Below are 53,873 nucleotides of genomic sequence, written 5' to 3' on the forward strand. Positions count from 1 at the left end.
GACCTGCCGGATCTGTTCCAGCAGCCGCTTGGCGACATGCCATTTCTTGCAGACCACGATCAGCAGCTCGCGTTCACGGCCCAGGGTGCTTTCGGTTTCCCAGAACCGGGGCGCAAAGCGGCGGCCGTCCCGCCCGCGCTGAGCCAGGAACTTGTAGAGGCTTCTGCCCTCGTTGGAGATCTGGAAGTCCACCCCCTGCGCCGCATAGAGTCGCCCGAGCCGCGACTTCAGCTCCTTGGCCTCGGGGCTGATTTTGCGGGCAAACAGAAAGTCCTGGCTGAGCAGCAGGTCATAGTGATCATTGTAGAAATTCACCGGCATCCCGTAGTCGGTGAACATCAGGAAGGTAAGGGTGCGGGTTTCGATCTCCGCTTCCGGGATCAAGTGGCGCACCAGGGTTTGAAAGAAGGTCTCGTCCGGAATCCATGTGGTGCGGAAAAAGCGCATCACGTCGCGGCGCTTGCGGATGAAACCCAGGATCCATTCGACAGTGCGGCGGCGCAGGCACCACCACTGGCTGCCGATCTGCACCTGGATGTCGGCGGGAATCTCCCGCTGCAGCCCCAGGCGTTTTTGCAGGCCGTGGCTCCAGTAAAACAGTTGCTTGTGCTTGCGCTCGTTGAAGAAGTGCCGGTAGATCAGCCGCTCCTCCTTCATGCCGGTCTTGATCCAGTCGCTTTCGAAAAAGTCGAAGCTCTCGATGAAATCCTTGTCGTGCGCATCCAGGAACTGGTGGGCGTATTCCGCCGTTTTCACCGCCATGCAATCGCCCGACAGCATGTAGAAATGGGTGGCGCGCGGAAACTCCTCCACGGCGCTGCGCAGCGCATGCAGCGTCGCCTCGACCAGCGACCACTCGCCCCAGCCGCATTTGATGCGCCTCTTGGCAAAGGTGACGTTGGGGTTGTCGGCCAGTTCTGACCGGATCAGCTGGTAATCCTCCGGCGCTGCCCGCCCGTCAAAGTGGATCGCCATGCAGTCGCCGGCCGCCGTCAGCCGCTCAGCCTGCTGGATGATCGCCTCGGGGTCTTTATGGCAGAGCAGAATATATGCGATTTTTGCCATTGGGGGGACGGACTGCCTTGTTCTGCCTGATTGTTTACCTTGATAAGCGCGCTGTACGCACGAATAAACCAGATAGTTCCCGTTTCGGTAAACATATGCGATTACTGCTGGGAACAGGCAAAGACGGACAAGAGGGCAGCAAATGGGGTTTCCCGGCACCTGGATGACGGAAAGTGAGAGTGTGGTCTACCGGGTGGTGCCGAAATGCGCCTGCTCGACCATCGGTCAGATTCTGTATTATTCGGACCATGGCCGGTTCTTTGACGGTGACATTCACGACGCCAAGGACGGTCTGCACAAATGGGCGCTGGAGCACAGCCAGGGGCCGATCACGCGAAATGTGCAGGGGCAGAGGTCCTATGCTTTCACCTGTGTGCGCAACCCCTATACCCGGATCCTGTCATCGTTCTTCGACAAGATCTGCGGCATCCAGCGCAACGGCAAGCGCTACCGCGGCAACCTGGTGCCCAAGCTGGCCTATGAATACGGGATCGAGGTCGGTGGCGACGACGGCAAGCAGGAGTTCGACCAGATCGCCAGCTTCCGCCGGTTTCTGCTGTTTGCGCGCGACACCATCCGCTGGCGCCGCCCGATGGACCCGGACATCCACTGGTCGGCGATGTCGGGGCATGTGTCGACTTTCATCCTGAACGGCGGGCGCTACAACCAGATCTTCTGGACCGAGGCGTTCAATGACGGGATGCAGGGGGTGCTGGACGCGATCGAGACGCCGCATCCCGTGGACCTGAACGCAATCCCGCGTTTCAACGAAAGCGAGGGCCACGGCCCCAAGCGCGCGCATCCGGTCGAGGATTACTTCGATGACCTGTCGATGCATCTTGTCTACGAGATCTACAAACGCGATTTCGAGCTGTTCAAATACGATTTCGAAAACCCGGCCAACAAGATGCCGGTGGGCGAGATCGACCTGGACGAGGTGCACGCCAAGCTGGGGGAGTGACCGTGGCGCGGGCGTTTGAGGGTTAATATCCGGTTTCCAACCATACCAAATGGATGGAGCTCAGGGACTTGGTCCTGACGCTGGACCCCGGTGACAGGCCTGATTTCCGGTCTCGTTGTATAGTCAGCGGATACGTAAGCGGTTGGGATTGCGAATGGCACTATCATTTTCCCGAACGCAGTTTTTCTGAGTTGGAATGGGTGGAATTGCGTGGCAGCTGCCTGGCTGATGCCGAATTTCAAAAACGGCTTGCGCAGATTGGATTGGCTGGGAAAGCCGAAGGAAATGCAGTGCTCATTTTTGGCTTTGTGACATGCGGCGAGACAGCAGAGAAACTGTCCTTCGCCTAGATTTCTTGAGTGCCGAAGCGAGGGGCTCCCGCGCCATGCCGCCGCATCATAGATGCAGCAGCACAAGACTTGGGCCGGGCGCCGCTGGCGCGGCGCGGTTGCGTTCAAAGCGCGGTGGTCCCGCTTCTTTCTGGTTCAAAATACCCCCCGCCGGAGGCGCGCCGTGCGCCCGCACGGCGCAACGCCCAACGCCGCTCGGTGCACTGGCGTGAGCCAGAGGGCCGCAGCGGGGGCGGGAGAGATTGGCGGATGCAGAAAATTTTCTGAGAAGCGGTTCAGGGACAGGACTGCCCTGAACGCGCTTTCCCCATGGTAAAGCACCTGAAACCGCCTCAAGGGCAAGCGGCTGCGCCGCCGCGCGTTCGCGCGGCCCTTGACCCGGCTTCAGGCGCGGGAGCCAAAACAAAACCCGCCGCGTAGAGGCGGCGGGTTCTGTGTGCTCCAAGTCTGAGCGGTATCAGTCCTCGTCGGGCAGCGCACGCACCGCGCCTTTGGCGGCGGAGGTTGCCAGCAGCGCGTATGCCTTCAGCGCCTTGGAGACCTTGCGCTTGCGCGGTTCGGCGGGTTTCCAGCCCTTGGTGTCCTGTTCCTCGCGGCGCGCGGCCAGGTCCTCGTCGGAGACAGCCAGATGGATCGAGCGGTTGGGGATGTCGATCTCGATCCTGTCGCCCTGGCGCACCAGGCCGATGGTGCCGCCCTCGGCTGCCTCGGGCGAGACATGGCCAATCGACAGGCCGGAGGTGCCGCCGGAGAAGCGGCCGTCAGTCAGAAGCGCGCAGGCTTTGCCCAGGCCCTTCGACTTGAGGTAGGAGGTCGGGTAAAGCATTTCCTGCATCCCCGGGCCGCCGCGCGGGCCCTCGTAGCGGATCACCACCACGTCGCCTTCCTTGACCTTGCCGGTCAGGATGTCGTTCACCGCCGCGTCCTGGCTTTCGCAGACATAGGCCGAACCGGTGAACTTGAGGATGTGTTCATCCACGCCCGCGGTCTTCACGATGCAGCCGTCCAGAGCGATGTTGCCGAAGAGCACCGCAAGGCCGCCGTCCTGGCTGAAGGCGTGCTCCTTGGCGCGGATCACGCCGTTTTCACGGTCGGTGTCCAGTTCCTTGTAGCGGTTGGCCTGGGAAAAGGCCTGGGTGGTGCGGACGCCGCCAGGGGCGGCCTTGAACAGCTCCTCGGCCTCCGGGTTGTTGGCGACCTTGATGTCCCATTTGGCAATCGCCTCGCCCATGGATGAGGAATGCACGGTGTGGCAATCGTTGTGCAGAAGGCCTGCGCGGCTCAGCTCGCCCAGGATCGAGAAGATGCCGCCGGCGCGGTGCACGTCCTCCATGTGGACGTTGTGGATGTTCGGCGCGACCTTGCACAGGCAGGGCACTTTGCGGCTCAACTGGTCCATGTGTGACATGTTGAAATCCACCTTGCCTTCGTTGGCGATGGCCAGGAGGTGCAGCACAGTGTTGGTGGAGCCGCCCATGGCGATATCCAGGCTCATTGCGTTCTCAAACGCCTCAAACGTGGCAATTTCGCGCGGCAGCAGGCCTTTTTCCTCGTCCTGGTAGTGACGCTTAGTGATCTCGACGATCTTGCGCCCGGCGTCCAGGAACAGACCCTTGCGGTCGGCGTGGGTGGCCAGCGTGGAGCCATTGCCCGGCAGCGCCAGGCCCAGCGCCTCGGCCAGGCAGTTCATCGAGTTGGCGGTGAACATGCCCGAGCACGACCCGCAGGTCGGGCAGGCGTTTTCCTCGATGTGCTTCACCTGGTCGTCGGTGAACTTGTCATCCGCCGCCGCCACCATGGCATCCACCAGGTCGATCTTTTTCATGTCCAGATCGGCGATGTCGATCTTGCCCGCTTCCATCGGGCCGCCGGAGACGAAGATCGCCGGGATGTTGAGGCGCATGGCGGCCATCAGCATGCCGGGCGTGATCTTGTCGCAGTTGGAGATGCAAACCATGGCATCCGCGCAGTGTGCGTTGACCATGTATTCGACGCTGTCGGCAATCACTTCGCGCGAGGGCAGCGAGTAGAGCATGCCGTCATGGCCCATAGCGATGCCATCATCCACCGCGATGGTGTTGAACTCCTTGGCGACGCCGCCGGCCGCCTCGACCTCGCGGGCGACCATCTGGCCCAGGTCCTTGAGGTGGACGTGGCCGGGCACGAACTGGGTGAAGGAGTTGACAATGGCGATGATCGGCTTGCCGAAATCATCGTCCTTCATGCCGGTCGCGCGCCACAGTCCGCGCGCGCCCGCCATGTTGCGGCCATGGGTGGAGGTTCTGGATCGGTACTTTGGCATCAGGCTGGTTCCCTTAGTCTTTGCCCTCAGGGACACGATTTGCGCAATAAAGGCAACCGGCCGGGGGGCTGTTCGGTAATTTTGGCGCAGATTGCGCCGGATTTCAGTGGCGAAATGTCTCTGGGGCTGTTTCTCAGGCGCGGGTAGGGGCCGGTTCAGGGCTTTTCAGCCAGTGATTCACCAGAAGGCCCAGCACCAGCGCCCAGAACGGCGCGCCGATTCCAAAGAAACTGATGCCGGAGACCGTGGTCATGAAGGTGATGAGCGCGGCCTCGCGCCCTTGCGGCTGAGCCAGCGCGGCAGACAGGCTGTTGCCGATGGTGGCCAGCAGCGCCAGGCCTGCGACGGTGGCAACCAGCGCCTTGGGGGCGATCAGAAAGAGGCTGATCACAGTGGCGCCGCCCAGTCCCACCAGGATGTAGACAACGCCCGTCATTACGCCTGCCAGATAGCGGGTTTCGGGGTTCTCGTCCGCTTCCGGGCCGGCGCAGATGGCGGCGGTGATGGCGGCGAGGTTGAAGGCAAAGCCGCCGAAGGGGGCGAGGATCAGCGAGGCCAGGCCGGTGATGGTCAGGCTGGCGGAAACAGGTGTGTCGTAGCCGCAAGCCTTCAGCGCCACCACGCCAGGCATGTTCTGCGAGGACATGGTGACGATGTAGAGCGGCAGGCCGATACCGATCAGCACCGGAAGTGAGAAGGCGGGTATGACAAATTCGGGGCGGGCGAGCGTAAGGTCCAGCGCCTCCAGGCTGCCGAAGGCACCGGTGCTCGCGCACCATGCCACGCCTGCGGCCAGCACCGCGGGGATACAGTAGCGGGGGAACAGCTTGCGCCCGGCCAGGAAGGTGAGGCCCATCACGGCCACCAATGCAGTGTCGGTCTGCAGCGAGGTGAAGGCGGACAACCCGAACTGGAACAGGATGCCCGCCAGCATAGCGCTGGCCAGGCTGTCCGGGATCAGCCGGGAGAGGGCGGCGAACCAGCCGGTGATGCCGGTGAGAGTCAGCAGGAGCGCGCAAAGGAGGAAAGCGCCGACCGCCTCTGCCAGCGGCACGCCGTTGAGGCTGACCGCCAGCAGCGCCGCGCCGGGTGTCGACCAGGCCGTCAGGATCGGCATCCGGTACATCAGCGACAGAATCAGGCAGGTAATCCCCATGCCAAGCCCCAGCACCAGCATCCAGCTATTGGCCTGAGCCTGAGTGGCGCCGACGGCCTCAATCGCCTGAAAAATGATAGCGACCGAGCCTGTGTAGCCGACCAGCACAGCAACCGCGCCGGAGACGATGTGCGACAGCTTCAGATCTTTGAGCATGCGGCTTTTCCTTGGCGGCCGGGCAGGGTAGGGTGGCGTGCGTTATAGCGCACAATACAGTCCGTGCGTTATAACGCACAAGACTTTTTTGACGGGCAGAGACAATGAGCGATGACGGCATCACCCTGAACCTGCGTGAAATCCGTGCGGCAGCGGGGCTAAGCCTCAGCAAGGCGGCGGAGGCCACAGGTGTCAGCAAGGCGATGCTGGGACAGATCGAGCGCGGCGAATCAAGCCCGACAATTGCCACCCTTTGGAAGATCGCCAAGGGGTTCCACCTGCCGCTGACCGCCCTTTTGGGAGAGGCCGCACGGCCAGTGAGCGCCGCCACCGGGGTTTATGAAACGGTGCAGTTTCCCGGCAGCATCGGGGTGAAAATCGTCTTTCCGTTTGATCCGGTGCTGGGGGCGGAGACCTTTCAGGTGACGCTGCAGCCGGGGCAGAGCCACCAGTCGCAGCCCCATGACACCGGTGTGACCGAGGAGGTTTATGTGCTGCACGGCTCCATGGAGGTGCTGCGGGATGGCGAATGGGTGGCGCTGGAGCCGGGGCAGGGGCTGCGCTTTGCCGCCGACCAGCCGCATGGCTACCGCAGCCTTGAGACCGGCGCGGCGTTTCTCAACATGCATCACTACCGGCAGGCGGTTCTGACGCAGCGGGATTGATCTGCTTCACTTGTGTATTTTTTCGGGGCTGCCTACCACTTGCGCAAGTGATTGAGTTTTCAGGATTTGGAGCCGGGAATGGACACGCTGCGCGGAAGCCTTCTGATGGTGCTGGCCATGGCCGCCTTTGCGCTGGAGGACATGTTCATCAAATCCGCGGCTCTTGCGCTGCCGGTGGGGCAGATCCTGATCCTGTTCGGGCTGGGCGGCATGGCGGTCTTTGCCGCGATGGCGCGTGCGCAGGGTCACGCCCCCTGGCACCCGGGCTTTGGCACGCGCCCAATGCTGTGGCGCTCCATGGCGGAAGTTGTCGGGCGGCTGTGCTTCACCCTGGCAATTGCGCTGACGCCTTTGTCCTCGGCCTCGGCCATTTTGCAGGCGACACCGCTGGTGGTGGCTGCAGGGGCGGTTGTGTTCTTTGGCGAGACCGTCGGCTGGCGGCGCTGGCTGGCGATCGGGCTGGGGTTTGCCGGGGTGCTCATGATCCTGCGGCCGGGGCTGAGCGGTTTCGAACCGGCCTCGCTGTTTGCGGTGGCAGGCACGCTGGGGTTCGCGGGCCGCGATCTGGCCACCCGCGCGGCGCCCAAGGATATGAGCAACAACCAACTGGGGTTCCTGGGCTTTGCCATGCTGGTGGTTGCCGGGATCATTGCGCTGGGCTGGACTGGCGGTGCGGTCTGGCCGGCCCCGCGCAACTGGCTGGACATTGGTGCGGCGACGGTGATCGGGGTGATCGCCTATAATGCCTTGTCCGGTGCGATGCGGGCGGGGGAAATTTCGGTCATTGCACCGTTCCGCTACACAAGGCTGGTCTTTGCCATGGTGCTGGGGGTGCTGGTGTTCGGCGAGCGCCCCGACACGCTGACCCTCATTGGCAGCGCGGTGATCGTCGTCAGTGGTGTTTTCACGCTGCTGCGCAGCCGCAAAGCGTAACCGTATCTTGCGCCCGCCGCGGTGCGGCCTTACATCTGCCGCCCATGGCCAAGAAGAAGCAGACATCAGACCCGAACTACAAGGTGATCGCCGAGAACCGGCGGGCACGCTTCGATTATGCAATCGAGGACGATATCGAATGCGGCATCGTGCTGGAGGGGTCCGAGGTCAAGGCGCTGCGCGGCAACGGCACCAATATCGCGGACAGCTATGCTGCGGTGGAAGAGGGCGAGTTGTGGCTGGTGAACTCCTACATTCCGCCATACGCGCAGGCCAAGGTGTTCAAGCATGAGGAACGCCGACGCCGCAAGCTGCTGGTGTCGCGCAAGGAACTGTCGGATCTGTGGAACCTGACCCAGCGCAAGGGCATGACTCTGGTGCCGTTGGTGATCTATTTCAACCACAAGGGCCGCGCCAAGATCAAGCTGGGCATCGCCAAGGGCAAAAAACTGCACGACAAGCGCGAAACCCAGGCCAAACGGGATTGGGGCCGCCAGAAACAGCGCCTGCTGAAGGACGCGCGGTAGGCATCAGTTCTATCAGTCTTGCTGATTTGCGCCGGTAACGTATCTGGCAATCTGCTTCCGCCCCAGCAGGCGCCTGTGCGGCCCGCCTTCCGGGCCGGCGTAGAGGATCTTGAGGTTTTCGGTTCTGAGCAGCGGCAGGAGAGTTTCCTGAGGCAAGCCGATGGCCCGCAGGATAGACAGGTTTTTCAGGCCTTCGAGCGGTTGCAGATCCCGGACGGCTGTGCCGGATATTCCAAGTTCCTTCAGACCTGGCATCTGCCGGACAGGCGCCAGACTGATCACCGCAGTGCCAATTGCTGAAAGCTCACGGAGGCTTGGCCCTGCAAGCGGCTTAAGACTGCTGACAGCGGTGCCGTCCAATACCACAGTTTGAAGCGCGGAAAGGTTTGATAGGGGCGCGAGGTCTTGGACACGCGTGTGTGCCAGGTCCAGTTCCGCCAGCCTGCCTGCGCTTGCCAAGGGCGACAGGTCGGCAACGCCGCTGCCTGTCAGGACCACGGTATGAAGGGCGGGTTTATTCTGCAGCCCTTCCAGGCTTTGCAGGCGGCTTCCGTCTGCGCGCAGCATTTCCAGACTGCTGGAGGCCGCCAGCGGTGCCAGGCTTTGGACCGGGCAACCAGAGATCCAGACCACGCGCAGGTTCGCCGCGGCCAGCGGTGCCAAATCGGAGATGCCGGTGTTGAAGGCCAGCAGATTTTCCAGAGTGGCCATTCCCGCCAGCGGTTCCAGGTCCGTGACGCCTGAATCGGCAATATTGAGGCTTTGCAGACGGTTGTAACCGCGCAAAAAGGAGAGATCTGTCAGCTCCCTGATGCCCCAGACGGAAAGATGCTCAAGCCGGGTCAATTGCGCCAGCGGAGTGAAATCGCGGGTCCGGACAGAATCAAGGCTCAGCCGCCGCAGTTCCGGCAGCCGCGTCAAAGGCTCCAGGCCGGAAACGCCCAGCCCCACTAGCGCCAGTTTCTCCAGATTGGGAAGCTGAGCCAGCGGTGACAGGTCTACGGGGTCTTCAAATCCTGGTTCTGCTATCAGCGACAGGCTGGTCAATTGCTGAAACTGTACCAGTTCCTGCAAGTCCGACTGCCTTGCGCCAAGCCTGATGCTCGCCTCTAAGTTATTGTCTTTTATGCATGTACTTCCAAAGGCCGCACAGCTGGCCTGCGCAGGAAACGGCAGGGACAGCCAGGCGGCCAGAAGGATGAATGCAAAAAAGCTGCGCAAACCGGGCATGTGATTACCTTTTCCGACACCTGCCGCAATAATGCAGGCAAGATGTTTCTGCTCCGTAAAACACACGCATAAGGCCCGTAAAGGCTTGTGAGGGGGACAGGACAGCTTGCACCGCCCTGCCACGGGATGTACCCATGGCGCTAAATGCAGAAAGGGAGACGCTTTGATGCAGGACGATCCGAAGACGCTGGTTTCCACGGACTGGCTTGCCGCCCATCTGAAGGACCCGGATCTGCGGGTTTTGGACGCGTCCTGGTATCTGCCGCAGCAGGGGCGGGACGCCAAGGCGGAGTATGACGCCGCCCATATCCCCGGCGCGCGGTTCTTTGATATTGACGAGATTTCCGACAACCGCTCCGACCTGCCGCATATGGTGCCGCCGGTGGAAAAATTCATGTCCAAGCTGCGCGCCATGGGCGTTGGCGACGGCCATCAGGTGGTGGTGTATGACGGTGCCGGCCTGTTCTCGGCGGCCCGTGTTTGGTGGCTGTTCCGCTTGATGGGGCAGACCAATGTTGCGGTGCTGGATGGCGGCTTTCCGAAATGGCAGGCCGAGGGCCATCCGGTGGAGGACCTGCCGCCGGTGATCCGCGACCGCCATATGACTGTGCGGGTGCAGAACCATATGGTGCGCGATGTGACTCAGGTCTCTGCCGCCGCCAAGCTGGGCGATCATGAAATCATCGACGCCCGCTCCGCCGAGCGCTATCGCGGCGATGCGCCGGAGCCGCGCGAGGGCTTGCGTGCCGGACACATTCCCGGCTCGCGCAATGTGCCCTTTGGCCAGGTGCTGAAGGCCGATGGCACCATGAAAGACGCCGATGGCATCCGCGCTGCCTTTGAGGCCGCTGGCGTCGACCTGAACAAACCTGCGATTACTTCCTGCGGATCGGGCGTTACCGCTGCCATCCTCAGCCTCGCCCTGGAGCGCATCGGCAAGACCGATCATTCGCTTTATGACGGGTCCTGGGTGGAATGGGGTGCCTTCCCGACCCTTCCCGTTGCTACCGGAGAGAACTGAGCAATGTTCGAAACCCTGAAACCCCAGCCCGCCGACAAGATCCTGGCGCTGATGCAGATGTACCGCGACGACCCGCGCGCGGACAAGATCGACCTTGGCGTCGGCGTCTACAAGAACGCCGAGGGCGTCACCCCGGTGATGCGCGCGATCAAGGCGGCGGAGCACAAGCTGTGGGAAGAGCAGACCAGCAAGTCCTATGTCGGTCTGGCCGGCGATCCGGCTTACTCGGATGCGATGATCAAGCTGATCCTGGGCGATGCGGTTGCGCGTGAGAACATCGCGGCAGCGGCCACGCCCGGCGGCACCGGCGCGGTGCGCCAGGCGTTTGAGCTGATCAAGATGGCCAACCCCAAGGCGCGCGTCTTTGTGTCGGATCCGACCTGGCCGAACCACGTGTCGATCCTGAACTATGTCGGCATCGAAACCGTCGTTTACCGCTATTTCGACCGCGACACCCGCGGTGTGAACTTCGACGGCATGATGGAGGACCTGAAAGGCGCGCAGAAGGGCGACGTGGTGCTGCTGCACGGCTGCTGTCACAACCCGACCGGCGCCAACTTCAACGAGGTGCAGTGGAAAGAGGTCATTGCGCTGCTGAACGAGCGCGGCCTGATCCCGATGATCGACATTGCTTATCAGGGCTTTGGCGACGGCCTGGAAGAAGACGCGCTGGGCGTGCGCCTTGTGGCCTCCAGCTGCCCCGAGACGCTGATTGCCGCCAGCTGCTCCAAGAACTTCGGCATCTACCGCGAGCGCACCGGCCTGCTGATGGCTGTCTCCAACGACGCGGGCGCACAAGCGCTGAACCAGGGCACCCTGGCGTTTTTGAACCGGCAGAACTACTCCTTCCCGCCGGATCACGGCGCGCGTCTGGTGACCATGATCCTCAACGACGATGCTCTGCGCGCCGACTGGGCGGCCGAGCTGGAAGAGGTGCGTCTTGGCATGCTGGGCCTGCGCCAGAGCCTCGCGGATGAACTGCAGCGCCTGACCGGCTCCGACCGGTTCAGCTTCATCGCCCAGCACCGCGGCATGTTCTCGCTCTTGGGAACCACGCCGGAGCTGGTCGAGAAAATGCGGGTCGACAACGGCATCTACATGGTTGGCGACAGCCGCCTGAATATCGCGGGCCTTAACGCGCAGACCGTGCCGGTGCTGGCCAAGGCGATTGTTGACGCCGGCGTCTGAGCCTGAGCCACTTTGAAATTTTAGAAACGCGCCCTTGTGCGGGGCGCGTTTTTTTTGAGGGTTGGCGCCTAAGACTTTTCAGAAAAACTTTGCGCGCAGGGGCAGTGATTGACGGCTTTGCGAAGGCGGGACGACGCTTGACGTCAGGTCATTTGCAATTGGGCGACGGAAGCACCAAGGCTTCGCGTTTGTGCTTGCGGAAGTCATACGCAACACAGCCTAGGAGACCGAAATGACCCTCGCAAAATCCGCCCTCGCCGTGATCCTGTCCGCGGCCGTTGCCCTGCCGCTGGCCGCCCCGGCTTTTGCTGCAAACGGCGAAGTTATCGACCGGGTGGAAAACCGTGCCGACCGCCGCGAGAACCGCCGGGATGAAGCCGTCGACACGGGTGTCTGGGACGTGGTGGAGGATCATCTTGACCGCGCCGAAGACCGCCGCGACTACCGCGACCAGAAGGCGCCCAAAGTGATTGTTGTCCCGCAGGGCTGACCCCGTTCCGCCCCGCGCCAGCGGCGCCCGGCCCAAAAGCGAAGGGTCATTTCTTGATGATCCTGCAACTGGCGGGAGCCCTCCGCGGAAACACAAACGCGGCGCCTGAAACAGGCGCCGCGTAATTTTGTCAGCAGGGCTGGACTTAGCTCGGCGAGAACTCCGGGTACGCCTCCATGCCTAGCTCCGCCATGTCGAGCCCGTTGACCTCATCCTCTTCCTCCACCCGGATGCCAGTGGTGGCACGCAGGATGATCCAAACCACGGCAGAGGCTGCAACGGTGAACACACCCACCACGGCGATGCCGGTCAGCTGAGTCAGCAGGCTGGCTTCGGGGTTCGACAGCACCACGGCCACAGTGCCCCAGATGCCGCAGAGCAGGTGCACCGGGATGGCGCCAACCACGTCGTCGATCTGCAGCTTGTCCAGGAACGGCACGGCGAAGACTACGATCACACCGCCGATGGCACCGATCAGGGTGGCCAGGCCCAAGCCCGGGGTCAGCGGCTCGGCAGTGATAGCCACCAGGCCGGCCAGCGCGCCGTTCAGGATCATGGTCAGGTCCGGTTTCTTGAACAGGAGCTGCGTCAGGATCAGAGCTGCCACCGCGCCGCCAGCCGCGGCAGCATTGGTGTTGGAGAAGATGCGGCTGATGTCAGCCACGTCGCCGATCGAGCCCATCGCCAGCTGCGAGCCGCCGTTGAAGCCGAACCAGCCCATCCACAGGATGAAGGTGCCGAGGGTTGCCAGCGCCAGGTTGGAGCCGGGCATCGGAATGGTCTTGCCGTCCTTATACTTGCCGATGCGGGGCCCGAGGATCAGCGCGCCGGTCAGTGCGGCCCAGCCGCCCACGGAGTGCACCACGGTGGAGCCGGCGAAGTCCAGGAAGCCCATCTCCTCGAGGAAGCCGCCGCCCCATTTCCAGCTGGCCTGGAATGGGTAGATCACGGCAGTCAGGATGATGGTGAAGATCAGGAAGGGCCACAGCTTAATGCGTTCCGCCAGGGTGCCCGACACGATCGAGGCGGTGGCGGCGCAGAACATCAGCTGAAAGAAGAAGTCCGAGCCGGTGGCGGCATAGGAATAATCATCCGCGCCTTCCGCGGTGATCCCAACCGCCTCCAGCACGCCGGGGCCAAAGACGCCGGACAGGACGCCGTCGACGGCCCAGTTGCCCAGCGGATACATCAGGTTGTAGCCGATCAGCCAGTAGAACACGGCAGCCAATGAGAACAGCGCCATGTTCTTGGTCAGCTGCATAGTAACGTTTTTGGAGCGTACCAGGCCCGCCTCGAGCATGGCAAAACCCGCTGCCATCCAGAACACCAGGCAGCCGCCGATCAGGAATAGCAGCGAGTTCAGGATGAACACGGTGTCGGTTGCGGGGTTCACGCCCGGGGCCGGGCCGTCCTGGGCCAGCGCCAGGCCCGGCAGCGCGCTCAGCGCCAGAGCCGCAAGGGGGAGTTTCAGGGTCTTCATAAGTCTTTCCTCCATGCCGGGCGCGCTTACAGCGCCTCGAGATTGGTTTCGCCGGTGCGCACCCGCAGGGCCTGTTCCACATCCAAAACAAAAATCTTGCCGTCGCCGATCTTGCCGGTGCGGGCGGTCTCGGAAAGTGCGCTGACGGCCTGTTCGGCCTGATCGGCAGGCACAACCAATTCCAGCTTCAACTTGGGCACGAAATTCACTTCGTACTCGGCGCCGCGGTAAATCTCGGTGTGGCCCGCCTGGGCGCCGAAGCCCTTGATTTCGGTGACCATCAGCCCGCTCACGCCAAGACCGGTCAGCGCCTCGCGGACCTCGTCCAGCTTGAAGGGCTTGATGGCGGCAACGATCATTTTCATCTCTGCATCCCTTTGTTTCGCGCTGCCCCGGCCCCATGCCGATGCATTGTGCACCTGCAGCAAAGCCGCCGCCCCGAGTCGTGCAAAGCCAAGGGCAGCAAGTTTCCGCGCGTCTTTCTGCGAGCGCACAATAATTTTGCGCCTTTTGACCGCTTCGCTTAAAAACCGGCCATCTGGAAAAGGGGAAAGGTCCGGATTCTGCCCCCTCTACAATCCGGCGCCGGCAGGGTATTGTCGCCGGACAACGGGCAAACCGGGCAGGAACAGACGATGGCACAAGGATCCGGGCGCAAGCCTCTGGTGGCAGAGAAACGCTATTCCGCGGGCGGCAAGGGCAAACCACCCGCTAAGAAGCCTGCGCGCAGGAAGCCGGCGCCCAAGGCCAAAAAGCCTGGACTGCTGGCACGGCTGTTTGGCCGCAAGAAGTCCCGCGCCAGGCCGGTACGCAAGAAACGCGGCCTCATCGGCTGGCTGCTGGCGCCGTTTGCCTTTGCGTTCCGGCTGGCTTGGGGGTTCACCTGGCGGGTTGGCATGGTGGTCTGCGGGCTGGTCGGCCTGGCGGTGGCGTTCCAGTATGCAAAACTGCCGGAGGTTTCTGCCTACCTGGACGGGCGCGCCCGTGGCTCCGTCACCATTCTGGACCGCGAGGGTGAGGTCTTTGCCTGGCGCGGCGATCAGTTCGGCGGCGTGGTGACCGCGGACACGGTGTCGCCGCATCTGAAAAACGCCATCGTTGCGACAGAAGACAAGCGGTTTTACCGCCACTTTGGCCTGTCGCCGCGCGGCATAGCCAGCGCCGTGCGCATCAACCTGAGCGAAGGGCGCGGGCCGCTGTCGGGCCATGGCGGCTCCACCATCACCCAGCAGGCGGCGAAACTCCTGTGCTTGGGCAAGGTCTATGATCCCACCGAATGGAAGAGTGAAAGCGCCTATGAGGCCGACTGCCGCAAGGGATCGCTCTGGCGCAAAGGGACCGAGGCGATCTTTGCCCTGGCGATGGAGGCCAAGTACACCAAGGACGAGATCCTTTCGATCTACATGAACCGCGCCTATATGGGCGGCGGCGCCTATGGCGCAGAGGCCGCGGCGCAGCGCTATTTTGGTAAATCCGCAAACCAGCTGAACCCGGCGGAGGGCGCGATGCTGGCGGGGTTGCTGACCGCGCCGTCGACGCTGGCCCCCACAAACAACCTGCAGCGCTCGCAGGACCGGGCAGCTACCGTGCTGCGGCTGATGCAGGAGCAGGGCTACCTGACCACGGCGGAGATGCAAAAGTACCAGAACAGCCCGGCAGAGCTGAGCGAGGCTGCGGCAGCGCGGGCCGGCGGCTATTTCGCCGATTGGGTGATGGACAGCATCCCGGACTTCCTGGGCGACCAGACCACAGAGGATGTGGTGATCCGCTCCACCATGGACCAGCGCTTGCAGCGCGCGGCTGAGGAAGCACTGAAATACATCTTCGAAAACAAGGTGCGTCAGGGCTCCAAGGCGCAGGCCGCCATTGTGGTGATGAGCGCAGATGGCGCCGTGCGCGCCATGGTCGGCGGCCGCAAGACCAAGGTCTCGGGCGTTTTCAACCGGGCGACCCAGGCCAAGCGGCAGACCGGTTCTGCGTTCAAACCCTTTGTCTATGCCACCGCGCTGGAGCTGGGTTATTCGCCCTATGACCGGGTGCTGGATGCAAAATACTGCCTGAACATTCCAGGATCCGGCCAGTGGTGCCCGGATAACTACACCCGCAAGTTCTATGGTGAAGTGACATTGGCGCGGGCGCTGCGCGACTCGCTGAACGTGCCGGCGGTGAAAGTGTCCGAGGCCGTGGGCCGCGACAAGGTGAGCCTTGTGGCCAAGGACTTTGGCATCGACAGCGATCTGGCCGCGGGCCCTGCGCTGGCGCTGGGGGCGTCGGAAAGCACTCTGCTGGAAATGACCGGCGCTTATGCGGGTATCCTCAACGGCGGCTCCTCAGTGACACCTTATGGTGTAACGGAGCTGAAGCTGGTGGAGGACAATGAGGCGCTGATGGGGGCCAGCGGCGGCATGGGCGAGCGGGTGATCCGCCCGGAGGCCGCGCAGCAGCTGGTCTGGATGATGGAAAAGGTGATTGCCGGCGGCACCGGCCAGCGGGCGCAGATCCCGGGCTGGCAGGCGGCGGGCAAATCCGGCACCACATCAGCCGCCAAGGATGCCTGGTTTATCGGCTTCACGGCTGACTACGTGGCCGGCGTCTGGATGGGATATGACGACAATACGCCCCTGTCCGGTGTGACCGGCGGCGGTCTGCCCGCCGAGATCTGGCGCGAGACCATGGTGCGGGTTCATGAGGGGCTGGAACCGAAGCCACTGCCGATGCTGGAACCGGCACCGATCGCACCGCCGCCGCAGCCAACCCGCCGCGAGCGCCGCCGTCAGGGGCCAAAACTGGGCCAGGAACTGGGCCGCGCGGTGGACAACATCCTGCGGGATATTCTGGGCAACTGAAAATACGGATAGGCGGTGCTCCCGCCCGTCTCTGGCCTCCATGCGGAGGCATCGCCAGTTGGGCCCGGCGCCGCACCTTGAAGGTGCGGCGCGCGCCTGTCCCACAGGGCCTGGGGCGCCACGCCCAACGGGCGCACGGCATCCAGGATGCTGCGGCGACGGGCGGGAGGCTTCTGCCCCGCAAGCGGGTGGCCTGAAGCAGGCAAAGAAAAAGGCTCCCCGCAGGGAGCCTTGCTCGTGTCCGTCAGGAAAAACCGGATCAGCTCAGCCGGTTCAGCTCGGCAATCAGCGCGTCGATGTCACCTTTCTTGCTGTCCAGGATCGCGCCGATTTCGGTGCGCTCGGTCAGCAGCAGGTTCACGCCTTCGATGAACATGTTGAAAAACAGGTCGCGGCCGGAGCGGTCCGACACCAGGAAGGTCACTTCAAACGGCGACTGGCCCTTGAGGTAGGCAATAGTGCTCACCTCATACCATTTCTTGACTTTCTTGACGCCCTTCACCTCCAGCTTGCCGCCGATGAACTCGCGGAAGCGTTTGCCGTACTTGCGCGAGATGTAGCCCTGAAACGCCTTGGAGAAGGCCTTCTTCTGGCTGGCCGAGGCGCGGCGCCCATCCACCCCGAGCGCATAGGCCGCGATATACGAGGTGTCGCTGTAGCGCTGGAAGATCCGCTCGAACTCGCGGAACATGGCGCTTTCACCCTTGCCAGAGTCGATCACACGGTTGATGTCGGCAACCAGGCTGTTGATCAGCTTGCTGGCGCTGTTTTCGGTCAGCGCCCAAAGGGTTTGCGGAGCTGCAACCAAAGCAGCGGCGCCGGCGCACAGGCCAGTCACGAAATTGCGGCGGTCCATATTCAAAATCCTTCAGTGTTCAGTTCGAACGGGTCGATTTCCTGGATCTCTTCGCCATCCCCCAGCTCGAACCGGCGGTTCTGCAGGTAGATCAGCCGCGACTGCGCATAGCTGTCGGCGCTCTCGTAGAGAATCGAGTCGATCGTGTCGGAATAGTTGCCACGATCACCCATGCGGCGCACGATCTCGGCGTAGATGGTGATGTTGTCGGCAGTATTCTGCTCGGCATATCCCAGCGGGTTGGTGAAGAAGTCGACGGCAACCCCCACCGCGTCACGGCTGGTGGAAGGGCCGAGCAGCGGCAGTTCGACATAGGCGCCTTCGCCGACGCCCCATTTATGCAATGTCTCGCCGAAGTCGGTATCGACCTGCGGCACTTTGAACTCAGTTGCGGGGTCTGCGAGGCCCGCAAATCCCACGGTCGAGTTGATCACGAAGCGCGAAAACGCATTGCCGGCCGTCTTCAGGTCGCCCTGCAGCAGTGCATTGACCATCTGGCCGGGCATCGACAGGTTCTCAGCAAAATAGGAGAAACTGGTCACCATCGGCGCCGGCACAATCGCCACGTAGCCTTTGGAGGCGGGGCGGAAGGCCAGCCGGTCAACGCCGCGGTTGAAGGCGTGAATGGTGCGGTTGGTCCGCTCATAGGGGTCGAATACCTCACCGGAGGCGCGCGCAACCGGGTCCTGGGTGGCGCAGCCAGCGGCAAAAGCGGCCAAAATCAGCGCAGGTACAAATTTAAGCGGTCGCAACATCAAGGGCATTCGGATAAGTGTCCAATTGGTACTGGAATGGGCGCGTCGGGGGGCAAATAAGTGTTCTCTTGCCAATTTCCAGTCTGATTACATTTTTTTACCGGCTTGTGCCACAACTGGTACAATTCCAGCCCTGACCTGAAGCCAACGAACCACTATTGCAGTCTGACCATGAATAAAAGCCTTTACAAAAACGGGTATGATGAACTGCGTCAGGTGCGGCGGCAGAGCCGCGGCCTGTACTGGTTCACCGGGATCTTCAGCTTTTTCGTGAACCTGCTAATGCTGACCGGTCCCTTATACATGATGCAGGTCTACGACCGGGTGCTGGGCAGCCGGTCAGAGGCGACCCTTTTGGCGCTGTCGCTGCTGGTGGTGTTCCTTTACGGGATGATGGGGCTCTTGGACTATGCCCGCGGCCGGATCATGGCGCGGGTTGGGGCCCGGCTGCAGGCGGCGCTGGATAAGCGGGTGTTCGATGCGATGATCCGCCGTTCTGCGGTGGCACAGGACCCGGTAGCGCAGACCGGTCTCTCAGACCTGGAGTCGGTGCAGCGGCTGATCGCCTCGCCGGTGCTGACTGCGGCTTTCGACTTGCCCTGGACGCCAGTGTTTCTGGCGGGCATTGCGCTGTTCCACCCCTGGCTGGGCCTGCTGGCCCTTGGCGGCGGTGCGGTATTGGTGCTGATTGCGTTCTTGAACCAGATGTTCACCCGGTTGCCGCAGCAGAAGGCAAGCATGACCGGCCACAAGGCCAATCTGATGTCCGAGGAAATCCGCAACGAAGCGGAAATGATCCAGTCAATGGGCATGCGCGGGGCATCTTTCGAGCGCTGGAAACAGGCCCGGGACGCGGCCTTGACCGACAGTGTCACGGCCAATGACACCGGCGGCGGGTTCACCACGCTGACCAAGACGCTGCGTCTTTTCCTGCAATCGGCGATGCTGGGTTTGGGCGCATATCTGGTGCTGCAAAACGAGGTGACGCCAGGCGCGATGATCGCAGGTTCCATCCTGATGGGCCGCGCCCTGGCGCCGATCGAACTGGGGCTGGGGCAGTGGGCGCTGGTGCAGCGGGCGATGAAGGGCTGGCACAATCTGGCGGAGCTGCTGGACAAGGTTCCGGAGGAAGAGACACGCACCGCCCTGCCCAAGCCGAAGGCGCTGCTGGAGGTCCAGGGGCTGGCGGTGGTGCCGCCTGGCAGCAATACGCCGCTCTTGCGCAATGTGAACTTCAAGGTGCAGCCGGGACAGGCAATCGGCGTGATCGGGCCTTCGGGATCCGGCAAGTCAACCCTCGCGCGGGCGCTGACAGGTGTTTGGCGGCCTGCGGCCGGTTCCGTCCGGCTCGACGGTGCGTCACTGGATCAGTACGCACCGGATGTGCTGGGCGGCCACATAGGTTACTTGCCGCAGCGGGTGCAGGTGTTTGATGGCACCATTGCCCAGAACATCGCCCGCCTTAATCAGCAGCCCGACGCCGAAAAGGTGGTTGAGGCCGCCCGTAAGGCTGCAGCGCATGAGATGATCCTGAAACTGCCCGACGGCTATGACACGCGCGTCAACGCCACCGGCGGACGGCTGTCGGGCGGACAGATGCAGCGGGTCGGGCTGGCCCGGGCACTGTTCGACGATCCGGTGATCGTGATCCTGGATGAGCCGAACTCGAACCTCGATAATGAAGGCTCGATGGCACTGAACCAGGCGATCAAGCAGATCAAGGCTGAGGGCCGCTCGGTGCTGATCATGGCGCACCGCCCGGCGGCGATCCAGGAATGCGACACGCTGCTGGTGATTGACAAGGGCACCCAGACCGCCTTTGGCCCCAAGGACAAGGTGCTGCAGGAAATGGTTGCCAACCATCAGAACATCCGCCAGGCGACCGGCGCGGGAGGTGTGCGATGAGTGTGGAGAACAACTGGCCCGCGCGCCGCCCGCTGATTATTGGCCTGATTGCTCTTGCAGTGCTGGTGGGGGGCTTCGGCTCCTGGTCGGTGCTGTCCTCGATTTCCGGTGCGGTGGTGGCCACGGGCCGTATTGAGGTCGACCGCAACCGGCAGGTGGTGCAGCATCTGGACGGCGGCATCGTTGCAGAGATTCTGGTCGATGAAGGCGACACCGTGGCTGAGGGCGCGACGCTGATCCGGCTTGACGCCAATGAGCTGAACTCCCAGTTGGTGATCACCGAAGGCCAGCTGTTCGAGCTGATGGCGCGGCGCGGCCGGCTGGAGGCGGAACGGGACGAGGCGGCTGATGTCACCTTTGACCCGGAATTGCTGCAGGCCGCGGAAGCCCAGCCGGATGTCATGGATCTGGTCGAGGGCCAGCGGCGCCTGTTCTTGGCCCGGAGAGATTCCACCGCGCGCGAGATCGAACAGCTCGAGAAGCGCCGGGCGCAAATCGAGGAGCAGATTCGCGGTATTCAGGCGCAGCAGAAATCCATGTCGGTGCAACTGGACTTGATCGGTGAGGAACTGGGCAACCAGCAGTCGCTGCTGGACCGCGGCCTGGCGCAGGCGGCAACGGTGCTGAATTTGCGGCGCACCCAGGCCAGCCTGGACGGCCAGCTGGGTGAGCTGGTGGCGTCGGAGGCGCAGGCTGAGGGCCGCATCACCGAGATTGATATCGAAATCCTGAAACTGGGCAGCGGCCAGCGAGAAGAGGCGATTACCCGCCTGCGCGATCTGCGCTATCAAGAGCTGGAGCTGGCTGAGACCCGCCGGTCCTTGCAGGGGCGGCTGGCGCGGCTGGATATCACCGCGCCGGTCTCGGGCATTGTCTACGGGCTGCAGGTGCAGACCCCGCGCTCGGTGATCCGGCCGGCCGACCCGGTGTTGTATCTGGTGCCGCAGGACCGGCCGCTGGTGATCGCGGCACAAGTGGCGCCGACCGACATTGACCAGCTTTATACCGGTCAGGAGGTCACCCTGCGGTTCTCGGCTCTGGATCAGCGCTCGACGCCGGAACTTTTCGGCCATGTCACCCAGGTCTCGGCTGATGCGTTTGAGGACCAGGGCAGCGGCATATCCTATTACCGGGCGGAGATCGAGCTGAACCCGGGCGAGCAGGGCCGCCTGCCGGCGGGCACGGTGCTGATCCCAGGAATGCCGGTGGAAAGCTACATCCGTACCGCCGACCGTTCGCCGCTGGCCTATCTGGTCAAGCCGCTGGCGGACTACTTCAACAAGGCTTTCCGCGAAAGCTGACTGCGGAGGGCGGATTCCCGCGCCGGGGTTTCGCATTTTCTCTTTCCGAAACCTGCTGCTGCGGGTAGCGTCCCGGCCAGCAAAGACTCGGAAGGAATGCGCCATGAGCATCGAAGCAAAACTGAAAGAGCTGGGTGTGACCCTGCCTGACGCGCCGGCACCTGCGGCCAACTATGTGCCTTATGTCGTTGCAGGCGACATGGTCTATATTTCCGGCCAGATTTCGGCGGATGAAAACGGCTTGATCACCGGCACCTTGGGTGCGGACATGGATGTCGACGCAGGCCAGGCAGCGGCCAAGCGCTGCGCGATTGCGCTGCTGGCTCAGCTCAAGGCAGCCTGCGGCGGCGATCTGGAGCGTCTGGTCCGCGTTGTGAAACTGGGCGCCTTTGTCAACTCGACCGCGGATTTTACCCAGCAGCCGCAGGTGGTGAACGGCGCCTCCGACTTCCTGGTTGAAGCGCTGGGCGACATTGGCCGCCACGCGCGTTCCGCGGTCAGCTCGCCCTCGCTGCCGCTGGGCGTCGCAGTTGAAATCGACGGTGTGTTCCAGATCAAATGACGCCGTCCCTGCCTGCCGCCTTTCTGACTGTCCCTCTGGCCCACCGCGCATTGCATGATGTTGAGGACGGGCGCCCGGAGAACAGCCGCGCTGCCATCCGCGCAGCAATTGCGGCAGGCTACGGGATCGAGATTGATTTGCAGCTGTCGAAGGATGGCTGCGCCATGGTGTTTCACGATTATGACCTGGACCGGCTGGCCGAAGGCTCCGGTCTGGTTAGGGACCGGACCCGCGAAGACCTGCGCGCCATCCCGCTGAAAGGCGGCGACGGGGAGGGCATTCCGGACTTTGCGGAAGTATTGGAGCTGGTGGGGGGGAAGGTGCCTCTGCTGGTTGAGATCAAGGATCAGGTTTGGAGCCGGCGGCCAGATGGCACCGGATGCGGCAGGCTCGAAGCAGCGGCTGCGCAGTGCCTGGAAGGATACTCAGGCGATGTAGCGGTGATGTCCTTCAATCCGGATGCCGTTGCGGAATTCGCCAAGCACCGCAGCGACTTGGCGCTTGGCCTGGTAACGGGCGCCTTTAAACCTAAAAATTGGCCGGAGCTGACGCCGGAAGAGCGCAAACACCTGCGGAAGATCGCAGATTTTGACAGGGTGGCCGCCAGTTTCATCAGCCACGGGGCGCACAATCTGGGCAACCCTGCTGTTGCCCGTTTGAAAGAGGCAGGCGTCCCGGTGCTGTGCTGGACAATCAAATCGCTTGCCCAGGAAGAAGCTGCGCGGGCGATCGCTGACAATGTCACATTTGAGCAGTACCTTTCGCCGCTAACATCTTGATCGCTCTGGACCGCACCCCACATCTTTGAAGCGGTGCGGAGGAATTGCATGTCTCAGGCGCGAATCGAAATCCGGGTGCTGGCGTCGCTGTCGCAGATCACGGCAGGCGAGTGGGACGCCTGCGCCTGCCCGGAGGCTGCGTCAGGCGGCCGTGCGCTCGATCCGTTCACCACCCACAGGTTCCTGAGCGCACTGGAGGACAGCGGTTCTGTCGGGCCGGGTACCGGCTGGCAGCCGCAGTATCTGACCGCCTATCAGGAGGGGCGCCTGATCGCCTGCGCGCCGCTTTATGCCAAGGGGCACAGCCAGGGCGAATACATCTTCGACCACAATTGGGCGCACGCCTATGAGCAGGCGGGCGGGCATTATTACCCCAAGCTGCAGATTGCAGTGCCCTTTACCCCGGCCACCGGGCGCCGGTTTCTGGTTCGCCCGGGTTTTGACGGCATTGGCCACTCGGCGTTGTTGCAGGGTGCTGTGCAGCTGGCGGCGGACAACAATCTGTCATCCCTGCATGTGACGTTTTGCACCCAGGACGAGGCGCGGCTGGGTGAGGAGATGGGGCTGATGCTGCGCACAACGCAGCAGTTCCACTGGCAGAACGATGGTTACGCCGATTTCGAGGCTTTCATGCGGGCGCTGTCATCGCGCAAGCGCAAGAACATCCGCAAGGAACGGATGCAGGCGCAATGCTTTGGCGGCGATATCCGTGTCGTTCAGGGCGATGACCTGCGCCCGGAGCATTGGGATGCCTTCTGGGAATTCTATCAGGACACTGGCGCGCGCAAGTGGGGGTCGCCTTATCTGACCCGGCAGTTCTTTGATATCGCGCACCGCACGATGGCGGACGACATGGCGCTGATTCTGGCGGAACGCAACGGGCACTATGTGGCGGGCGCGCTGAATTTCATTGGCCGTGAAACACTTTACGGCCGGTACTGGGGCTGTGTCGAACAGCACCCCTGCCTGCATTTCGAGCTGTGCTATTATCAGGCTATAGAGCTGGCGATTGCCCTGGGACTTGACCGGGCGGAAGCCGGCGCACAGGGTGAACACAAGCTTGCGCGTGGCTACATGCCATGCCAGACACACAGCTTGCACTGGATCGGCGATCCCGGGTTTGCCGGGGCCGTCGGACGCTACCTCGAGGCTGAGCGGGCTGCCACCGAGGAAGAGATTGAAATCCTGACCGATTACGGCCCGTTCCGCAAAGCCCATGTGGAGGAGCAAGAATGACGGAGAAACTGTCCGACGCCACCCGCGGCCCGCTGCTGGAGCCGCTGTTCGCCACCGGCTGGGAGATGGTGGATGGGCGTGATGCCATCACCAAGACCTTCAAGTTCAACAATTTCGCTGATGCCTTCGGCTGGATGACCCGCGCCGCGATCTGGGCCGAGAAGTGGAACCACCACCCGGAATGGAGCAATGTCTACAACCGGGTGACGGTGGTTCTGACCACCCATGATGTCGATGGGATCAGCGCCCAGGACGCCAAACTGGCGCGTAAAATGGACGGGCTGTTTGGCGAACCGCAGGAGTGACAAGAGGCAAATTCAGGCGGGCTCTAGCCGGTTTCCGCCCTTAGGGATTCAAAAAGGTCTTTCAGAATCCGATTGCCTTCCTCTGACTGAGAAATGAGGCAAGGGTCATTCCACTCATTCTGAAAGACGAACATGCAGCCTGCAAAGTTTACACTCGAGCAGGCCGGATACGCGGTTATCTCCGGTACACCGTAGATGCTTTCGATAGCTTCTCTGACAGCCGTCAGGTCAGACGCGCTGAATTCTAGCGAGAGACGGCCGCTCGAAAGTTCTAAAATCTTGAAAGTTATTGCTTTTTCCTTGTCCTGCAGCCTTGGCGGACTGTGTCTTTCAGCTTGACCTGAATAGGTCAGCAATGTTGTCTAAATGTTTCGCGCGCGAAACATTCGGACAGAAACTCTGACCCAATTTTTTACGAATTCTTAAGAGGTTGAAGGGTGGCCACCTGCCTTGGCGGCCACTGCAGTTCCAGAATCAGCCCATCGCTTCCAGCAGGCCCTCGCCGGCCGACAGCTCACACTGGCCCGGGTTCTCTTCCTTGTTGAGGATCTTCACCTCGCCGTCTTCCACCAGCATGGCATAGCGCAGCGAGCGGCCGATCAGGCCCGCAGAGGGCACGTCCAGCCGCATCTCGATTGCAGAGGTGAATGTGCATTCGGCGTCCGAGAGCATGGTGATCCCAGCCTCAGTGGCGCCGGTGTTGTCACCCCAGATCGACATCACGAAAGGGTCGTTGCCGGCCAGACAGATGATTTCATCGACACCTTTGGCGACGAATTGGTCCTTGGTGCGGATAAAGCTGGGCACATGCGCGGAATGGCAGGTGCTGGTAAAGGCACCCGGAACCGCGAAGATCACCACTTTGCGCCCTTTCAGCTTGTCCGACAGTTGCACTTGTTCTGGGCCGTTGTCCCCAATCCGTGTCAGTGTCGCGTCCGGCAGTTGGTCTCCAACAGAAATCATTGCACGTTCCTCTTTCTCCTGATTGCGTTTTGGGGCCCCGGGTATATAGGGTCCGGTGAAAGCGTGACGGGAACTATTGCGGGAGGCAAGGGGATATGTCCCACATCGTCGTGATTGGAGCAGGGCAGGCGGGGTCCTCGCTGGTGGCAAAGCTGCGCAAGGACGGGTTTGACGGGGAGATCACCCTGATCGGCGCAGAAGCAGCGCTGCCCTATCAGCGGCCGCCGCTGTCAAAGGCCTATCTGCTGGGGGAAATGGAGCTGGAACGGCTGTTCTTGCGGCCCGAGAGTTTTTACTCCGAAAACAACATCACCCTGAAGCTGGGACAGCGCGTCACCGCGATTGATCCGGCCGCCAAAACGGTGTCGCTGGAGGATGAGGTGATCAGCTACGACCAGCTGGCGCTGACCACTGGGTCCGACCCGCGCCGCCTGCCTGCCGCCATTGGCGGTGATCTGGACGGCGTTTACGTGGTGCGAGGGCTGACCGACGTGGACGCTATGGCGCCCAACGTGACCGAGGGCAAGCGCGCGCTGATTGTCGGCGGCGGCTACATCGGGCTGGAGGCTGCTGCAGTCTGCGCCAAGCGCGGTGTGCAGGTGAAGCTGGTGGAAATGGCTGATCGTATCCTTCAGCGGGTAGCGGCGCCGGAAACCTCTGATTTCTTCCGCAATCTGCACAGCGGCCAGGGCGTGGACATCCGCGAGGGCGTTGGGCTGGAGCGTCTGGAAGGCGAAGACGGCAAGGTCACCCGCGCTGTGCTGAGCGGCGGAGAGGTGCTGGACGTGGATTTCGTCGTGGTAGGCGTGGGCATCACCCCGTCGTCGCAACTGGCGGAGATGGCCGGGCTGGAGCTGGACAATGGCATCAAGGTGGATGCCAAGGGCCGGACCTCCGATGCGTCGGTCTGGGCGGCAGGCGATTGCGCCTCCTTCCCGTTCCAGGGCAACCGCATCCGCCTGGAAAGCGTGCCCAATGCCATCGACCAAGCCGAAGTTGTGGCGCAGAACATGCTGGGCGCGGACAAGGACTACATCGCGACCCCTTGGTTCTGGTCGGATCAGTACGACGTCAAACTGCAGATTGCGGGCCTCAACACCGGCTATGACAATGTGGTCACCCGCCAGGGTGAGGGCAGTCAGGTTTCCTTCTGGTACTACAAGGGTGACCAGCTGGTGGCGGTGGACGCGATGAACGACCCGCGCGCCTATATGGTGGCCAAGCGGCTCATTGATGCAGGCAAGACAGCGGACAAGGCAGTTGCCGCCGACCCTGCTGCCGATCTGAAACCGCTGCTGAAAGCGTGAGGATCATCGCCGGAGACTTCCGCGGCCGGGCACTGGCCGCGGTGGGCAAGGGGGATGCAGGTGCCCATCTGCGCCCAACCACCGACCGGGTGCGGGAAAGCCTGTTCAGTGTACTGACCCACACGGGCGCCATTCCCGGTGCCCGTGTGCTTGACCTGTTTGCAGGCACCGGCGCGCTGGGGCTGGAGGCGCTGTCGCGCGGCGCGGCGGAGGTTTTGTTTGTCGATGATGGGCGTGTGTCCGGCGGCCTGATCAAAAAGAACATCACGATCTGCAAGGCCGAAGACCGCTGCACCCTAGCGCGCCGTGACGCGCTGAAGCTGGGACAGAACCCGGATGCGCCTTTTGATCTGATCTTCCTCGACCCGCCTTATGGAAAGGCGCTGGGAGAGAAGGCGCTGGCTGCTGCCGTGGCTGGCGGCTGGTTGGCGGAAGATGCGCTGGTGGTCTGGGAGGAAAGCGCACCTATGAGCGCACCAAACGGGTTTGAGCTGGAAAGCAGCCGGAAGTATGGCGATACCCACGTCACCTTGTTGTGGCGTCAGGAGAACAGTCCTGCGTAAGTTCCGCTCCGCTCTTCGAATGTTTGAATTTCTATTTGCAAACTCAACTTTAGGAGCGTAGCCAGCCTGTGATTTAAGCAAATATCCGCCCATTCCGGCGGTTTCAAAGGACCCAATATGAAAACTGCAAAGTTTCTTGGCCTGCTGGCAGCAGGCTCTCTGTTTCTGTCCGGTTGTGTTTCGCCGGAAGTCGTGACCACCAACAACGTTGATGACGCTTCGCTGACTTGCGAGGAAATTAAAACCCAGTTGGGTCAATTGGATGAGATTCGCGCTGAAGCCAAGAAAGGCAAGACCGCCTCTGGCACGAATGTGGCCGCGGCGATCCTGTTCTGGCCGGCGGTGATCGGCAACTACGCCAACGCCAACGAGGCGCTGGAAGCGGCCAACAAGCGCCACGAGGTTCTGGTTGCTTTGGCAAAGAAGAAGCGCTGCAAGTTCTGAGCCTTGCCAGATTTTTGATTGGATAATGCAGGGGGGATCCCCTGCATTTTTGCATTTGAGAGCAGGTGCTTGGCCGCTGCGTAATTGCGGTGGCAGAGAAAGCTGTCTAACTCTTGCGGGGTAACCCGGATGCATCCCTCGATTGGCGGCACAAATGCCCAAGACATTTCCAACCCCAAAACTGGTGATTTTTGATTGCGACGGAGTGCTGGTGGACAGCGAGCCGGCGTCGAACCAGGCGCTGATCGACAATTTGGCGTGCCACGGGCTGGCACTGACGATGGAACAGTCGATGGCGCACTTCGTTGGCTGCACCATGGCCGGAGTTATGGAGAAGGCCCGCGGACTGGGTGCAGATCTGCCAGACAGGTGGATTGATGAAGTCTACGCGGAAACCATTGCCCGTCTGAGGCAGGGCGTGCCGCTGACGCCAGGCATTCCAGAATTGCTGGCGCGGCTGGATGCGCAGGAGATACCAGTCTGTGTGGCTTCCAACGGCAGCGAGGAGAAAATGCGCGTTACCTTGGGCCAGAACGGTCTTTGGGGGCGCTTCCATCCGCACGCAATATTCTCGGCGCATGCTTTGAGGGTCGCCAAGCCCGAACCGGGGCTGTTTCTGGCGGCAGCCAGCCATTTCGGAGTGCAAGCGCGCGACTGCCTGGTGATCGAGGACAACTGCAACGGTGTGACCGCAGCCGTGCGTGCAGGCATGCGCTGTCTTGGATATGCGCCGCAGGACAGTGGCAGGAAACTGGCAGCATTGGGTGCAGAGGTGTTCCGCGACATGGCAGAGGTGCCTGCGCTTTTGTCGATCTGAGGCCGTTGTGGTACTGTTCCGCGCATGGAACAGACCTTGCGCCTACCGTTCCTGCGGTATTCAAAAGAAGCGGAAACGCAGAAACTGCCTGCGTCAAAACCGCTGCGGGCACCGCTGTTCATTCAGGATGCGGTGACACCGTTTGGCGATGGTACGCTATTGCTGGCGCTCTGGCGGTTTCAGGAAGCTGATGGGCAGGACGACGCAAAGTCCTGACCGTATCCGTCCTTCACCTGGCTGAAGGTATTCCGGAGCACCGGGGGCGGCCCCCGGTGCGTCTTGGCAGGTCAGCCGTAGGTCGGGTGAAATTTTCCGGCCGGCGACAGGGTGAAAATTTCAGCCCCGTCTGCGGTTACGCCGATCGAATGCTCGAACTGCGCCGACAGAGACTTGTCACGGGTTACTGCAGTCCATTCATCCGTCAGGATCTTGGTTTCCGGGCGGCCCAGGTTGATCATTGGCTCAATGGTGAAGAACATGCCTTCCTCCAGTACCGGTCCGGTGCCGGGGCGGCCGTAGTGCAGCACATTGGGCGGGGCGTGGAACACTGTGCCCAGGCCATGGCCGCAGAAGTCGCGCACAACGCTCATACGCTGCGCCTCTGCATAGGTCTGGATCGCATGGCCGATGTCGCCGAAGGTGTTGCCGGGCTTCACGGCCTCAATCCCCTTCATCAGCGAATCGTGGGTGACCTGAATCAGCCGCTCTGCCTTACGGCTGAGCTTGCCTGCAACGAACATCCGGGAAGTGTCGCCGAACCAGCCGTCGACGATCACGGTCACGTCGATGTTCAGGATATCGCCGTCCTTCAGCTTCTTGTCGCCGGGGATGCCGTGGCAGACCACATGGTTCACCGAGATGCAGCTGGCGTGCTGATAGCCCTTGTAGCCGATGGTAGCGGACTTGGCGCCTGCGTCTTCGACCATTTGGGTAATGAGACGGTCGATTTCGCCGGTGCTCTGGCCGGGGAACACATGGGCTGCGATATCGTCCAGAATGCGCGCGGCAAGCGCCCCCGCTTTGTGCATGCCGGCATAGTCGCCGGGTTCATGAATGCGGATGCCGTCCTTGGTGGTGCGGCCGTCTTTCGATCTCATCGCGCAGAGCTCCATCACGTTTGTTGCGTAGCTATGTAAGGGGTTCCGGGCGAAAGGGCCAGACCGGGGGTGCGGGAACTTTTTCAGCAGCTATGCGTTTTCTCAGTTGAACCTTTACTTGGACAACGAGGGGAATGCAGCAGAATGGACAGCGTCAATAGCCTTATGCAAACTGAAATTTACGACGGGAAGTCGCTGGCGGATCTGGTCACGCTGGAATTTCTGGCGCAGGCTTTGGGTAGTGTGGTGGCAGCAGTGGTCATTTTGCTGGCCGGCTTCATCGTTGCGGGCTGGGTCAAGCGGCGGATCGTGCAGCTGGGTGACAGCAATGCCAAGCTGGATGTGACTTTGTTCCATTTCCTGGGCAACCTGGCCCGCTACGTCATCCTTGCCTTTGCCGTGCTGTTTGTTCTGAACACCTTCGGCGTCAAGACCACGTCCATCGTTGCAGCGATCGGTGCGGCTGGCCTTGCAATCGGTCTGGCCATGCAGGGCGCACTGTCCAATGTGGCGGCCGGCGTCATGATCATCCTTTTCCGCCCGTTCAAACTGGGTGATTTCATCGAAGTGGACGGCGAAATGGGCACGGTGCATGAAATCACTCTGAACAACACCGTGATTGCCAGCCTGTCCAACCTCAAGGTGATCATTCCCAATTCGGAAGTCTGGGGTAACACGATCACCAATTACTCGTCCTTCGACACACGCCGGGCTGAATGGGTCTTTGGCGTTGGCTACGGGGCGAACCTGGCAACCGCCGAAAAGGCAATCAGGGATGCCATCATGGGTGACAGCCGGTCGCACAACGATCCTGAGCCCTTCATCCAGGTGAATGCACTGAACAGCAGTTCGGTCGACTTTCTGGTGCGGGTCTGGGTCGATGCAGAGGAATACTTCCAGTACCAGGCCGACATGAAACGCAAGGTGAAGGAAGCACTGGATGCGGCTGGAGTCGACATTCCGTTCCCGACAAGGACCATCGTTCAGGCCGAAGCGGAACAGGAAGGCGGGAACGCGAAGCAAGTGGATCAGGCAGCCTGAGCGACCGCCCGGTCCGGGCCGTTACTCTCATGAGAGCGGTCCGGCGACCTCAACACCCTGCGGGGTAATCCGGGTACCCAGAACCAGCTTCTCCACCCCGGCGGCATAGGCACTGGCAAAGGCATCTGCGTAGGCAGGGTCGATATCGGCGGCCAGCTGGAAGCGTTCGCAGTCGGTGCGCTGCACCAGGTAGAGCATAACCGCCCGGTGGCCCTGTTCCACCATGTTTGCCAGCTCCCCCAGATGCTTGGTGCCGCGGGCGGTTACGCTATCGGGAAACTCAGCAAGGCCGGGCTGGCGCGACAAGGTCACGCTTTTCACCTCGACATAGCAGTCGGGCAGGCCGTCCTGTTGCAGCAGGAAATCGATGCGGCTGTTTGCGCCGTATTTCACCTCGGCTCGCACAGTCTTGTAAGCGGCGAGCTCCGCAACCTCCCCAGCCTCCAGCGCCGCCCGCAGGGCGCGGTTGGGAACCGAGGTGTCGACGCCGGTGAAATGGCCGTCTGCGTGTTCCACCAGCCGCCAGCCGTATTTCAGCTTCTTCTTCGGATCGTCGTTGGGCTCCAGCCAGACCTTCATGCCCGGATCCGCCAGCCCCATCATGCTGCCGGGGTTGGCGCAATGGGCGGTGATTTCCTGCCCGTCTACCAGCCGGCAATCGGCGAGGAAGCGTTTGTAGCGGCGGATCAGGGTGGCGGGGATCAGGGGCTGGGCAAAGTTCATGCCAGATGACTATCCCAGCCCCGCCCGGCGGCAAAGCCCTAGTTGCGGCCGGCCATGACGCCGCCGTCGACATCCCAGATGGCGCCGGTCACCCATGCAGTCTGATTTGACAGCAGGTGCACCACGGTTGCGGCTATGTCAGCCGGGCGGCCAACGCGTCCAATCGGGTGGAAGGTGTCAAAGCCGCTGGTCAGTGCGTCCTCGATCTGTGCGGGGGGTATGAATGCGCCGTAGATCGGAGTGACCACCACCGCAGGGGCCACCGCGTTCACCCGGATGCCATGGTCTGCCAGCTCCATCGCCAGGTGCTGAGTCAGGGCGTGCAAGCCCGCCTTGGCCATGGAGTAGGCTGAGCTGGGGGTCGCCTTGATCGCTTGTTTTGCCCACATCGAGCCGATGTTGACAATGGCGCCGCCGCCGTTGCGTGACATGTTGGTTGCGGCGGCTTGTGTCAGAAAGAAGGTGGCGCGGTTCAGGCCCATGTAACGGTCATAATCTTCGGGGCCATGCTCCAAAAATGGTTTTGGGGCAAAGACACCGGCGGCGTTGACCAGTTTGCTGATATGGTTGCTGCCGGCCTTAAGCTCGTCTGCCAGCGTCTGAACGGCTGCGAAGTCCATCAGATCAACTTTCCGGACTTCTGCGAGGGAGCCAAGTTCTGCTTTGGCAGCTTCTAACTTGGCAGCAGACGAACCCAAGAGGGTGACATGATGTCCCGCCTCTACCAGCTGGCGGGCAGTTTCCAGACCCATTCCCGACGATCCGCCGATGATCAATGCGGTCTCAGTACTCATTGTGATTCTCCTATCTATCAGTAGGTAGATAGATGTGAGTTGTGCTCCATTCCGTCAAGACCTATCTGTAGGTAGGTAGATGAGCGAGGGGTTGAGCATGGCAAAGCCGGACACAGCGGAACGCATCCTGGACATTGCGGAGAAGGCCGCGCGCACAGGTGGCTACAACGCCTTCAGCTTCCGTGAAATCGCTGCGGAAATCGGTATCAAATCAGCCTCTGTCCACTATCATTTTCCAACCAAGGATGCCTTGGGGGAGGCTCTGGCTGAACGCTATTCTGACAATTTTTTCATAGCCTTGGGTGATCCCCAGGGGGCGGAGCCTGCGGAGTTGCTCAAGCGCTATGTTGCAGCGTATGGCACGGCTCTGAAACAGGACGGGCTGATGTGCCTGTGCGGTGTTTTCGGGGCCGAGATTGCCGATTTGCCGCGGCCGGTCGCAAGCGCGACCCGGGCATTTTTCGCCCGCAACCTGGAATGGCTGCGGCAGGTCTACCAGCGACAAGGGTTGCAGCGGGATGCAGCGGACCGGGCTGCGGCACATATGATTGCCACGCTGGAAGGCGCGATGATTCTGGCCCGTGCCATGGAGGATGCGGCGCTGTTCGACGCTGCGGTTGCGAGGCTTTCCTAGTCGCTTTGGCCCTTGTGCCGCTCTGCTGGCGGAGTATTTTTGCACTCAGCCAAGGGAGATGCTCATGCCTGCAACGCCGAACCCAACTGCCGCCATGCTGGTTATCGGCGATGAGATCCTGTCCGGCCGCACCCGCGATGCCAATATGCATTACCTGGCGGGAGAGCTGACCAAACATGGCATCGATCTGAAGGAAGTGCGGGTGGTGAGCGACGATGAGGCGGCGATCATTGCCGCGGTCCGGGCGCTGTCACGCGCTTTTGACCATGTGTTCACCAGCGGCGGTATCGGGCCGACCCATGATGACATTACCGCCGATTGCATTGCCAAGGCGTTTGAAGCGCATCTGGATGTGCGCGACGATGCCCGCGCGATCCTGCAGGCGCATTACGATACCCAAGGGCTGGAGATGAACGCGGCGCGGCTGCGGATGGCCCGCATTCCGGACGGTGCGGTGCTGATTGACAACCCTGTCTCGGCGGCGCCCGGGTTCACCATCGGCAATGTGCATGTGATGGCCGGTGTGCCGATGATCTTTCAGGCAATGGTGGCAAGCGTGATGCCGACCCTGACCGGCGGCCGACCGATGCTGTCGCAGACCTTGCGGGTGCTGCGGGGAGAGGGCGAAATCGCGGCTCCGCTGCGCTCTCTGGCAGAGGCCTATAGCGATCTATCGGTGGGCTGCTACCCGTTCCAGAAGGACGGCGCGTTCGGCGCCAATGTCGTGATCCGCGGCACTGACGGCGCACGTGTCGATGCGGCGATGACCGAACTGGCAAAGGAGCTGGAGCAGTGACCACCGATCCCCGTTACTATGGCGTGACCGAGGCGACATGGCCGTCGGCATCGCTGCGCGAACTTGGGCCTGTCACCCTGCGCGAAGGGCAGGGCGGCGGCAGCCGTGTGTCGGCAACGACGGTGAACGGTGCAGCGTCTGACGTGGAGATTGCAGCGGCTGAGGACGCGATGCGCGCTATGGGTCAGGACTGCCTGTTCATGATCCGCGATGGTGAGACGGAGCTGGACGCGCAACTGGAGGCGCGCGGCTATGCGGTGAAGGATCCGGTTAACCTGTGGACCTGCCCGGCGGAGCGGCTGACAGATATCCCGGTGCCCCGTGTTACCGCCTTTTGCGTCTGGGAACCGCTGGCGATCCAGCGCGAGATCTGGGCGCAAGGGGGCATCGGGCCGGAGCGGCTGGCGGTGATGCAGCGGGTGCAAGGTCCGAAAACCGGGCTGCTGGGGCGCCACAAGGACAAACCGGCGGGCGCAGGGTTCGTTGCCATTCACGACGGGGTGGCGATGATTCACGCGCTGGAAATCCTGCCGCATCAACGCCGCGCCGGCATGGGCGCCTGGATGATGCGTCAGGCCGCCTTCTGGGCTCTTGAAAACGGCGCCAGCGAACTGGCGGTGCTCTGTACGAAACGTAACGAGGGTGCAAACGGGCTTTACGCTTCCCTCGGCATGGACTGTGTTGGACAGTACCACTACCGGATTTTGCAACAAGGCGATTGACCGCGATGAGTGACCAGACCCAGCCCACAGCCCTCGACCTGCCGATAGTGGACCCGCTGCCGCCGGAAACGCAGAAGTACTTTGATATCTGCGTCGAGAAACTGGGCTTTGTGCCGAATGTGCTGAAGGCAAATGCCTTTGATATCGCCAAGCTCAACGCCTTCACCGCCATGTACAACGATTTGATGCTGGCGGACAGCGGCCTGAGCAAGCTGGAGCGGGAGATGATTGCGGTGGTGGTCTCTGCAATCAACCGCTGTTTCTATTGCCTGGTGGCGCATGGCGCGGCCGTGCGGCAGTTGTCCGGCGATCCGCAGCTGGGCGAGATGCTGGTGATGAACTACCGGGTGGCGCCGCTGGATGCGCGCCAGCGGGCGATGCTGGATTTTGCGGCCAGGATGACCACGGCGAGCGCAGAGATCGAGGAGGCGGACCGCCAGACCCTGCGGGATGCGGGATTTAGCGACCGGGATATCTGGGATATCGCCAATGTCGCAGGCTTCTTCAACATGTCGAACCGGGTGGCCAGCGCAACCGCGATGGTGCCCAATCCGGAATATCACAGCCAGTGCCGTTAAGACGTCTGATTGCAGCGGTGGCAGCAGCGTTCCTGCCCGGAATGCTGTATGCGGCGGAACTTGCCTTGCCCGCTGATGCGACTGCCATTTCTGAACGGGCGACTGCGCTTGGCGTCTATCAGCTGCCCATTGGCCCGGAAGACGCGGACAAGGTGCCTTCGGAGCGGTTCGAGGGGCAGATTAACCGCCGGACCTGGCGCGTGGAAGGCAGCGGCACGGTGCTGCAGATCCTGGCGCCGCTGCGGGAGCAGCTGGTGGAGCAGGGTTATGAAGTGCGGCTAGACTGCGCGGCGCGTGATTGCGGCGGTTTTGGCTTCCGGTTCGGGATCGAAGTGGTGCCAACGCCGGATATGATGGTGGATATTTCCCGTTTTCACTTCCTGTCGGCCGCCAAGGGAAGAGAAGCGGTTTCTGTTCTCGTGTCGCGGGCAGGCGGTGCGGCCTTTGTTCAAATGATCAGTGTGCGGCCGCCGGACGCAGTGCCAGTCCTATCGAAACCCGTGGTCCAAGCGCCGGCGGAACCGGATCCGGTGCGGCCGGTAGAATTGGCCAAGGTGCTGGAAGTGCGCGGCCATGCGGTGCTGACAGATCTGGTATTCGAGAGCGGTTCTACCCGTCTGCGCGAGGGGCAGTATGGCAGCCTGAAGGAATTGGCTGGCTATCTGGCCGCGACTCCGCAGCATCGGCTGCTGCTGGTGGGCCATACTGACTCGGTGGGCTCGCTGGCGCAAAACACCCGCATTTCCGAACGCCGGGCGCAGTCTGTGAAAGAGCGGCTGGTTGAGGCCTATGAGGCTGATGGAACGCGCATTGACGTGGCTGGTGCCGGATATCTGGCACCCATCGCCAGCAATCTGGTCCCGGAGGGCCGAGAGGCCAACCGGCGGGTGGAGGCTGTCCTTCTCGCCAATTGAGCGCCGGTACCCTGAACGCTGCTATTCACTCCCGCCCCCGCAGGTGTCTTAGTGATTGCAAGCCTTCTTGGAGGGGGCAGGCTTGGCGCAGATTTTCTGCACCGGCGGCTGGCAGAACGGTTGCAATGAGGATTGTCCAGGTGGGCCTCAGCAGCGGCGCATACCGCGCGGGCTGCGCTGGTACATGGCCTTGAACTGGCGCGAGAACCCCGGCAGCGAGACAAACCCCGTCGCCAGAGCCACTTCTGTGACTGGCATTGCGGTGCTTAGAAGCAGCTCGCGCGCCCGCTGCAGGCGAATCTGAAGATAGGCCTGTTGCGGTGTCATGCCCAGCCCGCGTTTGCAGCGCAGGCGCATCGCTTTCAGGCTGAGCCCGAGCCGCCCTGCAATCTCAGTCAATGCCAAAGGAGCTTGCAGATTTTCCAGCATTATCTGATGCATCTGCCCCAGAACCGGGTCGGCTGAAGGCTGCAGCCGCTGGCGCACATCCGGGGGGCGGATAGAGCCATGGGCCATGTCTTCGGCGGTCGCCGCCGCCAGCCCTTCCGGGGCGGTGGCCGAGACCCAGGCAAGCATTGCGTCGCCGGTAGCGGTTCCGCCCACGGCGCTCAGCCTGCGGCGGCCGTAGCAGTAAATACGGTCGCTGACCTCGATTTCGGGCCAGCGCTCGCGGAACCCCGCTTCGGCCTCGTGGTGCAGCACCGCCTCATGGCCGTCCAGATAGCCCAGCTGGGCCAGTACAACGGTGCCGGTATCAATGCCGCCCAGCACGGCGCCGGCGCGCGCGGCCCGTGCCAGATAGGCACGCAGCCCCTGCGGCAGGTGGCGCAACGGATCGTAGCCGGCGCAAAGCAGCACAAGATCGGGCGTATCGCCGAGGTCCCATCCACTGCGGTCCGGCGCGGCCAGCCGTCCGCTAGAGGCCAGTACCGGTGCCTGAGTGGCGCTGAGCGTCTCCCATGTGTATAGTCGGCGGCCGGCATTCTTGTTGGCAATGCGCAGAGTTTCGGAGGCCAGCACATAGGCCAGCATCTGGAACTCTGGAAACAGGATGAAGCTCACTTTCGGCATTTCAGGAGGTTATATGCAAGTATCAGGCGTTTCCATGCAAATCGGGTGAAGTCCAGGCCGCTAGGGTTCTTGCAGTCACAGGAAAGGAAACGCCAATGACCGTTATGACCCCGACCCCGTTGCAGGGCCGTCCGGCCAATTGCTCGGATGCCGAATGGGAGGCCCGTTGCGAGCTGGCTGCGATTTACAATGCGCTGGTGAAATACCGGCTGACGGATCAGACCAATCAGTGGCACGCGATCCGGGTGCCCGGCGAGGACGCGCTGATCACTCACCATTACGGCTGGATGCATGAGGAGGTGACCGCCTCCAATCTGATCAAGGTCGGCTTTGACCGGAAAAACCATAATCCTGAAAATGGCGAGCCGAACCCCTCGGCCACAGAGATCGGCAAGCTGTTTTTTGAGGCAGAGCCGGAAAAGAACTGCATCATGCACATCCACACCAAGGCGATTATGGGTGTGTCGGCGCAGAGGGATGGCGTCGGCCCTTACAGCCAGGCCTATCTGATGATCGGTGGCGGCGATGTGCTGGGATACACCGACTATGAATTCGAATGCACTGATGATTTCCTGGCCGGGCTGCTGGATGCGGGCCGCGGCAAGAAGGCCGTGGTCGAGGCATGGCACGGTGCCTTTGTGTTCGGGGGGACGGCAGGGGAGGCGTTTTTCCGGTCCTTTTACCTGGATCAGGCCTGTGCGGTTCAGCTGGAGGTGCAGCAGGCGGCAGCCTGCCCCGGGGTTGAGATCCGCACCATTCCGGAAAGCGAGCAGAAGCGCCACCTGAGTGACATGGCGGCCAGCGACTGGTACGGTTACGAGGGAGAATTGGAATGGCATGCCATCCGGCGCCGCCTGGATGCGGAGGCGCCGCATTACAAAGGCTGAACGGGCCGACGGGCTGCAGTCCGGAGATTCCCGGGCCTTGGCCACGACATCAGAGATGCCTCAGCAAGCCTTCGGTCCGGCGCCGTGCTGGAGTCCGGCGTGCGACGCGCAGCGGCGCTGGACCCAACGGGAGCAGATCAATCTTTGATTGATCCGGGAAGGGCGGGAGCCTGCCTGATTGATCCTGCCAGGCCGACCTGAGGTGCAGGTCTTAAAAAAGCCCCCGCGAGTGGCGCGGGGGCAGGTCTTCGAGGGATGTCTTGTTCCGGTTTTCCTTAGAACCGGTTCAGGTTTTCCATTCGGACGGGTCGCGGTCGGCAAAGGCTGCCACCAGGAAATCGATGAAGGCCCGCACCTTGGGCTGGGTGAATTTACCGGGCGGGTAGACCGCGTAGATACCCTGGGTCTCAACCGGCAGGCTGGGCATCACGTCCTCAACCAGCCCTTCTTCCAGCGCCTCGGAGTAAAGGTAGCTGGGCAGATAGGCGATGCCGAGGCCGGAGATGGCGGCATTCAGCAGCGATTGCCCATCATTCACCGACAGCCAGCCGGAAGTGCGTACCTGACGCTTTTCACCAGACGGGGCGGTGATCTTCCAGACATTGCCGCTGGACTGGCTGGAGTAGTGCAGCAGTTTGTGGTTGTTAAGCTCGTCGATCTTCTGCGGGCGGCCGTATTTTTCCAGGTATTCCGGCGAGGCAATCATCCGCTTGGTGGTCTCTGTCAGCTTGCGGGCCCGCAGAGAGCTGTCCTCCAGCTCGCCGATCCGCACGGCCATGTCGAAGCCTTCGGAGATCAGCTCCACATAGCGGTTGTTTAGAACCATGTTGACAGTGATATCCGGGAAGTCGCGCAGGAAATCCGACAGCACCGGCGACAGGTGGTTGACGCCGAAGTCGGTGGCAACGGAAATCCGCAGCAAACCGGAGGGGGCCGATTGCATCGAGGTGACCAGCGCGTCCGCCTCGCCTGCATCGTTGAGAACCCGGCGGGCGCGGTCATAATAGGCAAGGCCGATCTCGGTCGGCGACACCCGGCGCGTGGTGCGGTTCAGCAGGCGCGCGCCGAGACGGGCTTCCAGGCTGGAGACATGTTTGGAGACGGCCGATTTGGAAATCCCCATTTTCCGTGCCGCATCGGTGAAGCCGCCTTGGTCCACCACATTGGCAAAGGCCTCCATTTCCATCAGTCGGTCCATATTCACCCATCCTCGTAAAGCCGTGTTGCCCCGAAGCTGACGGGGAAATCGGGCAAGATCGGGGCGGAGGTGGGATAATTGCGAGGTTTCGCCGGGATCGTTTGCGCTGTGGAAACGGCTGCCCTTGGCCGGCGGGCGGCGAAGGCTGAGGGTTAATGAAACCTTAAAGGGCAAGCCTGATCGTCAGAATCCATAGCGGCAGGGTCACCGCACTGAGCAAGGTGGATTGCGCAATAAGTGTGGCAGCCAGTGTGCGGTCAGCACCAAAGGCCGAGGCCAGCACATGCGCCGCCGATGCGGTGGGCAGGGCAGCAAACAGCACCAGCACGGCGGCAAAGCCGGGATCGCTGCCCAGCAGCAGGCAAGCCGCCAGGACAATGGCGGGCACCAGCACCAGACGCACCAGGCAGAGATAGCCGTTGAACAGGTCGAGCCGCGCCAGCGCCCGCCAATTCATGGTGGCGCCGATGGACAGAAGCGCAATCGGGATCGCTGCATGGGCCAGCATCTCGGCTGGGGCCAGGATCGGTGCAGGAATCTTGTAACCCGAAAGTCCCACAGAAACACCTGCAACGGAGGCCAGCAGAAAGGGATTGAGTGCGATTTTCACTGCCGTCTCGCGCAACGAAAGGCTGCCGCCGCGTGACAGCGCGCAGACAGCCATTACATTGGCCACTGGCACGGCCATGCCGATGGCAACCGCCATCTGGCCGGTCAGTTCCGTGCCGATCGAAGGCAGGGCGACAAAGGCAATGGCCGTATTGAAACGCCAGGCAGTTTGCCAGGCGCCTGCAAAGTCGAGGAATTTTTCCGGCCCGGCCCTGCGCGCCAGAAGACCAAAGGCGAGTGCCAGGGCGAGGATGCTCCAGACTGCGGGCCCGATCCGGCCGAGGTCTGCAATGGCAATGGGGCGGCCACTGGCGGCAAAGAACAGCAGCGCTGGAAACAGTACCTCGAAGTTCAACTTGTCCAGGCCTTGCCAGGCTTGCGGTGACAGCCGCCTGCGAACCAGCCCGCCAAGAGCCACCATCAGGAAGCTGGGGGTCAGGCCCATCAGGATAACTGCAAATACCACGTATGCCCTCGTCTTGCGGTTCAGGTGTGACACTGCCGCCCTCGGATAGCGCGGGCAAGAGGAATGGGGGCCGGCACAGTGGGCTTCTGTGAAGATGACGCAAAATTGTGCGTTTGCTGCGGCCGAAGGGTTTGCTGCTGCTTGCCGGACGCCTAGCTTTACTTTGTTTGTTGAACAAATTGCTGGAGGACCCGCTATGAAAGTTTTGCTTGCCGCCACTGCCGCCGCCCTGTGCCTGGCTGCTCCGCTTGGGGCTCAGGAGCGCACGCCGTCGCACCCGGATGCCAAGGTCTATTTTGTCAACCTGAAGGATGGCGATACTGTCACGTCTCCGGTGACTGTGGTCTTTGGCCTTTCGGCGATGGGGGTTGCCCCGGCGGGTACGGAGAAGGAGCACACCGGCCATCACCACCTGCTGATTGACCGCCCAGCAATCGGCGAGGGTGAAGACGGCGCGGATGAGCTGCTGTACGGATTGCCTGCGGATGAGCACCATGTGCATTTTGGCGGCGGGCAAACCGAGACATCAATTGAGCTGCCTCCGGGCCGCCACACCCTTCAGCTGGTGCTGGGCGACGCCAGCCATGTGCCGCACGAATCGCCTGTGGTGTCTGAAGTAATCACCATCAACGTCGAGTGACAGTTCGGTCTGCGGCGAAGCATTTGCTGGCTGGCGCAAGCTAGGCAGGAGGCCTTGAACCAACGAAGGGCCTCTCATGCTGACCTGCATTATCCGTTATCACATTGACCCCGCCAAAAAGGCGCAGTTCGAACAATACGCCCGCAATTGGGGTCAGGCGATCCCACGTTGCGGGGCTGAACTGATCGGCTACTATGCGCCGCATGAAGGCTCCTCGACCCTGGCCTACGGAATCTACAACGTGGACAGCCTGGCGGCGTATGAGGCCTACCGGACGCGGCTGGCGGCAGACCCCTTGGGGCGCGAAAATTACGAGTTCGCCCAGAAGGAGCGGTTCCTGCTGCGCGAGGACCGGACATGGCTCAAGCTGGCTTCGTCGCCGCATGGGAACGGAGGGGGGGAGCGCAGATGATTGCCGTTATTTTTGAGGTGGAGATCGCCGCAGGGCGGAAGGATGCCTATCTGGAAATTGCAGCGGAGCTGCGGGGGCTGCTTGAGGAGATGGAGGGGTTTATCTCCGTTGAGCGGTTTCAAAGCCTGAGCGCACCGGACAAGCTGTTGTCGCTGTCCTTTTGGCAGGATGAGGCGGCGGTGCAGCGCTGGCGTCATCTGGCGGAGCACCGCGTGGCACAAGGTAAGGGCCGGGCTGGAATCTTTGCCGACTACAGGCTGAGGGTTGCTGGGGTGATCCGGGATTATGGCATGATGGCGCGGCATGAGGCCCCGGCAGACAGTATTGCGGCCCACGGCTGAGCGCTTTGCGGGCCCGGCGCCTGAAGGGCGCGCGGGGACACTGCAGCCCGGCTTCGGCGCCTTGAAAGTGCGCCGGGTCCAACAGCGGGCAGGGCCTGACTAGTCCGGCTGCCGCAGGCGGGAGGCCTATGTCTTCTCAAAGGCTGGCGGCCAGCCGGGTGCCCTGATTGATGGCACGCTTGGCATCCAGTTCCGCGGCCACATCTGCACCGCCGATCACATGGGCGGTGATACCGCGTTCCGCAAGCTGATCTGCCAGCGACCGCTCAGAGACCTGGCCCGCGCAGAGCACGATGGTGTCCGCCGGGATCAACCGCGGGTTTTCGCGAGCCTCACCAAAGCTCACATGCAGGCCTTCCGCGTCGATGCACTCGTAATTGACGCCACCGACGAATTCCACCTCCTTCATCTTGAGCGTTGCCCGGTGGATCCAGCCGGTGGTCTTGCCCAGCCGCTTGCCGTGGCGTTCGGCCTTGCGCTGCAGCAGGGTAACCTGCCGGGCAGGGGCGGCGGGCTGCGGGCCTTCGGGGGCAAGGCCCGCGCGGTGCTCTGCCGGGTCGGCGACGCCCCATTCCTTCATCCAGGCGGGCAGATCGGTGGTGGGGCTGTGGCCCTCTTCCAGCAGGTATTCGGAGACGTCAAAGCCGATGCCGCCGGCACCGACCACGGCGACCCGCTGACCCACCGGTTTCTTGTGGCGCAGCACGTCGATGTAGCTGAGCACATTGTCCTGGTCCTGGCCGGGAATGGCGGGATCGCGCGGGGTGACGCCGGTGGCAATCACCACCTCGTCGAAGGCGGTCAAATTCTCTGCTGCAACTTCGCGACCCAGCTCCAGGGTTACACCGGCGTCTGCAACCATGGTCCGGTACCAGTCGACCAGCCCCCAGAATTCCTCTTTGCCCGGCACTTGTTTGGCCATGTTGAGCTGGCCGCCAATTTCATCGGCACGGTCAAACAGCGTCACTTGGTGGCCACGCTGGGCAGCCGTGAGGGCAGTGGCAAGGCCCGCCGGACCGGCGCCGACGATGGCGACAGATTTGGAAGTTGAGGCAGGTTCGATCACCAGTTCGGTTTCGTGGCAGGCGCGCGGGTTGACCAGACAGGAGGTGAGCTTGCCGCTGAAGGTATGGTCGAGACAAGCCTGGTTGCAGGCGATGCAGGGGGCAATTTGGTCCGCCTGTCCTGCTTCGGCCTTGGCGACGAAATCCGCGTCTGCCAGCATCGGCCGGGCCATCGACACCATGTCGGCGCAGCCGTCGGAGAGCACCTGCTCGGCCACTTCAGGCGTGTTGATGCGGTTGGAGGTGATCACCGGGATGCCGACCTTGCCCATCAGCTTCTTGGTCACCCAGGCAAAAGCCGCGCGGGGAACCGAGGTAGCGATGGTGGGAATGCGTGCCTCGTGCCAGCCGATGCCGGTGTTGAGAATTGTGGCGCCGGCCTTCTCGATTTCCTGCGCCAGCTGCACCACCTCCTCGTGGGTGGAGCCATTGGGCACCAGGTCGATCATCGACAGGCGGTAGATGATGATGAAATCGCGGCCCACGGCCTCGCGCGTGCGGCGCACCACCTCAATCGGCAGCCGCATCCGGTTTTCATAGGAACCGCCCCAGCGGTCGGAGCGCTTGTTGGTGTGGGTGACTAGGAACTGGTTGAGGAAGTAACCCTCGCTGCCCATGATCTCGACGCCGTCATAGCCTGCCTCCTGTGCCAGCCGGGCGGCGTTCACGATGTCGGCAATCTGCTTTTCGATGCCGTCCTCTTCCAGTTCATGCGGGGGGAAGGGGGAGATCGGCGATTTCACCGGGCTGGGGGCCACGCATTTGGGGCCGTAGGCATAGCGCCCTGCGTGCAGGATCTGCATGGCGATCCGGCCGCCGGCCTCATGCACACGGTCGGTCACCACGCGGTGGTTTTCGACGTCTTTGGGTGAGGTCATCATCGAGGCGCCCGGCAGCACCGAGCCTTCCAGGTTCGGGCCGATCCCGCCCGTCACCATCAGCGCCACCCCGCCGCGGGCGCGCGCGGCATAGAATTCAGCAACGCGGTTCCAGTCGCCGGTTTCCTCCAGCCCCGTGTGCATCGAGCCCATCAGCACCCGGTTCTTCAGCGTGATAAAGCCCAGATCCAGCGGGGCAAGCAGGTTGGGGTACGCAGTCATCTTGAAACTCTCCCTGGCAATTGGCCCTAGGATCAAGGGCGCGGGCCGCCTTGTCACGGCCAAACGCCGCGTCACCCCCTTGCGTGCCCCGGCGGCAAGCGGTCTAAGGTTGAGAAAACCCATGTTGAGGAGAGCCTGATGACGCCGGAAGAGATTGCCAAGCTGCCCTACCGCCCCAACGTCGGAGTGATGCTGATCAATGCCGAGGGCGCGGTGTTCGTCGGCCAGCGCAAGGACCGCTACAAGGATGCCTGGCAGATGCCGCAGGGCGGGATTGACGCGGGCGAGGACCCGCGGATTGCGGCGCTGCGCGAGCTGGAGGAAGAAACCGGTGTGGCGCCTGATCTGGTAGAGATCATCGCCGAAAGCAACGGCTGGCTGCCCTATGACCTGCCGCATGATGTGGTGCCCAGCTTCTGGGGCGGTAAATACCGCGGGCAGGAGCAGAAATGGTATCTGATGCGATTTCTCGGCACGGATGATCAGGTCAATATCGAGACGGATGATCCGGAGTTCTCGGCCTGGTGCTGGCAGCCGGTGGAGAGCCTTGTGGAGAAGATCGTGCCGTTCAAGCGCGAGGTCTATGCGCGGGTGGTGGCAGAGTTCCGGGAGTATCTGTGAGATGGATATGCGAGCCTGTTTTCGACCTGCCGGAACCGGTGCTGCCCTGACCGCGTGTATTCTGGCTGTTGCCGTCGGCCCCGCTGCTGCCCTCAGCTGCCTGCCCTGGGGCCCTGCGGACGCCTATTTGCATGCCGCGAATTCGGACAGCGTCTTTAATGTCATTGCGGGTGAACTGCGGTTTGACGAAAGCCAGCTGCCTAAGTCCCATTCGGGCAATCCCAATGACACCCCGCCGCTGACCCGCATCCCGGCACAGCTCTCAGGCAAGCTGCTGGACGGAAAGTATTTCTCAACCCGGGTTAGTGTGCCTGCGGTTATTGAGGTGGAGTGCCTCGGACCATGGTGCGGCGGCATGAAGTCCGGTGCAGGCTATGTAGTCTTTGCCGAGCAGCGCGGGCAGGAGCTGGTGGTCCGGGCCAACGCCTGCGGCGGGTTTGCGTTTGACGACACCTCCAACGTGCGGCGGCAGGTTCTGGGTTGCCACCGCGGCAAGGCCTGTGAACCGGCCGTGCCGCGGTGATACTGGTTATTCAGCTGCCGTTGCGGAGGGCCGGGACCGCAGCCGCACCTGGCCGAGCCAGAGGCTGAACAGGGCCAGTGTGGCGCCCAGCATCTGGTTGGGCGTCAGGGTTTCCCCCAGCAGAAGCCAGCCCAGGATCACGGCAGACAGCGGGCTCAGGACGCCGAGCAGCGAGACTTGCGACGGGTCGATCCGGGCGAGGCCGCGGAACCACAGGATATAAGTCAGCGCACCGCCGATGAGGCTCATGTAGGCAAGGCCCATGATATTGACAGCCGTGAAGACCGGCATCTCCGGCACCATCCACAGCGCAAGAGGCACCAGCAGCAGCCCGCCCGCGGTCAGCTGCCAGGCGGTGAAGGTGAGCGGCGGCACCGGCGGCTGCCACTTCCGGGTCAGAACAACGCCGGCGGCCATCGACAAGGCGCCGCCGAGACCGGCCAGGACACCCAGCGTGTCCAGCTTGGCGGCCGGGGTCAGCACCAGCAAGGCAACACCTGCCATGCTTAGAAGCGCGGCGGCAACGGCAGCAGGGCGGATCTGCGTCTGCAGCAGCAAGGCGGACAGGAACACCACGATCAGCGGCTGCACGGCGCCCAGCGTCGCGGCGACCCCGCCGGGCAGACGGTAGGCGGAGAGGAACAACAGCACCCAGAACAGCGAGAAATTCAGCGCTCCAAGAACCATCAGCCGCGGCAGCCAGCTGAGCGGCGGCAACTGGCGCACCAGCAGCAGCAGCAGCAGGCCCGCGGGCAGCGCCCTGAGAAGCGCCACCACCAGCGGTGAGTGGCCGGGCAGAAAAGTTGTCGTCACAATGTAGCTGCTGCCCCAGATGGCAGGGGCCAGCGCTGTCAGCAGAAGGGTCCGGATCGGCATGTGTTTCTCCTTATCTTGATATCGAGATAATGGATTTTATCTTGACGTCAAGATGTAAATACCTAAACCGGTGGCATGGACCATGTAGATTTTATTACCCAGCAATGGGGGCAGGAGCGGCCGGACCTGGATGTGACGGCTATGGGCATCATTGGCCGGGTCGCGCGGCTGTATCTGGCCTATCAGCGTGAGATGCATAAAACCTTCGCGGAGTTCGGGCTGAATGCGGCCAAGTTCGACGTGCTGGCCACCTTGCGCCGGTCGGGTGCGCCTTACACGCTGTCACCAGGCGATCTGCTGAAGGCGACAATGGTGGCGTCCGGCACTATGACCAACCGCATCGACCGGCTGGAGGCAGACGGGCTGGTCAAGCGCGAGGTGAACCCGGAGGACAGCCGCAGTTTTCTGGTTGGGCTGACAGAAGAAGGCTTTGCCCTGATCGATCGGGCCGTCACAGCCCATGTTGAGACCCAGACACGGTTGCTGAGCGCAATGAGCGGGCAGGACGTTGAGACCTTCAAAGTGCTTTTGAGCAAGGCGCAGCTGTCGGCTGACAGCTGAGGCTGGAACCGGTAGGCCCGTGTGCCTGCCGCAGGCAGGCTGCGCGGGGCGGCAAAGCCGCGCCGCGCTACGCCCAAGGGCCGAAAATGCACCGCGAGGTGCAGTTCCGGCGGGCGGGAGTGTCCGGCGGGATTAAACCAGCCCGGCTTCTTCCAGCAGGTGCCGCACGTTGGTTTCAGGGCGCGGGCCGATATGGCGGATGACTTCGCCTGCACAGATGCAGCCCATTCGAGCGCAGACTTCCATGCTGCGGCCGGTGGCGAGACCGAACAGGAAACCGGCAGCGAACTGGTCGCCTGCACCAGTCGCGTCAACCGGTGTGATCGTTTCGACCGGCACGTCGACACGCACGCCGTCATTCAACACAGTCACACCGTCGCCAGAACGGGTGCAAACCACCAGCGCGCAGATCGCGGCGGTCCTGGCCATTGCTTCTTCCAGGTCGCTGGTTTCGAACAGGGCGCAGATTTCGTCCTGGTTGCCGATCACGAAATCCAGCTCGTTGCTGATCAGGTTCAGGAAGTCGGCCCGGTGGCGCTCGACGCAGAACGGGTCGGAGATCGAAATGCCAACTTTGCCGCCGCCCTCACGGCAGTCGCGGGCCGCTTCCAGAAAGGCGGTCTTGCCCTTGTCCTTGTCGAACAGATAGCCTTCCAGGAACATGATCTGGGCGTTGCCGGCCACGTCCTGGGGCACGTCGTCGGAACTCAGTTCCGACGAAATTCCAAGGTAGGTGTTCATTGAACGCTCACCGTCCGGCGAGACAAAGATCATCGACCGCGAGGTCGGCATCTCGCCGTCCGCTACCGGCGCATTCACAAAGCTGACGCCCTCGTTGTTCATTGCATCGGCGTAGAATTTTCCAAGCGCGTCGTCACGGACGCGGCCGATGAAGGCTGACTGCAGCCCCAGCGCGCCGGCGCCGGCGATGGTATTGGCGACCGAGCCGCCAGGGGTTAGAACCCGGTTGCCCATTGCCGCATAAAGCTCTTCGCAGCGGTCGCGCTCGATCAGCTGCATGATGCCTTTTTCAATGCCTTGTTCAGCCAGGAAGCTGTCCTCGCATTGCGCAATCACATCCACCACGGCATTGCCAATGCCGACGAGCTGGTAGGTCTTGGTCATGGTCCCTCCTCGGGGAATTCCAAAGCGGTGTCATTTCAGGCGACTATGCCGCTCAAAAAGTTTACAGGTTCTTGTCTTCAAACATGCAGAGATCGCGGATGATGCAGGTTCCGCACATCGGTTTGCGCGCCTTGCAGTGATAGCGGCCGTGCAGGATCAGCCAGTGATGGGCATGCTGCTGGAAATCCGCGGGGATGTTATCCTCCACCGCGCGTTCCACGGCATCCACATCCTTGCCCGGCGCAATGCCTGAGCGGTTGCCGACTCGGAAGATGTGGGTGTCCACCGCCTGCGCAGGCTGTTTCCACCACATGTTCAATACAACATTGGCCGTTTTACGCCCCACGCCGGGCAAGGATTGCAACGCAGCGCGGGAATTCGGGACTTCGCCGCCGTAGTCCTCGACCAGGATCCTGGACAGCTTGATCACATTCTTGGCCTTGTTGCGGTAGAGGCCAATTGTTTTGATATGCTCGATCAGGCGTTCCTCGCCCAGATCCAGCATCTTTTGCGGGGTGTCGGCAATCTTGAACAGCTCACGGGTCGCCTTGTTGACCCCTGCATCGGTTGCCTGTGCCGACAGTGCAACCGCAACGACCAGCGTGTAGGCGTTGACGTGTTCCAGTTCACCCTTGGGTTCGGGCTCGGCTGCCTGAAAGCGCGTGAAGATCTCGCGCAGCGTATGATAATCGAGTTGCTTTGCCATCGCGCGCCATATGTACAGAGCGGGTGTCAAAGAGCAATTGAAATTGCGCCTTTCCTGCTGCGGGCTCCTGCCTAGTAGGAAAACCCGCAAGTTCCGGGTCGATTGCAGTGTTGGGCCGGAGTATGTTGAATACACAACCACGAAACAGGCTGGACCGATGAATATCGAAGCGCGGGAAAACTCCTATCACTATGGTGTCATGCGCCGGGCGATTGAGCTGATCGACGATGGCGGCGAGGATCTGACGCTGGAGCAGCTGGCGGCCCGCATGGATATGAGCCCGGCGCATTTCCAGCGTTTGTTTTCGGCCTGGGTTGGTGTGTCTCCCAAGCGCTACCAGCAGTACCTCCGCCTGGGGCACGCAAAGGCACTGCTGCGGGACCGGTTCACCACTTTGGAGGCCTCGCATGCGGTGGGGTTGTCGGGATCAGGGCGGCTGCACGACATGTTTCTGCGCTGGGAGGCGATGAGCCCTGGCGAATATGCCCGCAAAGGGGACGGCCTGCAGATTTTCTGGGGCTGGTTTGACAGCCCCTTTGGGCTTGCTCTAGTGATGGGCACGGAAAAGGGTATTTGCGGACTGGCATTTGCTGCCGAGACTGGCGCCGAACCTGCCATGGCCGATATGCGCGCCCGCTGGCCTCAGGCTGAGTTCATTGAGGACCCGTCTGCCCTGCGCCCTTTGGCGGAGGCCGCCTTTGCCCAAAAGGGGGAAACTGCGCTGCACATGATCGGTGCACCTTTGCAGATCAAGGTATGGGAAGCGCTGCTGCGCATCCCGTCAGGCCATGTTACCACTTATTCAGAACTGGCCCATGCCATCGGCGCCCCCAAGGCCGTGCGCGCAGTTGGCACAGCAGTCGGACGCAACCCTGTCAGCTGGCTGATCCCCTGTCACCGCGCCTTGCGGAAATCCGGCGCACTGGGCGGCTATCACTGGGGGCTTCCGGTCAAACGCGCGATGCTCGCCTTTGAGGCTGCGCGGGATGAGGAGGCTGCGGCAGGTGATATGTGCGCTGCCGGCTGAATAGGCGCTGCAGCAGGCTAGGTGCTGCGGGCTTAAAGGCCTGTCGGGCTTCGTGGCGCTTTCGCGCTTCCTCACGCTCAATCTCATGCGGGGTAAAAGCACGTTGCCTGCTGTCCCAGCGGTCCAGACCCAGGGTAATCATCACAATCCAATCATAGCTCAGCATAGGGTTCCTCCTTTTCCGGTGGCCAGAAAATCAGACCTCTGCTGACATGCTGTTGTCAGTGGTGTGTGTTAGTGTGTCAGCAGAATGTCACTGGAGCCCCGCCAATGCCCCGCACCGGCCGTTTGTTCGAGATCATCCAAATCCTGCGTTCCGCCTCAGCACCGGTGCGGGCAGAGGATCTTGCGGCACAGCTGGAAGTGTCCAAACGCACCATCTACCGGGACATCGTTGCCCTCCAGGCAATGCGCACTCCGGTGGAGGGGGAAGCAGGGATCGGCTACATGCTGCGCAAGGGCTATGATCTGCCGCCGCTCAATTTCGATGAGGAGGAGCTGGAGGCGCTGCATGTGGGATTGGCGATGCTGATGCGCACGGGCGATGGAGCCTTGCAGAAAGCAGCGGAGCGGGTGAGCCACAAGATCAAGGATGTGCATGCGACCGCCGACTGGCTGCAGGTTGCCCCTTGGGGTGCACCGCTGGATGACCCGCAGCAGGGTTGCGTCTCCAAGGCCCTGCTGCGCCAGGCAGTGCGGGAAAGCCGCAAACTGCATCTGACGTATCTTAGCCCTGAAAGGGGTGAAAGCCGCCGCACCTTGCGGCCGCTTGCCCTGATTTATCACATCGAGTGCACCATGCTGGCTGCCTGGTGCGAGCTGCGTGGCGGTTTCAGGCATTTCCGTACTGACCGGATGCTGGCCGCGGAATTGCGGGAAGTGGATTTCGCCGCCGAGGCTGCTGCCTTGCGTAAACTGTGGATGGAACAGGAGGGCTGGAACTTTGCTTTTGCGCCCTGAAAATGCATGTGTTTTTCGTTTTTTGCGCGGTAATCCGCCTAAATGAAAACGCTTTGCCTTGAGAACGTGGCGCGACATCCCGATATTCGAGCAGACTGCCGGGCGCTGCCCGGAGCTTGGAAAGCAGAAGGCAATTTTATGATGCAGATGAAACTCACCACGGCTGGTATTGTCGCCGCAACCCTGACACTTGGCGCTTGTACCGATCCCGCAACTGTCGGCACTCCGGGCAGCAACACTCAAAAGGGTGCGGTTCTTGGCGGTATCATCGGCGCTGGCGTTGGTGCGATTGCCAATGATTCCGATCGCGGCCTAGGTGCGGTGACCGGTGCGCTGGTTGGTGCGACCGCCGGCAGCGTGATTGGCAATCAGCTCGATGCGCAGGAGCGCGAGCTGCGCCAGAACCTGTCGAACGATGATATCACCATCGTCAATACTGGCGATCGGCTGATCTTGTCATTCCCGAACGATCTGACATTTGCCACTGACAGTGCCGCGGTTTCGCCGGCCGTGCAGGGCGATTTGCGCCGCGTGGCGAACAGCCTCGTGCGATACCCCAACAGCACCATCCAGGTTATCGGCCATACCGACAGCGATGGTGATGCAGGTTACAACCAGGGCCTTTCTGAGCGCCGGGCAAATGCAGTCGCCAGTGAAATTGCAGCTGGCGGTGTGCCTTATCACCGCATGCGCATCATCGGCCGCGGCGAGGAACAGCCGGTGGCCTCGAACCTGACACCGGAAGGCAAGGCCCGCAACCGCCGCGTCGAGGTGGTGGTGATCCCGCAAGCCGCCTGACCTGGCCCTGGCGGCACGAATTGCAGCCCGTCCCGCAAGGGATGGGCTGTTTTCGTTCCGGTGTAGCGGCTTTACGCAACGCTGCACATTGCTTGCGCGGGTATGGCTGTTTCATGCTGGAGGCGGCCTCTTACATGATGGGGCAACACGAGACGCTAACAGAAGGAACTCCCCATGGCTGACCCTGTCCTGCTGACCATTTCCGGCTCGCTGCGCCGAGAGGCCACCAATCGCAGGCTACTGGCTGAAGCGGCGCGGGTGTTCGGCCCGGCCATTGTCGTGGAAGCCGATCTGAACTTGCCGCTCTATGATGGCGATGCGGAAGCGGCAGAGGGGATCCCGCCTGCGGTGCAGGCTCTTGCGGATCAAATTGCGGCTGCGGATGTGGTGGCGATCTCTACGCCGGAATACAACAAGGGGCCGTCGGGAGTACTGAAGAATGCGCTCGATTGGGTCAGCCGCACCGAGGGCAGCCCCTGGGCGGACAAACCTGTGGCAGTGATGTCGGCGGCGGCAGGCCGGGCCGGGGGCGAGCGGGCGCAGATGATCCTGCGCGGTTTTCTGGTGCCGTTTCAGCCGAGGCTGATTACCGGACCAGAGGTGCACCTAGCGGCGTCTGGAAAGCAATTCGACGAACAGGGGCGGCTGACAAGTGAGCAGTATGAAGCCACACTAACCAAGCTTATGCAGAAGCTGCGGGCCGAAGCGTCTCGTTGAAAGTGAAGGGGGCAGGCAGGTTGCATGCTCCCGCGATTGAAGCTTCCCTTGGGGCCGATTGGCGGCTTGGATGCGGCGCCGCCAGCGCGGCGCCGGGAACCCGCTGAAAACCTTTCAAGGAACAGGTTTGCTCATCAAAACGGGTGTTAGAAGTTGTTTTCCACCCGGAATCCCACTGGGATGCTGTCTTTTTCCTCCAGCAGCAAGTCCGCCATCACATGGGCGGCCTTGGGAGCCATACCAAAACCGATCTTGAAACCTCCATTGGTGATGTAATGGCCGTTCCGCCCAGGCCAGGCTCCGAGCATCGGGGCACGTGACTTGGCACGGGGGCGGACACCTGCCCAGCGTTCGATCACCTCAGCCCCGTGCAGCACCGGCACCGCTGCGCGGGCGCGCTCAATCACGTCGTCCAGTTGAGCGTCGGTAGCTTTTCCGTCGTCAAATTCCCGCTCGCTGGTGGAGCCGATCGCCAGGGTGCCGTCTGCATGCGGGATGATGTGCAGGCTGTCCGCATAAAGCTGCGGCACTTCGCCTTCGTGGAAGCGCAGAAGTGCCGCCTGGCCCTTGACGCCGCCGCCGACGGTTTTGCCGAAGCTTTCATTCAGTTCCAAGAGGCCCGCGTAACCCTTGGCGTGGACTACCTTGCCTTGGTCCGGAGCCTCGGCCTGTATCTCCACACCCATAACCGCAAGGGCGGAGACCAGCGCTTCGCAGGCGCGGCGGGGGTGCATGCGGGCGCTGAGGGTATCGTGAATGACATAGCCGGTGGCGCTGGGTGGTACCCAGGGCCCCAGGCTGTCTGCCTTGCAGACAGTCCATTCGGCCTCGTCCCTCCACAGTTCGCGGGCTGAGATTTCGCGGCTGCGGGCGAGCTCCAGGGAGCGCTCGTCGTTGATGGGCTGCAAGCGCCCGGTGCGGCCATAGCCGGGAGAAACACCGCCGGTGGCCTCAACTTCCTGCCAGAAGCCTTCTGCCATCAGCAGGCTTTCTAGCTGGAATTGTTTCTTGGGATTCCAGTTCTCCGGCACATGCGGGGCCAGGGCGCCGACCAGGCCGCCGCTGGAGCCGGCACCTGCGCCGAATGGGTCCACCACCTGCACATGCGCGCCGCGGCGGGCGCAGAGCCAGGCGATCGACAGGCCGAAAATACCCGCCCCTCGCACCGTTACATCTGCCATTGCCATTTCGGTATCCTTTCGCCAGTGTCGCGCCGTTCCAAACACTCACTTAGGGGATTATAGCATGGCAGACCAGCAGGCCCGCCTCAGCTGGCGCGATGGCACTGTTCCAGTGTCGGATCAGTTTGATGATCCCTATTTTTCGATCCAGGACGGGCTGGCGGAGACGGAGCATGTGTTCCTGGCCGGTAACGATTTGCCATCGCGGTTTGCGCTGGGCTTTCATATCGCCGAGCTCGGCTTCGGCACCGGCCTCAACATGCTGGCGGCCTGGCGTGCCTGGGAAGCGGCAGGGCAGGAAGAGCCATTGCGCTTTACCAGTTTCGAAGCCTTTCCGATGGTGCCCGCCGACATGGCCAAGGCACTGGAGGCGTTTCCTGCGGTCGCCCCCTGGGCGCAGCGGTTTCTGGCCAAGTGGCAGGGCACCGGGGCTTGTGATCTGGGCAGTCTGCAACTGGAGGTGATCCAGGGCGACGCGCGGATGTCGCTGCCGGAGTGGACAGGGCAGGCGGATGCCTGGTTTCTGGACGGGTTTTCTCCGGCCAAGAATCCCGAACTGTGGGAAGAGTCGCTGATGGCGGAGGTTGCGGCGCATACCGCGCCCGGCGGCTCGGCGGCGACCTACACGGCGGCAGGTTTTGTCCGCCGCGGGCTGGAAGCGGCAGGATTTGAAGTGACCCGCATCCCCGGCTACGGGCGCAAGCGGCATATGACAAAGGCGGTACTGCGATGAGCATGGTTCCACAGCCCAAAAGCCTGCCTCAGCCTCGGGTGCAACAGAACAACGTGCCGCTGGGTATTCTGCTGATGATCGGCGCCACCATCGTCTTTGCCCTGCAGGACGGTATCTCGCGCCACCTGGCGGGCACCTACAACACCTACATGGTCGTAATGGTCCGCTACTGGTTCTTTGCCGCATTTGTCGTGTTCCTTGCGGCACGGGCCCAAGGCGGGATCAAGGAGGCAGCCCGTACGGATCAGCCGTGGCTGCAAATCTTCCGCGGCGTCTTGCTGGTCGGGGAAATCTGCGTGGCGGTCTATGGCTTTACCGTGCTCGGCCTGATCGAGAGCCAGGCAGTGTTCATCTGCTATCCGCTGCTGGTGGCAGCGCTGAGCGGCCCGGTTCTAGGCGAGAGCGTCGGCTGGCGGCGCTGGGCGGCGATCGGCGTCGGCCTGATCGGGGTGCTGGTTATCCTGCAGCCGGGCATGGGCGTGTTCAACCCGGCCGCGGTGATACCGTTCATCTCGGCGCTGATGTTTGCCGTTTACGGGCTGGTGACGCGCTACGCCGCGCGCAAGGACAGCACCGCCACCAGTTTCTTCTGGACCGGGGTTGCCGGCATGGTCTTCATGACCGCAATCGGCATCTGGTTCTGGGAGCCGATGAGCCAGGGCGACTGGTTCTGGATGGCGCTGCTGTGCGTTTCGGGCGTGACCGGCCACTGGCTGCTGATCAAGTGTTATGAAATGGCCGAGGCCAGCGCAGTTCAGCCTTTCGCCTATTTCCACCTGATCTGGGCGGCGATGC

The 53,873-nt window shown here is 62.2% G+C and carries 58 protein-coding genes and 1 pseudogene (2 of these 59 only partly in view); 39 read left to right on the top strand and 20 right to left on the bottom strand.

Going from position 1 to position 53,873, the window contains the following annotated elements:
* Positions 1–1,065, bottom strand: partial view of a DUF5928 domain-containing protein gene (locus tag RA24_RS10970; protein WP_039149634.1) — the 5' portion only. It extends 513 nt beyond the left edge of the window; only the first 1,065 of its 1,578 coding nucleotides appear in the window; its start codon is at positions 1,063–1,065; its stop codon lies off the left edge, out of view.
* 142 nt (positions 1,066–1,207) lie between these two features.
* On the opposite strand from RA24_RS10970, the gene RA24_RS10975 reads away from it, so the two are divergent.
* Positions 1,208–2,026 (top strand): sulfotransferase family protein, encoded by an 819-nt coding sequence (locus RA24_RS10975; RefSeq protein WP_039191511.1) that lies wholly within the window; start codon positions 1,208–1,210, stop codon positions 2,024–2,026.
* 41 nt (positions 2,027–2,067) lie between these two features.
* Positions 2,068–2,376, top strand: a pseudogene (locus RA24_RS22255) (DUF6678 family protein); the annotation flags it as partial.
* A 457-nt stretch (positions 2,377–2,833) separates the two neighbouring features.
* Here the strand turns inward: RA24_RS22255 and ilvD are convergent.
* Together ilvD and RA24_RS10985 are read right to left on the bottom strand one after the other, a co-directional pair.
* Entirely contained in the window at positions 2,834–4,678 is a 1,845-nt protein-coding gene (gene ilvD, locus RA24_RS10980; RefSeq protein WP_039191514.1) for a dihydroxy-acid dehydratase, read from the bottom strand.
* 133 nt (positions 4,679–4,811) lie between these two features.
* Positions 4,812–5,990: a benzoate/H(+) symporter BenE family transporter gene (locus tag RA24_RS10985; protein WP_039191516.1), complete on the bottom strand. Its 1,179-nt coding sequence runs from the start codon at positions 5,988–5,990 to the stop codon at positions 4,812–4,814.
* A gap of 104 nt (positions 5,991–6,094) precedes the next feature.
* Here RA24_RS10985 and RA24_RS10990 point away from each other — a divergent pair, with 104 nt between their 5' ends.
* From RA24_RS10990 to smpB, 3 genes are all read left to right on the top strand, one after another.
* Entirely contained in the window at positions 6,095–6,655 is a 561-nt protein-coding gene (locus tag RA24_RS10990; protein WP_039173680.1) for a helix-turn-helix domain-containing protein, read from the top strand.
* 78 nt (positions 6,656–6,733) lie between these two features.
* On the top strand, positions 6,734–7,588 hold the full coding sequence (locus RA24_RS10995) for a DMT family transporter (RefSeq protein ID WP_039191518.1): 855 nt from the start codon (positions 6,734–6,736) through the stop codon (positions 7,586–7,588).
* A gap of 44 nt (positions 7,589–7,632) precedes the next feature.
* Entirely contained in the window at positions 7,633–8,115 is a 483-nt protein-coding gene (gene smpB, locus RA24_RS11000) for an SsrA-binding protein SmpB (RefSeq protein ID WP_019297314.1), read from the top strand.
* Between the two features lie 12 nt (positions 8,116–8,127).
* Here the strand turns inward: smpB and RA24_RS11005 are convergent, their stop codons facing one another.
* Complete coding sequence (locus tag RA24_RS11005) at positions 8,128–9,345, bottom strand: leucine-rich repeat domain-containing protein (protein WP_039191520.1); 1,218 nt, start codon at positions 9,343–9,345, stop codon at positions 8,128–8,130.
* A gap of 166 nt (positions 9,346–9,511) precedes the next feature.
* On the opposite strand from RA24_RS11005, the gene sseA reads away from it, so the two are divergent.
* The 3 genes from sseA to RA24_RS11020 all read left to right on the top strand — a co-directional run bounded on the left by sseA (position 9,512) and on the right by RA24_RS11020 (position 12,044).
* Positions 9,512–10,366 (top strand): 3-mercaptopyruvate sulfurtransferase, encoded by an 855-nt coding sequence (gene sseA / locus RA24_RS11010; RefSeq protein WP_039149617.1) that lies wholly within the window; start codon positions 9,512–9,514, stop codon positions 10,364–10,366.
* A 3-nt stretch (positions 10,367–10,369) separates the two neighbouring features.
* Complete coding sequence (locus RA24_RS11015; protein ID WP_039191523.1) at positions 10,370–11,554, top strand: amino acid aminotransferase; 1,185 nt, start codon at positions 10,370–10,372, stop codon at positions 11,552–11,554.
* 232 nt (positions 11,555–11,786) lie between these two features.
* Positions 11,787–12,044 (top strand): hypothetical protein, encoded by a 258-nt coding sequence (locus RA24_RS11020; RefSeq protein ID WP_019297310.1) that lies wholly within the window; start codon positions 11,787–11,789, stop codon positions 12,042–12,044.
* Positions 12,045–12,189: 145 nt separating this feature from the next.
* Here RA24_RS11020 and RA24_RS11025 read toward each other — a convergent pair whose 3' ends face one another.
* Together RA24_RS11025 and RA24_RS11030 are read right to left on the bottom strand one after the other, a co-directional pair.
* Positions 12,190–13,524 carry an ammonium transporter gene (locus RA24_RS11025; protein WP_019297309.1) on the bottom strand — a complete coding sequence of 445 codons (1,335 nt, stop codon included), beginning with the start codon at positions 13,522–13,524 and terminating at the stop codon, positions 12,190–12,192.
* Positions 13,525–13,550: 26 nt separating this feature from the next.
* Positions 13,551–13,889, bottom strand: coding sequence for a P-II family nitrogen regulator (locus tag RA24_RS11030; protein ID WP_039191788.1), 339 nt, complete (start codon positions 13,887–13,889; stop codon positions 13,551–13,553).
* 270 nt (positions 13,890–14,159) lie between these two features.
* Here RA24_RS11030 and RA24_RS11035 point away from each other — a divergent pair, with 270 nt between their 5' ends.
* A complete protein-coding gene (locus RA24_RS11035; RefSeq protein ID WP_039191526.1) occupies positions 14,160–16,370 on the top strand; it encodes a transglycosylase domain-containing protein in 2,211 nt (736 codons plus the stop codon).
* A gap of 259 nt (positions 16,371–16,629) precedes the next feature.
* On the opposite strand, the gene RA24_RS11040 is transcribed toward RA24_RS11035, so the two are convergent.
* Positions 16,630–17,226 carry an MlaC/ttg2D family ABC transporter substrate-binding protein gene (locus RA24_RS11040; protein WP_039191528.1) on the bottom strand — a complete coding sequence of 199 codons (597 nt, stop codon included), beginning with the start codon at positions 17,224–17,226 and terminating at the stop codon, positions 16,630–16,632.
* Positions 17,227–17,228: 2 nt separating this feature from the next.
* Positions 17,229–17,981: an MlaA family lipoprotein gene (locus tag RA24_RS11045; RefSeq protein WP_019297305.1), complete on the bottom strand. Its 753-nt coding sequence runs from the start codon at positions 17,979–17,981 to the stop codon at positions 17,229–17,231.
* 171 nt (positions 17,982–18,152) lie between these two features.
* Here RA24_RS11045 and RA24_RS11050 point away from each other — a divergent pair, with 171 nt between their 5' ends.
* From RA24_RS11050 to RA24_RS11075, 6 genes are all read left to right on the top strand, one after another.
* Positions 18,153–19,886: a type I secretion system permease/ATPase gene (locus RA24_RS11050; RefSeq protein WP_039173690.1), complete on the top strand. Its 1,734-nt coding sequence runs from the start codon at positions 18,153–18,155 to the stop codon at positions 19,884–19,886.
* Positions 19,883–21,187 (top strand): HlyD family type I secretion periplasmic adaptor subunit, encoded by a 1,305-nt coding sequence (locus RA24_RS11055; RefSeq protein WP_039173692.1) that lies wholly within the window; start codon positions 19,883–19,885, stop codon positions 21,185–21,187. The genes RA24_RS11050 and RA24_RS11055 overlap by 4 nt, the downstream gene beginning before the upstream one ends.
* A gap of 103 nt (positions 21,188–21,290) precedes the next feature.
* Positions 21,291–21,749 (top strand): RidA family protein, encoded by a 459-nt coding sequence (locus RA24_RS11060; RefSeq protein ID WP_019297302.1) that lies wholly within the window; start codon positions 21,291–21,293, stop codon positions 21,747–21,749.
* Positions 21,746–22,528: a glycerophosphodiester phosphodiesterase family protein gene (locus RA24_RS11065; RefSeq protein ID WP_039191531.1), complete on the top strand. Its 783-nt coding sequence runs from the start codon at positions 21,746–21,748 to the stop codon at positions 22,526–22,528. The genes RA24_RS11060 and RA24_RS11065 overlap by 4 nt, the downstream gene beginning before the upstream one ends.
* Positions 22,529–22,576: 48 nt before the next feature.
* Positions 22,577–23,764, top strand: a complete 1,188-nt coding sequence (locus RA24_RS11070) for a GNAT family N-acetyltransferase (RefSeq protein WP_039191534.1) — start codon at positions 22,577–22,579, stop codon at positions 23,762–23,764.
* Positions 23,761–24,069 carry a 4a-hydroxytetrahydrobiopterin dehydratase gene (locus tag RA24_RS11075; RefSeq protein WP_019297299.1) on the top strand — a complete coding sequence of 103 codons (309 nt, stop codon included), beginning with the start codon at positions 23,761–23,763 and terminating at the stop codon, positions 24,067–24,069. Before RA24_RS11070 ends, RA24_RS11075 begins: the two co-directional genes overlap by 4 nt.
* Positions 24,070–24,543: 474 nt before the next feature.
* Here RA24_RS11075 and RA24_RS11080 read toward each other — a convergent pair whose 3' ends face one another.
* Positions 24,544–25,032, bottom strand: a complete 489-nt coding sequence (locus tag RA24_RS11080; protein WP_019297298.1) for a peroxiredoxin — start codon at positions 25,030–25,032, stop codon at positions 24,544–24,546.
* A 95-nt stretch (positions 25,033–25,127) separates the two neighbouring features.
* On the opposite strand from RA24_RS11080, the gene RA24_RS11085 reads away from it, so the two are divergent.
* The 5 genes from RA24_RS11085 to RA24_RS11105 all read left to right on the top strand — a co-directional run bounded on the left by RA24_RS11085 (position 25,128) and on the right by RA24_RS11105 (position 28,379).
* A complete protein-coding gene (locus RA24_RS11085; RefSeq protein WP_039191537.1) occupies positions 25,128–26,339 on the top strand; it encodes an NAD(P)/FAD-dependent oxidoreductase in 1,212 nt (403 codons plus the stop codon).
* Positions 26,336–26,902: a 16S rRNA (guanine(966)-N(2))-methyltransferase RsmD gene (gene rsmD / locus RA24_RS11090; RefSeq protein ID WP_039191538.1), complete on the top strand. Its 567-nt coding sequence runs from the start codon at positions 26,336–26,338 to the stop codon at positions 26,900–26,902. Before RA24_RS11085 ends, rsmD begins: the two co-directional genes overlap by 4 nt.
* 117 nt (positions 26,903–27,019) lie before the next feature.
* The gene (locus tag RA24_RS11095; protein WP_019297295.1) at positions 27,020–27,346 is read left to right on the top strand and encodes a hypothetical protein; all 327 of its coding nucleotides are present in this window, start codon (positions 27,020–27,022) and stop codon (positions 27,344–27,346) included.
* Positions 27,347–27,500: 154 nt separating this feature from the next.
* Entirely contained in the window at positions 27,501–28,163 is a 663-nt protein-coding gene (locus RA24_RS11100; RefSeq protein WP_039191540.1) for an HAD family hydrolase, read from the top strand.
* 24 nt (positions 28,164–28,187) lie between these two features.
* Entirely contained in the window at positions 28,188–28,379 is a 192-nt protein-coding gene (locus RA24_RS11105; protein WP_019297293.1) for a hypothetical protein, read from the top strand.
* 71 nt (positions 28,380–28,450) lie between these two features.
* Here RA24_RS11105 and map read toward each other — a convergent pair whose 3' ends face one another.
* Positions 28,451–29,260, bottom strand: a complete 810-nt coding sequence (gene map, locus RA24_RS11110) for a type I methionyl aminopeptidase (protein WP_039191791.1) — start codon at positions 29,258–29,260, stop codon at positions 28,451–28,453.
* A gap of 144 nt (positions 29,261–29,404) precedes the next feature.
* Here map and RA24_RS11115 point away from each other — a divergent pair, with 144 nt between their 5' ends.
* Complete coding sequence (locus RA24_RS11115; protein WP_039173703.1) at positions 29,405–30,301, top strand: mechanosensitive ion channel family protein; 897 nt, start codon at positions 29,405–29,407, stop codon at positions 30,299–30,301.
* A gap of 27 nt (positions 30,302–30,328) precedes the next feature.
* Here RA24_RS11115 and sfsA read toward each other — a convergent pair whose 3' ends face one another.
* Complete coding sequence (gene sfsA, locus RA24_RS11120; protein WP_039173705.1) at positions 30,329–31,024, bottom strand: DNA/RNA nuclease SfsA; 696 nt, start codon at positions 31,022–31,024, stop codon at positions 30,329–30,331.
* Between the two features lie 38 nt (positions 31,025–31,062).
* A complete protein-coding gene (locus RA24_RS11125; RefSeq protein WP_039173707.1) occupies positions 31,063–31,818 on the bottom strand; it encodes an SDR family NAD(P)-dependent oxidoreductase in 756 nt (251 codons plus the stop codon).
* A 97-nt stretch (positions 31,819–31,915) separates the two neighbouring features.
* Here RA24_RS11125 and RA24_RS11130 point away from each other — a divergent pair, with 97 nt between their 5' ends.
* The 5 genes from RA24_RS11130 (at position 31,916) to RA24_RS11150 (ending at position 35,462) form a co-directional block, all read left to right on the top strand.
* Complete coding sequence (locus RA24_RS11130; RefSeq protein ID WP_039191794.1) at positions 31,916–32,452, top strand: TetR/AcrR family transcriptional regulator; 537 nt, start codon at positions 31,916–31,918, stop codon at positions 32,450–32,452.
* Between the two features lie 64 nt (positions 32,453–32,516).
* Entirely contained in the window at positions 32,517–33,248 is a 732-nt protein-coding gene (locus RA24_RS11135; protein ID WP_019297287.1) for a competence/damage-inducible protein A, read from the top strand.
* A complete protein-coding gene (locus RA24_RS11140; protein ID WP_039191542.1) occupies positions 33,245–33,970 on the top strand; it encodes a GNAT family N-acetyltransferase in 726 nt (241 codons plus the stop codon). Before RA24_RS11135 ends, RA24_RS11140 begins: the two co-directional genes overlap by 4 nt.
* 5 nt (positions 33,971–33,975) lie before the next feature.
* Positions 33,976–34,548, top strand: a complete 573-nt coding sequence (locus RA24_RS11145; RefSeq protein WP_039191546.1) for a peroxidase-related enzyme — start codon at positions 33,976–33,978, stop codon at positions 34,546–34,548.
* Between the two features lie 41 nt (positions 34,549–34,589).
* Complete coding sequence (locus tag RA24_RS11150) at positions 34,590–35,462, top strand: OmpA family protein (RefSeq protein ID WP_052269583.1); 873 nt, start codon at positions 34,590–34,592, stop codon at positions 35,460–35,462.
* 147 nt (positions 35,463–35,609) lie between these two features.
* Here the strand turns inward: RA24_RS11150 and RA24_RS11155 are convergent, their stop codons facing one another.
* Entirely contained in the window at positions 35,610–36,533 is a 924-nt protein-coding gene (locus RA24_RS11155; protein ID WP_039191548.1) for a GlxA family transcriptional regulator, read from the bottom strand.
* 95 nt (positions 36,534–36,628) lie between these two features.
* Between RA24_RS11155 and RA24_RS11160 the strand changes: the two genes are divergently transcribed.
* Positions 36,629–37,420, top strand: a complete 792-nt coding sequence (locus tag RA24_RS11160; RefSeq protein WP_019297282.1) for a class II aldolase/adducin family protein — start codon at positions 36,629–36,631, stop codon at positions 37,418–37,420.
* A 286-nt stretch (positions 37,421–37,706) separates the two neighbouring features.
* Here RA24_RS11160 and RA24_RS11165 read toward each other — a convergent pair whose 3' ends face one another.
* Together RA24_RS11165 and RA24_RS11170 are read right to left on the bottom strand one after the other, a co-directional pair.
* On the bottom strand, positions 37,707–38,618 hold the full coding sequence (locus RA24_RS11165; protein ID WP_019297281.1) for a LysR family transcriptional regulator: 912 nt from the start codon (positions 38,616–38,618) through the stop codon (positions 37,707–37,709).
* Between the two features lie 163 nt (positions 38,619–38,781).
* Positions 38,782–39,693, bottom strand: coding sequence for an AEC family transporter (locus RA24_RS11170; RefSeq protein ID WP_237754586.1), 912 nt, complete (start codon positions 39,691–39,693; stop codon positions 38,782–38,784).
* Positions 39,694–39,889: 196 nt separating this feature from the next.
* Here RA24_RS11170 and RA24_RS11175 point away from each other — a divergent pair, with 196 nt between their 5' ends.
* From RA24_RS11175 to RA24_RS11185, 3 genes are all read left to right on the top strand, one after another.
* Positions 39,890–40,333, top strand: coding sequence for a DUF4399 domain-containing protein (locus RA24_RS11175; RefSeq protein WP_039149569.1), 444 nt, complete (start codon positions 39,890–39,892; stop codon positions 40,331–40,333).
* 76 nt (positions 40,334–40,409) lie between these two features.
* The gene (locus RA24_RS11180; RefSeq protein WP_039149566.1) at positions 40,410–40,745 is read left to right on the top strand and encodes an NIPSNAP family protein; all 336 of its coding nucleotides are present in this window, start codon (positions 40,410–40,412) and stop codon (positions 40,743–40,745) included.
* A complete protein-coding gene (locus RA24_RS11185) occupies positions 40,742–41,086 on the top strand; it encodes an antibiotic biosynthesis monooxygenase family protein (protein WP_019297277.1) in 345 nt (114 codons plus the stop codon). Before RA24_RS11180 ends, RA24_RS11185 begins: the two co-directional genes overlap by 4 nt.
* Positions 41,087–41,222: 136 nt before the next feature.
* On the opposite strand, the gene RA24_RS11190 is transcribed toward RA24_RS11185, so the two are convergent.
* Positions 41,223–43,250 carry an NADPH-dependent 2,4-dienoyl-CoA reductase gene (locus tag RA24_RS11190; protein ID WP_039191550.1) on the bottom strand — a complete coding sequence of 676 codons (2,028 nt, stop codon included), beginning with the start codon at positions 43,248–43,250 and terminating at the stop codon, positions 41,223–41,225.
* A gap of 138 nt (positions 43,251–43,388) precedes the next feature.
* On the opposite strand from RA24_RS11190, the gene RA24_RS11195 reads away from it, so the two are divergent.
* Positions 43,389–43,871 carry an RNA pyrophosphohydrolase gene (locus tag RA24_RS11195; protein ID WP_019297275.1) on the top strand — a complete coding sequence of 161 codons (483 nt, stop codon included), beginning with the start codon at positions 43,389–43,391 and terminating at the stop codon, positions 43,869–43,871.
* A 7-nt stretch (positions 43,872–43,878) separates the two neighbouring features.
* Entirely contained in the window at positions 43,879–44,394 is a 516-nt protein-coding gene (locus RA24_RS11200; RefSeq protein ID WP_237754587.1) for a hypothetical protein, read from the top strand.
* Positions 44,395–44,400: 6 nt separating this feature from the next.
* Here the strand turns inward: RA24_RS11200 and RA24_RS11205 are convergent, their stop codons facing one another.
* Positions 44,401–45,270, bottom strand: a complete 870-nt coding sequence (locus RA24_RS11205; protein ID WP_039149562.1) for an EamA family transporter — start codon at positions 45,268–45,270, stop codon at positions 44,401–44,403.
* 75 nt (positions 45,271–45,345) lie between these two features.
* Between RA24_RS11205 and RA24_RS11210 the strand changes: the two genes are divergently transcribed.
* Positions 45,346–45,831, top strand: a complete 486-nt coding sequence (locus RA24_RS11210; protein ID WP_019297272.1) for a MarR family winged helix-turn-helix transcriptional regulator — start codon at positions 45,346–45,348, stop codon at positions 45,829–45,831.
* Positions 45,832–45,963: 132 nt separating this feature from the next.
* Here RA24_RS11210 and RA24_RS11215 read toward each other — a convergent pair whose 3' ends face one another.
* Together RA24_RS11215 and nth are read right to left on the bottom strand one after the other, a co-directional pair.
* Positions 45,964–46,956, bottom strand: a complete 993-nt coding sequence (locus RA24_RS11215) for an adenosine kinase (RefSeq protein ID WP_039149559.1) — start codon at positions 46,954–46,956, stop codon at positions 45,964–45,966.
* Between the two features lie 61 nt (positions 46,957–47,017).
* On the bottom strand, positions 47,018–47,662 hold the full coding sequence (gene nth / locus RA24_RS11220) for an endonuclease III (RefSeq protein ID WP_019297270.1): 645 nt from the start codon (positions 47,660–47,662) through the stop codon (positions 47,018–47,020).
* Positions 47,663–47,819: 157 nt separating this feature from the next.
* On the opposite strand from nth, the gene RA24_RS11225 reads away from it, so the two are divergent.
* The 4 genes from RA24_RS11225 (at position 47,820) to RA24_RS11240 (ending at position 51,164) form a co-directional block, all read left to right on the top strand.
* Positions 47,820–48,689, top strand: coding sequence for a methylated-DNA--[protein]-cysteine S-methyltransferase (locus RA24_RS11225; RefSeq protein ID WP_039191552.1), 870 nt, complete (start codon positions 47,820–47,822; stop codon positions 48,687–48,689).
* 270 nt (positions 48,690–48,959) lie between these two features.
* On the top strand, positions 48,960–49,649 hold the full coding sequence (locus RA24_RS11230; RefSeq protein WP_019297268.1) for a helix-turn-helix transcriptional regulator: 690 nt from the start codon (positions 48,960–48,962) through the stop codon (positions 49,647–49,649).
* Positions 49,650–49,787: 138 nt separating this feature from the next.
* Entirely contained in the window at positions 49,788–50,447 is a 660-nt protein-coding gene (locus tag RA24_RS11235; protein WP_019297267.1) for an OmpA family protein, read from the top strand.
* Positions 50,448–50,621: 174 nt separating this feature from the next.
* Complete coding sequence (locus tag RA24_RS11240) at positions 50,622–51,164, top strand: NADPH-dependent FMN reductase (RefSeq protein ID WP_039173725.1); 543 nt, start codon at positions 50,622–50,624, stop codon at positions 51,162–51,164.
* A 146-nt stretch (positions 51,165–51,310) separates the two neighbouring features.
* On the opposite strand, the gene RA24_RS11245 is transcribed toward RA24_RS11240, so the two are convergent.
* Positions 51,311–52,351, bottom strand: coding sequence for an NAD(P)/FAD-dependent oxidoreductase (locus tag RA24_RS11245; protein ID WP_019297265.1), 1,041 nt, complete (start codon positions 52,349–52,351; stop codon positions 51,311–51,313).
* A gap of 58 nt (positions 52,352–52,409) precedes the next feature.
* Between RA24_RS11245 and mnmD the strand changes: the two genes are divergently transcribed.
* Positions 52,410–53,078, top strand: a complete 669-nt coding sequence (gene mnmD, locus RA24_RS11250) for a tRNA (5-methylaminomethyl-2-thiouridine)(34)-methyltransferase MnmD (protein ID WP_039149552.1) — start codon at positions 52,410–52,412, stop codon at positions 53,076–53,078.
* Positions 53,075–53,873, top strand: the 5' portion of a protein-coding gene (locus tag RA24_RS11255) for a DMT family transporter (protein WP_019297263.1). Its footprint extends 110 nt past the window's final position; 799 of the gene's 909 nt are visible here — the first part of the coding sequence; its start codon is at positions 53,075–53,077; the stop codon falls past the right edge of the window. Before mnmD ends, RA24_RS11255 begins: the two co-directional genes overlap by 4 nt.

Origin of the sequence: Leisingera sp. ANG-M6 (assembly GCF_000813905.1) — a bacterium.
GTDB lineage: Bacteria > Pseudomonadota > Alphaproteobacteria > Rhodobacterales > Rhodobacteraceae > Leisingera.

Excerpts from the sequence above, each read along its gene's own strand:
- RA24_RS11190 (WP_039191550.1), bottom strand. The coding sequence starts at position 43,250 with ATGACTGCGTACCCCAACCTGCTTGCCCCGCTGGATCTGGGCTTTATC.
- RA24_RS11245 (WP_019297265.1), bottom strand. The coding sequence starts at position 52,351 with ATGGCAATGGCAGATGTAACGGTGCGAGGGGCGGGTATTTTCGGCCTG.
- RA24_RS11030 (WP_039191788.1), bottom strand. The coding sequence starts at position 13,889 with ATGAAAATGATCGTTGCCGCCATCAAGCCCTTCAAGCTGGACGAGGTC.
- RA24_RS11160 (WP_019297282.1), top strand. The coding sequence starts at position 36,629 with ATGACCGTTATGACCCCGACCCCGTTGCAGGGCCGTCCGGCCAATTGC.
- RA24_RS11080 (WP_019297298.1), bottom strand. The coding sequence starts at position 25,032 with ATGATTTCTGTTGGAGACCAACTGCCGGACGCGACACTGACACGGATT.
- sfsA (WP_039173705.1), bottom strand. The coding sequence starts at position 31,024 with ATGAACTTTGCCCAGCCCCTGATCCCCGCCACCCTGATCCGCCGCTAC.
- RA24_RS10975 (WP_039191511.1), top strand. The coding sequence starts at position 1,208 with ATGGGGTTTCCCGGCACCTGGATGACGGAAAGTGAGAGTGTGGTCTAC.
- RA24_RS11070 (WP_039191534.1), top strand. The coding sequence starts at position 22,577 with ATGTCTCAGGCGCGAATCGAAATCCGGGTGCTGGCGTCGCTGTCGCAG.
- RA24_RS10995 (WP_039191518.1), top strand. The coding sequence starts at position 6,734 with ATGGACACGCTGCGCGGAAGCCTTCTGATGGTGCTGGCCATGGCCGCC.
- RA24_RS11130 (WP_039191794.1), top strand. The coding sequence starts at position 31,916 with ATGGCAAAGCCGGACACAGCGGAACGCATCCTGGACATTGCGGAGAAG.
- ilvD (WP_039191514.1), bottom strand. The coding sequence starts at position 4,678 with ATGCCAAAGTACCGATCCAGAACCTCCACCCATGGCCGCAACATGGCG.
- RA24_RS11180 (WP_039149566.1), top strand. The coding sequence starts at position 40,410 with ATGCTGACCTGCATTATCCGTTATCACATTGACCCCGCCAAAAAGGCG.
- RA24_RS11145 (WP_039191546.1), top strand. The coding sequence starts at position 33,976 with ATGAGTGACCAGACCCAGCCCACAGCCCTCGACCTGCCGATAGTGGAC.
- RA24_RS11050 (WP_039173690.1), top strand. The coding sequence starts at position 18,153 with ATGAATAAAAGCCTTTACAAAAACGGGTATGATGAACTGCGTCAGGTG.
- RA24_RS11045 (WP_019297305.1), bottom strand. The coding sequence starts at position 17,981 with ATGTTGCGACCGCTTAAATTTGTACCTGCGCTGATTTTGGCCGCTTTT.
- RA24_RS11135 (WP_019297287.1), top strand. The coding sequence starts at position 32,517 with ATGCCTGCAACGCCGAACCCAACTGCCGCCATGCTGGTTATCGGCGAT.
- RA24_RS11105 (WP_019297293.1), top strand. The coding sequence starts at position 28,188 with ATGGAACAGACCTTGCGCCTACCGTTCCTGCGGTATTCAAAAGAAGCG.
- RA24_RS11150 (WP_052269583.1), top strand. The coding sequence starts at position 34,590 with ATGCTGTATGCGGCGGAACTTGCCTTGCCCGCTGATGCGACTGCCATT.
- RA24_RS10990 (WP_039173680.1), top strand. The coding sequence starts at position 6,095 with ATGAGCGATGACGGCATCACCCTGAACCTGCGTGAAATCCGTGCGGCA.
- RA24_RS11040 (WP_039191528.1), bottom strand. The coding sequence starts at position 17,226 with ATGGACCGCCGCAATTTCGTGACTGGCCTGTGCGCCGGCGCCGCTGCT.
- RA24_RS11200 (WP_237754587.1), top strand. The coding sequence starts at position 43,879 with ATGCGAGCCTGTTTTCGACCTGCCGGAACCGGTGCTGCCCTGACCGCG.
- RA24_RS11025 (WP_019297309.1), bottom strand. The coding sequence starts at position 13,524 with ATGAAGACCCTGAAACTCCCCCTTGCGGCTCTGGCGCTGAGCGCGCTG.
- smpB (WP_019297314.1), top strand. The coding sequence starts at position 7,633 with ATGGCCAAGAAGAAGCAGACATCAGACCCGAACTACAAGGTGATCGCC.
- RA24_RS11235 (WP_019297267.1), top strand. The coding sequence starts at position 49,788 with ATGATGCAGATGAAACTCACCACGGCTGGTATTGTCGCCGCAACCCTG.
- RA24_RS11075 (WP_019297299.1), top strand. The coding sequence starts at position 23,761 with ATGACGGAGAAACTGTCCGACGCCACCCGCGGCCCGCTGCTGGAGCCG.
- RA24_RS11065 (WP_039191531.1), top strand. The coding sequence starts at position 21,746 with ATGACGCCGTCCCTGCCTGCCGCCTTTCTGACTGTCCCTCTGGCCCAC.
- RA24_RS11020 (WP_019297310.1), top strand. The coding sequence starts at position 11,787 with ATGACCCTCGCAAAATCCGCCCTCGCCGTGATCCTGTCCGCGGCCGTT.
- RA24_RS11210 (WP_019297272.1), top strand. The coding sequence starts at position 45,346 with ATGGACCATGTAGATTTTATTACCCAGCAATGGGGGCAGGAGCGGCCG.
- RA24_RS11060 (WP_019297302.1), top strand. The coding sequence starts at position 21,291 with ATGAGCATCGAAGCAAAACTGAAAGAGCTGGGTGTGACCCTGCCTGAC.
- RA24_RS11005 (WP_039191520.1), bottom strand. The coding sequence starts at position 9,345 with ATGCCCGGTTTGCGCAGCTTTTTTGCATTCATCCTTCTGGCCGCCTGG.
- RA24_RS11175 (WP_039149569.1), top strand. The coding sequence starts at position 39,890 with ATGAAAGTTTTGCTTGCCGCCACTGCCGCCGCCCTGTGCCTGGCTGCT.
- RA24_RS11055 (WP_039173692.1), top strand. The coding sequence starts at position 19,883 with ATGAGTGTGGAGAACAACTGGCCCGCGCGCCGCCCGCTGATTATTGGC.
- RA24_RS11230 (WP_019297268.1), top strand. The coding sequence starts at position 48,960 with ATGCCCCGCACCGGCCGTTTGTTCGAGATCATCCAAATCCTGCGTTCC.
- RA24_RS11085 (WP_039191537.1), top strand. The coding sequence starts at position 25,128 with ATGTCCCACATCGTCGTGATTGGAGCAGGGCAGGCGGGGTCCTCGCTG.
- RA24_RS11015 (WP_039191523.1), top strand. The coding sequence starts at position 10,370 with ATGTTCGAAACCCTGAAACCCCAGCCCGCCGACAAGATCCTGGCGCTG.
- sseA (WP_039149617.1), top strand. The coding sequence starts at position 9,512 with ATGCAGGACGATCCGAAGACGCTGGTTTCCACGGACTGGCTTGCCGCC.
- RA24_RS11125 (WP_039173707.1), bottom strand. The coding sequence starts at position 31,818 with ATGAGTACTGAGACCGCATTGATCATCGGCGGATCGTCGGGAATGGGT.
- RA24_RS11035 (WP_039191526.1), top strand. The coding sequence starts at position 14,160 with ATGGCACAAGGATCCGGGCGCAAGCCTCTGGTGGCAGAGAAACGCTAT.
- mnmD (WP_039149552.1), top strand. The coding sequence starts at position 52,410 with ATGGCAGACCAGCAGGCCCGCCTCAGCTGGCGCGATGGCACTGTTCCA.
- RA24_RS11115 (WP_039173703.1), top strand. The coding sequence starts at position 29,405 with ATGGACAGCGTCAATAGCCTTATGCAAACTGAAATTTACGACGGGAAG.
- RA24_RS11225 (WP_039191552.1), top strand. The coding sequence starts at position 47,820 with ATGAATATCGAAGCGCGGGAAAACTCCTATCACTATGGTGTCATGCGC.
- RA24_RS11205 (WP_039149562.1), bottom strand. The coding sequence starts at position 45,270 with ATGCCGATCCGGACCCTTCTGCTGACAGCGCTGGCCCCTGCCATCTGG.
- nth (WP_019297270.1), bottom strand. The coding sequence starts at position 47,662 with ATGGCAAAGCAACTCGATTATCATACGCTGCGCGAGATCTTCACGCGC.
- RA24_RS11165 (WP_019297281.1), bottom strand. The coding sequence starts at position 38,618 with ATGGACCGACTGATGGAAATGGAGGCCTTTGCCAATGTGGTGGACCAA.
- RA24_RS11215 (WP_039149559.1), bottom strand. The coding sequence starts at position 46,956 with ATGACCAAGACCTACCAGCTCGTCGGCATTGGCAATGCCGTGGTGGAT.
- RA24_RS11195 (WP_019297275.1), top strand. The coding sequence starts at position 43,389 with ATGACGCCGGAAGAGATTGCCAAGCTGCCCTACCGCCCCAACGTCGGA.
- RA24_RS11185 (WP_019297277.1), top strand. The coding sequence starts at position 40,742 with ATGATTGCCGTTATTTTTGAGGTGGAGATCGCCGCAGGGCGGAAGGAT.
- RA24_RS11095 (WP_019297295.1), top strand. The coding sequence starts at position 27,020 with ATGAAAACTGCAAAGTTTCTTGGCCTGCTGGCAGCAGGCTCTCTGTTT.
- RA24_RS11100 (WP_039191540.1), top strand. The coding sequence starts at position 27,501 with ATGCCCAAGACATTTCCAACCCCAAAACTGGTGATTTTTGATTGCGAC.
- RA24_RS11240 (WP_039173725.1), top strand. The coding sequence starts at position 50,622 with ATGGCTGACCCTGTCCTGCTGACCATTTCCGGCTCGCTGCGCCGAGAG.
- RA24_RS11155 (WP_039191548.1), bottom strand. The coding sequence starts at position 36,533 with ATGCCGAAAGTGAGCTTCATCCTGTTTCCAGAGTTCCAGATGCTGGCC.
- RA24_RS10985 (WP_039191516.1), bottom strand. The coding sequence starts at position 5,990 with ATGCTCAAAGATCTGAAGCTGTCGCACATCGTCTCCGGCGCGGTTGCT.
- map (WP_039191791.1), bottom strand. The coding sequence starts at position 29,260 with ATGAGATCGAAAGACGGCCGCACCACCAAGGACGGCATCCGCATTCAT.